Origin of the sequence: Streptomyces sp. NBC_00989 (genome assembly GCF_045162655.1) — a bacterium.
Classification (GTDB): Bacteria; Actinomycetota; Actinomycetes; order Streptomycetales; family Streptomycetaceae; genus Streptomyces.
Genome location: NZ_CP108728.1, coordinates 401,533 through 459,203 on the forward strand (window position 1 = coordinate 401,533; position 57,671 = coordinate 459,203).

The 57,671-nt window shown below is 69.0% G+C and carries 49 protein-coding genes and 5 pseudogenes (2 of these 54 only partly in view); 25 read left to right on the top strand and 29 right to left on the bottom strand.

The genetic code is table 11. From position 1 onward, the window contains the following. The 7 genes from OG714_RS01850 to OG714_RS01880 form a co-directional block, all read right to left on the bottom strand. Positions 1-1,086 carry the 5' portion of a peptide-N4-asparagine amidase gene (locus OG714_RS01850; protein WP_406118034.1) on the bottom strand. It extends 537 nt beyond the left edge of the window, so only the first 1,086 of its 1,623 coding nucleotides appear in the window; the start codon lies at positions 1,084-1,086; its stop codon lies beyond the left edge, outside the window. Between the two features lie 183 nt (positions 1,087-1,269). Beyond that, entirely contained in the window at positions 1,270-1,629 is a 360-nt protein-coding gene (locus OG714_RS01855; protein WP_406118035.1) for a hypothetical protein, read from the bottom strand. A 9-nt stretch (positions 1,630-1,638) separates the two neighbouring features. After that, positions 1,639-1,884: a hypothetical protein gene (locus tag OG714_RS01860; RefSeq protein WP_406118036.1), complete on the bottom strand. Its 246-nt coding sequence runs from the start codon at positions 1,882-1,884 to the stop codon at positions 1,639-1,641. A gap of 98 nt (positions 1,885-1,982) precedes the next feature. Continuing rightward, a complete protein-coding gene (locus tag OG714_RS01865) occupies positions 1,983-2,285 on the bottom strand; it encodes an MMPL family transporter (RefSeq protein WP_406131691.1) in 303 nt (100 codons plus the stop codon). Beyond that, positions 2,206-2,601, bottom strand: coding sequence for a hypothetical protein (locus OG714_RS01870; protein ID WP_406118037.1), 396 nt, complete (start codon positions 2,599-2,601; stop codon positions 2,206-2,208). Before OG714_RS01870 ends, OG714_RS01865 begins: the two co-directional genes overlap by 80 nt. Positions 2,602-2,674: 73 nt before the next feature. Continuing rightward, the gene (locus tag OG714_RS01875; protein ID WP_406118038.1) at positions 2,675-3,724 is read right to left on the bottom strand and encodes an MMPL family transporter; all 1,050 of its coding nucleotides are present in this window, start codon (positions 3,722-3,724) and stop codon (positions 2,675-2,677) included. A 73-nt stretch (positions 3,725-3,797) separates the two neighbouring features. Next, entirely contained in the window at positions 3,798-5,102 is a 1,305-nt protein-coding gene (locus OG714_RS01880) for a serine hydrolase domain-containing protein (RefSeq protein WP_406118039.1), read from the bottom strand. Positions 5,103-5,383: 281 nt separating this feature from the next. Here OG714_RS01880 and OG714_RS01885 point away from each other — a divergent pair, with 281 nt between their 5' ends. Both OG714_RS01885 and OG714_RS01890 read left to right on the top strand, forming a co-directional pair. After that, a complete protein-coding gene (locus tag OG714_RS01885) occupies positions 5,384-6,721 on the top strand; it encodes a sensor histidine kinase (RefSeq protein ID WP_406118040.1) in 1,338 nt (445 codons plus the stop codon). After that, positions 6,706-7,350 (top strand): LuxR C-terminal-related transcriptional regulator, encoded by a 645-nt coding sequence (locus OG714_RS01890; RefSeq protein ID WP_406118041.1) that lies wholly within the window; start codon positions 6,706-6,708, stop codon positions 7,348-7,350. Before OG714_RS01885 ends, OG714_RS01890 begins: the two co-directional genes overlap by 16 nt. A gap of 61 nt (positions 7,351-7,411) precedes the next feature. Here the strand turns inward: OG714_RS01890 and OG714_RS01895 are convergent, their stop codons facing one another. Then, positions 7,412-7,768, bottom strand: a complete 357-nt coding sequence (locus tag OG714_RS01895; RefSeq protein WP_406118043.1) for a DoxX family protein — start codon at positions 7,766-7,768, stop codon at positions 7,412-7,414. 134 nt (positions 7,769-7,902) lie between these two features. Continuing rightward, positions 7,903-8,004: pseudogene (locus OG714_RS01900) on the bottom strand (molybdate-binding protein); the annotation flags it as partial. Between the two features lie 452 nt (positions 8,005-8,456). Between OG714_RS01900 and OG714_RS01905 the strand changes: the two are divergent. Continuing rightward, the gene (locus OG714_RS01905; RefSeq protein WP_406118045.1) at positions 8,457-9,461 is read left to right on the top strand and encodes a sugar ABC transporter substrate-binding protein; all 1,005 of its coding nucleotides are present in this window, start codon (positions 8,457-8,459) and stop codon (positions 9,459-9,461) included. Between the two features lie 42 nt (positions 9,462-9,503). On the opposite strand, the gene OG714_RS01910 is transcribed toward OG714_RS01905, so the two are convergent. Beyond that, the gene (locus tag OG714_RS01910) at positions 9,504-10,505 is read right to left on the bottom strand and encodes a LacI family DNA-binding transcriptional regulator (protein ID WP_406131692.1); all 1,002 of its coding nucleotides are present in this window, start codon (positions 10,503-10,505) and stop codon (positions 9,504-9,506) included. Between the two features lie 204 nt (positions 10,506-10,709). Here OG714_RS01910 and OG714_RS01915 point away from each other — a divergent pair, with 204 nt between their 5' ends. Genes OG714_RS01915 through OG714_RS01930 form a run of 4 tightly spaced genes read left to right on the top strand, consistent with a single transcriptional unit; the run spans position 10,710 to position 15,003 of the window. Continuing rightward, entirely contained in the window at positions 10,710-11,660 is a 951-nt protein-coding gene (locus OG714_RS01915) for a TIM barrel protein (protein WP_406118046.1), read from the top strand. Positions 11,661-11,672: 12 nt separating this feature from the next. After that, complete coding sequence (locus OG714_RS01920; RefSeq protein WP_406118048.1) at positions 11,673-13,100, top strand: sugar porter family MFS transporter; 1,428 nt, start codon at positions 11,673-11,675, stop codon at positions 13,098-13,100. A gap of 23 nt (positions 13,101-13,123) precedes the next feature. Then, entirely contained in the window at positions 13,124-14,140 is a 1,017-nt protein-coding gene (locus OG714_RS01925; RefSeq protein WP_406118049.1) for a Gfo/Idh/MocA family oxidoreductase, read from the top strand. Beyond that, on the top strand, positions 14,137-15,003 hold the full coding sequence (locus OG714_RS01930; RefSeq protein ID WP_406118050.1) for a sugar phosphate isomerase/epimerase family protein: 867 nt from the start codon (positions 14,137-14,139) through the stop codon (positions 15,001-15,003). The genes OG714_RS01925 and OG714_RS01930 overlap by 4 nt, the downstream gene beginning before the upstream one ends. Before the next feature lie 74 nt (positions 15,004-15,077). On the opposite strand, the gene OG714_RS01935 is transcribed toward OG714_RS01930, so the two are convergent. Continuing rightward, the gene (locus OG714_RS01935; RefSeq protein WP_406118052.1) at positions 15,078-15,455 is read right to left on the bottom strand and encodes an alpha-L-rhamnosidase C-terminal domain-containing protein; all 378 of its coding nucleotides are present in this window, start codon (positions 15,453-15,455) and stop codon (positions 15,078-15,080) included. A 428-nt stretch (positions 15,456-15,883) separates the two neighbouring features. Next, positions 15,884-16,867, bottom strand: coding sequence for an AraC family transcriptional regulator (locus tag OG714_RS01940; RefSeq protein WP_406118053.1), 984 nt, complete (start codon positions 16,865-16,867; stop codon positions 15,884-15,886). 196 nt (positions 16,868-17,063) lie between these two features. On the opposite strand from OG714_RS01940, the pseudogene OG714_RS01945 reads away from it, so the two are divergent. Beyond that, a pseudogene (locus OG714_RS01945) lies at positions 17,064-17,159 on the top strand (transposase); the annotation flags it as partial. A 123-nt stretch (positions 17,160-17,282) separates the two neighbouring features. Here OG714_RS01945 and OG714_RS01950 read toward each other — a convergent pair. The 6 genes from OG714_RS01950 to OG714_RS01975 all read right to left on the bottom strand — a co-directional run bounded on the left by OG714_RS01950 (position 17,283) and on the right by OG714_RS01975 (position 25,268). Next, positions 17,283-17,543, bottom strand: a complete 261-nt coding sequence (locus OG714_RS01950) for a hypothetical protein (protein ID WP_406132243.1) — start codon at positions 17,541-17,543, stop codon at positions 17,283-17,285. Between the two features lie 828 nt (positions 17,544-18,371). Next, positions 18,372-20,687 (bottom strand): beta-glucosidase, encoded by a 2,316-nt coding sequence (locus OG714_RS01955; RefSeq protein ID WP_406118054.1) that lies wholly within the window; start codon positions 20,685-20,687, stop codon positions 18,372-18,374. Positions 20,688-20,918: 231 nt separating this feature from the next. Beyond that, a complete protein-coding gene (locus tag OG714_RS01960; protein ID WP_406118055.1) occupies positions 20,919-21,737 on the bottom strand; it encodes a carbohydrate ABC transporter permease in 819 nt (272 codons plus the stop codon). Next, the gene (locus OG714_RS01965; protein ID WP_406118056.1) at positions 21,734-22,639 is read right to left on the bottom strand and encodes a carbohydrate ABC transporter permease; all 906 of its coding nucleotides are present in this window, start codon (positions 22,637-22,639) and stop codon (positions 21,734-21,736) included. The genes OG714_RS01960 and OG714_RS01965 overlap by 4 nt, the downstream gene beginning before the upstream one ends. Before the next feature lie 41 nt (positions 22,640-22,680). After that, positions 22,681-23,964, bottom strand: a complete 1,284-nt coding sequence (locus tag OG714_RS01970; RefSeq protein WP_406118058.1) for an ABC transporter substrate-binding protein — start codon at positions 23,962-23,964, stop codon at positions 22,681-22,683. 269 nt (positions 23,965-24,233) lie between these two features. Further along, positions 24,234-25,268, bottom strand: a complete 1,035-nt coding sequence (locus OG714_RS01975) for a LacI family DNA-binding transcriptional regulator (RefSeq protein ID WP_406118060.1) — start codon at positions 25,266-25,268, stop codon at positions 24,234-24,236. Positions 25,269-25,505: 237 nt separating this feature from the next. Between OG714_RS01975 and OG714_RS01980 the strand changes: the two genes are divergently transcribed. Beyond that, the gene (locus OG714_RS01980; RefSeq protein WP_406118062.1) at positions 25,506-27,773 is read left to right on the top strand and encodes a glycosyl hydrolase family 95 catalytic domain-containing protein; all 2,268 of its coding nucleotides are present in this window, start codon (positions 25,506-25,508) and stop codon (positions 27,771-27,773) included. A 55-nt stretch (positions 27,774-27,828) separates the two neighbouring features. Here OG714_RS01980 and OG714_RS01985 read toward each other — a convergent pair whose 3' ends face one another. Next, complete coding sequence (locus OG714_RS01985; protein ID WP_406118064.1) at positions 27,829-28,827, bottom strand: LacI family DNA-binding transcriptional regulator; 999 nt, start codon at positions 28,825-28,827, stop codon at positions 27,829-27,831. 674 nt (positions 28,828-29,501) lie between these two features. Then, positions 29,502-31,022, bottom strand: coding sequence for a carboxylesterase/lipase family protein (locus OG714_RS01990; RefSeq protein WP_406118065.1), 1,521 nt, complete (start codon positions 31,020-31,022; stop codon positions 29,502-29,504). Between the two features lie 264 nt (positions 31,023-31,286). On the opposite strand from OG714_RS01990, the gene OG714_RS01995 reads away from it, so the two are divergent. The 9 genes and pseudogenes from OG714_RS01995 to OG714_RS02035 all read left to right on the top strand — a co-directional run bounded on the left by OG714_RS01995 (position 31,287) and on the right by OG714_RS02035 (position 43,559). Further along, a complete protein-coding gene (locus tag OG714_RS01995) occupies positions 31,287-31,817 on the top strand; it encodes a PadR family transcriptional regulator (RefSeq protein ID WP_406118066.1) in 531 nt (176 codons plus the stop codon). Between the two features lie 19 nt (positions 31,818-31,836). Further along, entirely contained in the window at positions 31,837-32,817 is a 981-nt protein-coding gene (locus OG714_RS02000) for an NADPH:quinone reductase (protein ID WP_406118067.1), read from the top strand. Positions 32,818-32,997: 180 nt separating this feature from the next. Then, positions 32,998-35,463, top strand: coding sequence for an MMPL family transporter (locus OG714_RS02005; protein ID WP_406118068.1), 2,466 nt, complete (start codon positions 32,998-33,000; stop codon positions 35,461-35,463). A 149-nt stretch (positions 35,464-35,612) separates the two neighbouring features. After that, complete coding sequence (locus OG714_RS02010) at positions 35,613-36,917, top strand: sensor histidine kinase (protein ID WP_406118069.1); 1,305 nt, start codon at positions 35,613-35,615, stop codon at positions 36,915-36,917. Then, complete coding sequence (locus tag OG714_RS02015; RefSeq protein ID WP_406118070.1) at positions 36,914-37,570, top strand: response regulator; 657 nt, start codon at positions 36,914-36,916, stop codon at positions 37,568-37,570. The genes OG714_RS02010 and OG714_RS02015 overlap by 4 nt, the downstream gene beginning before the upstream one ends. A 108-nt stretch (positions 37,571-37,678) precedes the next feature. Then, positions 37,679-38,623 (top strand): SGNH/GDSL hydrolase family protein, encoded by a 945-nt coding sequence (locus OG714_RS02020; protein WP_406118071.1) that lies wholly within the window; start codon positions 37,679-37,681, stop codon positions 38,621-38,623. Positions 38,624-38,897: 274 nt separating this feature from the next. Further along, positions 38,898-39,647: a LuxR C-terminal-related transcriptional regulator gene (locus OG714_RS02025; protein WP_406118072.1), complete on the top strand. Its 750-nt coding sequence runs from the start codon at positions 38,898-38,900 to the stop codon at positions 39,645-39,647. 957 nt (positions 39,648-40,604) lie between these two features. Beyond that, positions 40,605-42,356 carry an RICIN domain-containing protein gene (locus tag OG714_RS02030; protein ID WP_406118074.1) on the top strand — a complete coding sequence of 584 codons (1,752 nt, stop codon included), beginning with the start codon at positions 40,605-40,607 and terminating at the stop codon, positions 42,354-42,356. A gap of 83 nt (positions 42,357-42,439) precedes the next feature. Continuing rightward, a pseudogene (locus OG714_RS02035) lies at positions 42,440-43,559 on the top strand (IS630 family transposase). A gap of 39 nt (positions 43,560-43,598) precedes the next feature. Here OG714_RS02035 and OG714_RS02040 read toward each other — a convergent pair. Continuing rightward, a complete protein-coding gene (locus tag OG714_RS02040; protein WP_406118075.1) occupies positions 43,599-44,405 on the bottom strand; it encodes an alpha/beta fold hydrolase in 807 nt (268 codons plus the stop codon). A 260-nt stretch (positions 44,406-44,665) separates the two neighbouring features. Between OG714_RS02040 and OG714_RS02045 the strand changes: the two are divergent. Continuing rightward, positions 44,666-44,885: pseudogene (locus tag OG714_RS02045) on the top strand (hypothetical protein). Positions 44,886-45,093: 208 nt separating this feature from the next. Here the strand turns inward: OG714_RS02045 and OG714_RS02050 are convergent. The 6 genes from OG714_RS02050 to ribB form a co-directional block, all read right to left on the bottom strand. After that, positions 45,094-45,414: a hypothetical protein gene (locus OG714_RS02050; protein ID WP_406118076.1), complete on the bottom strand. Its 321-nt coding sequence runs from the start codon at positions 45,412-45,414 to the stop codon at positions 45,094-45,096. 59 nt (positions 45,415-45,473) lie between these two features. Beyond that, complete coding sequence (locus OG714_RS02055; RefSeq protein WP_406131693.1) at positions 45,474-45,818, bottom strand: hypothetical protein; 345 nt, start codon at positions 45,816-45,818, stop codon at positions 45,474-45,476. A gap of 115 nt (positions 45,819-45,933) precedes the next feature. Then, on the bottom strand, positions 45,934-46,965 hold the full coding sequence (locus OG714_RS02060) for a hypothetical protein (RefSeq protein WP_406118077.1): 1,032 nt from the start codon (positions 46,963-46,965) through the stop codon (positions 45,934-45,936). A 3-nt stretch (positions 46,966-46,968) separates the two neighbouring features. Next, positions 46,969-48,090, bottom strand: coding sequence for a M4 family metallopeptidase (locus OG714_RS02065; protein ID WP_406118078.1), 1,122 nt, complete (start codon positions 48,088-48,090; stop codon positions 46,969-46,971). 652 nt (positions 48,091-48,742) lie between these two features. Continuing rightward, positions 48,743-49,441, bottom strand: coding sequence for an HAD family hydrolase (locus tag OG714_RS02070; RefSeq protein WP_406118080.1), 699 nt, complete (start codon positions 49,439-49,441; stop codon positions 48,743-48,745). Next, complete coding sequence (gene ribB / locus OG714_RS02075) at positions 49,438-50,088, bottom strand: 3,4-dihydroxy-2-butanone-4-phosphate synthase (RefSeq protein WP_406118081.1); 651 nt, start codon at positions 50,086-50,088, stop codon at positions 49,438-49,440. The genes OG714_RS02070 and ribB overlap by 4 nt, the downstream gene beginning before the upstream one ends. A gap of 1,301 nt (positions 50,089-51,389) precedes the next feature. On the opposite strand from ribB, the gene OG714_RS02080 reads away from it, so the two are divergent. The 3 genes from OG714_RS02080 to OG714_RS02090 all read left to right on the top strand — a co-directional run bounded on the left by OG714_RS02080 (position 51,390) and on the right by OG714_RS02090 (position 55,107). Next, entirely contained in the window at positions 51,390-51,839 is a 450-nt protein-coding gene (locus tag OG714_RS02080; RefSeq protein WP_406118083.1) for a spore-associated protein, read from the top strand. A gap of 230 nt (positions 51,840-52,069) precedes the next feature. Beyond that, a complete protein-coding gene (locus tag OG714_RS02085; protein ID WP_406118084.1) occupies positions 52,070-52,618 on the top strand; it encodes a hypothetical protein in 549 nt (182 codons plus the stop codon). A 149-nt stretch (positions 52,619-52,767) separates the two neighbouring features. Then, entirely contained in the window at positions 52,768-55,107 is a 2,340-nt protein-coding gene (locus OG714_RS02090; protein ID WP_406118085.1) for an alpha-L-fucosidase, read from the top strand. Between the two features lie 22 nt (positions 55,108-55,129). Here OG714_RS02090 and OG714_RS02095 read toward each other — a convergent pair whose 3' ends face one another. Continuing rightward, positions 55,130-55,399 (bottom strand): hypothetical protein, encoded by a 270-nt coding sequence (locus tag OG714_RS02095; protein WP_406118086.1) that lies wholly within the window; start codon positions 55,397-55,399, stop codon positions 55,130-55,132. Between the two features lie 157 nt (positions 55,400-55,556). Between OG714_RS02095 and OG714_RS02100 the strand changes: the two genes are divergently transcribed. Continuing rightward, positions 55,557-56,246 carry a PASTA domain-containing protein gene (locus OG714_RS02100; protein WP_406118088.1) on the top strand — a complete coding sequence of 230 codons (690 nt, stop codon included), beginning with the start codon at positions 55,557-55,559 and terminating at the stop codon, positions 56,244-56,246. 310 nt (positions 56,247-56,556) lie between these two features. On the opposite strand, the gene OG714_RS02105 is transcribed toward OG714_RS02100, so the two are convergent. Beyond that, on the bottom strand, positions 56,557-56,721 hold the full coding sequence (locus OG714_RS02105; RefSeq protein WP_406118089.1) for a hypothetical protein: 165 nt from the start codon (positions 56,719-56,721) through the stop codon (positions 56,557-56,559). A 79-nt stretch (positions 56,722-56,800) separates the two neighbouring features. Here OG714_RS02105 and OG714_RS02110 point away from each other — a divergent pair, with 79 nt between their 5' ends. Both OG714_RS02110 and OG714_RS02115 read left to right on the top strand, forming a co-directional pair. Beyond that, positions 56,801-57,643 (top strand): FkbM family methyltransferase, encoded by an 843-nt coding sequence (locus OG714_RS02110; RefSeq protein WP_406118091.1) that lies wholly within the window; start codon positions 56,801-56,803, stop codon positions 57,641-57,643. 5 nt (positions 57,644-57,648) lie between these two features. Continuing rightward, positions 57,649-57,671: pseudogene (locus OG714_RS02115) on the top strand (transposase) (its annotated part continues 362 nt past the right edge of the window); the annotation flags it as partial.

Below are 57,671 nucleotides of genomic sequence, written 5' to 3' on the forward strand. Positions count from 1 at the left end.
GGTCACGGCACCCGTCACCACCGACTTGTGGGCGTCCTGCCACACCAGGATGTTCGTCGGCGCGCTCCACCCGGTCTGCCCACTGGGCACCCCGAGCACGGACACGTCGACCGTGTGCGCCTTGCCGTCGTTCAACTCACCGGCGAAGGGGGTCAAGTCGAACTCCAGCGGCCGTACGTCGAAGGCGGTCGGCGACGGGAGCACCGACCACAGGTACGGCGACCAGCCGCCGGTCCACACGTTCGGGTAGGGCGAGGCGATCCCGGCCACCTTCCCGTCGATGCTGACCTCGACCTCGCGGTACGGGCCGTCGTCCCCGCCCTGGCAGGAGTACGACGCCGACGGCGTGACCGCCGAGTACCAGAACTCCTCGCAGCCACCGCCCGATCCGGTCGCGTACACCTCGGCGAGGATCCGCTCGGAGTTGCGCGGAGTGGTGAGCTTGGCCGCCGTGGTCACGCTGTCGGCGTCGCTGAGCGGGATGACCTGGTCGGGGGCCGACGTGGCCGACGGGGTGCGGCCCGGCTCGGAGGCGTAGAAGGTGAGCGTGACCTTGACGTCGAGGACGCCGGTGTAGGTGTCGTTGACAACGTTGCCGATGAGCATGTCGACGGACTGCTCACCGCTCAGCGTCTTCTCGTACCGTGTCACGTCCTTCTCGACCGACCAGTCGATGCCGTCCTGCGACGGTTCCGGCGTCGACGTGCGAAACACCTCGACCCCGCCGATGTCGAGGTACCCGAGCCGGTCGTACTGCCGCCCGGCCACGCTGCCGTCCATCCGCAGGACGACCTTCGACCAGCGGCCGGGGGTGCCGCAGCCGGTCGGCGGGGCGTAGGTGCCGGTGTAGGGGGTGAAGTCCTTGAACTTCGCCTCGGCGACCGTGACCGTGCAGGACTTGGTGTGCGGCGTGGCGATGGCCGGGGCGGCGGTGAGCGGGTCGTGGTAGTCGGTGCCGAACTCGGCCGGCACCGTCACGGCCCCGGCGGCCGGGGCCGCGCCCAGGGCCAGGCCGAGGGTGGTGGCCGCGGCGGCGAAAGCGAGCGCCGTCCGGCGCAGTCGTCCGCGGGTCGTCAGAAGTTCCATGCAGCGCAGTGAACCCACCCATCGGATGTCATCACCAGGCGTACCAGGGAGGATTGAAGAGGTCTTGACCAATCGGCGGCCGAACGAAACCGTGTGGCAACACACCCGACCCATGGCGCACGGTTCGCCCGCCAACACCTGCACGGAAGGTGACTCGGGCCACCAAGGTGCCGAACAGCACGGTCAGAACATTGTGTTGTCGTTGGCGGAGGTCTCCAGGACCGGCCCCCGGCGATCGAGGGTGTAGCCGGAGGCCAGCGCGTGGGGCCGCATCGCCTCGGTGATGCGCTTCGCGGGCTCTTCGTACTGCGGGTCGTGCTCGGGGGCGTCCCACATGCTGACGGCTTCCCACAGCCAGGCCGCGCCCTCGGGGGAGAAGGCGGTGGCGTCCTCCGCGACGTCCTCGGAGATCGCGCCGCCCATGCACCAAAGGTTGATGACGGTGGCAGCGCCGGGGTTGGACGGCGCATCGGCGGCGTGGCGCAGCAAGGTGTCGACCACGTCGGCGGAGAGTTCCGGCAGGTAGCCGCCGCGCAGGTTCATGCGCTTTCCTTACGGCGCTATGGCGTCCAGCATGCTGTTGGCCTGCAGCCACGGCGTCTTCGTCACCAGGTTGACGACAGGCATGCCGAGTGCGGCAAGTTGCTCGATGACCTCGTCGGCGGTCGCGGGATCCGCGGTGAAGACGGGGAGGAGGACCAGGATCGGCTTGCCATGCGCCTCCGGCGGCAGCGTCGGCAGGGCGGGCGCGGGAGCGATCAAGGCCAGCAGACCCAGCTCGCGAGGCGCGGTGGCCATGTGTGCGGGGAGCTTGGCCAGGACGTCGGCGGCCTGCCCGAACGGGAAGATCAGCTGCCCGGCGACGACGTCGGGGCCTGGTTGTCGCGGGTGCGTTCCTACTCCTCGTGCATCCGGCTGACGAGGAAGACCTGGTAGTCCATGGACAGGCCGAAGAGGATGGCCAGCATGATGACCGGGAGTTCGGCCTCCACCGGCCCTGCCTTCCCCATGCAGAGGGGTTCGGAGCCCCATCCCCACTGGAACACGGCGACCACGACTCCGAAGGACGCGGCCGAGGCGAGCAGGTTCATCACCGCGGCGGTCAGCGGCACCAGGACGCTACGGAAGGCGACCATCAGCAACAGGCAGCCGAGTACGACGATCACCGCGAGGAACAGCGGCAGTTTGCCCGTCAGCAGGTCGGCGAGGTCGTCGGAGGCGGCCGTGGTGCCGCCGACGTAGACCGTCAGGCCGCTCCCCCTGTTCGGCGGTGGGGACGATCTCCTCGCGCAGGTGGGTGATCAGGGTGCTGGTGGACTCGTCCTGCGGTGCGCCTGTCGGCACCACGTCGATGACGGACAGTCCGGTCGCCGCGGTGACCCGCCCGGCCGTCACCGAGGCCACTCCGGGAGTACTGCGTACGGCCTTGACGAGTCCGTTCAGGGCCGGCATGTCGCTGGGCGCGCCCAGCTGCGCGGGCAGCGAGAGGACGGTGACGACGAGGAGCGCGATCACGGCGAACAGGGTTCTGCGGCGCTCGGCCTGTTCGGCCCAGCGGCCTCCGGAGCGTGCCGTTCCGTGCGGCCGCTCACCCGGCCCTCGGGTCGTGAGTGGTCAGGACTCGCCGCTGACGCCTGGTCAGCAGTCTGTTGCCGAAGAGGCCGAGGAGGGCCGGCAGCAGAGTCACCGCCGCAATTACCGTGGACAGTACGGCCGTTGCGGCGCTGATCCCCATCGCGCTGAGGGGGCCGATCCGCAGGACGAGCAGACCGAGAAGGGCAGTGACGACGGTGAGTCCGGCGAAGACCACCGCCCGTCCGGAGGTGTCCAGTGCGCGTACCGCTGCCTGCTCCGGTGCCAGGCCGCGCCGCAGGCCGGTCCGATAACGGGTGACGATGAACAGGGCGTAGTCGATGCCGACTCCGAGCCCGATCAGGACGGCGACCGTCAGGGCGTCGCTGCCCAGGGTCATCACATGCGAGGTCAGCCCGACGGCGAGCAGCCCGGCCCCGAGAGCGGCGACGGCGACCAGGAGGGGCAAGAGCATGCCCAGCAGCGAGCCGAAGGCGACGAAGAGGATGACGCCGGCGGCGACCAGCCCGATGGCCTCGGTACTCTGTCCCCCGCTCTCGGCCACGAGGCTGATGGCCTGACCGCCGAGTTCCACCCGCAGATCGGCGTCACGCACGGCCCGGGCGGTGTCGATGACGCGGGTGACATCGGCGACCGGTATCCGCTCGGCCTGCGCGTCGAACGTCACCGTCGCATAAGCGGTCCGGCCGTCCTTACTGATCCGGGCCGCTCCATTGGCGCCGTACATGCTGCTGACCGAAGTGACCAAGGGCAGTGCCGCGACCCGGTCCAGCATCGAGGTGACCTTCCGCCGGACAGCGGGGTCCCGGACCGACCCGTCGCGGCGCAGGTGCACCACGATCTGGTCGCTGTCACCGGCCTGTCGGGGCTCGGACGTCCGGAGCCGCGCCTGCGCCTTGGACGACTCCAGTCCCGGCAGGCTGAACGCGTCGGAATAGCTGGTGCCGAGCATCGCGTACGGAACGGCGAGCGCGACCAGCAGGGTGGCCCAGATCCCGACGACGAGGAGGCGGTGCCGGAAGCCCCATCTGGCCAGTGCGGACATGGCTGAGCAACTTCCTTTGAAGTGTGGGGAGTCGAGGAGCACGGGAAGCGGGACGGAACGGCTTCTACGTCCATCAGCCGGTCGGTGTGGAAGGGGCCTTGGCGGGGATCGGCGTGCCGAGCATGGTGCAGACCGCGGCGTTCAGCAGGGCCTCGGTGGCGGCGGCGGGTTCGGGTGCCGCGATGCCGAAGATGGTCGGGACCTGGACCGAGACGGTTCGTCGGCCCGTGTCGTCGGCGTAGGCCCAGCTGGAGTAGCCGGGGGCCTGCCCGTCGTGGCCCCAGACGGTGCCGCAGGGTGTGGCCTTCTTCTCCAGGCCGAGGCCGTAGCGGTTCGGATTGCCGCTCTCCTCCGCGACGGTGGTCTTCATCTCCTTGAGCTGGGCGGCCGGCAGGAGCTTGCCGGACATCAGGGCGGTGTCGAACCGGGCCCAGTCCTGCGCGGAGGAGACCATGCTCCCCGCGGCCCACTCGGTGTTCTCGTTGATCCATGAGGCGTCGATGTAGCCGCCGGGCCGGGCGGGGCCGACGAACACGGTCCCTGCGGGGATGCCGGGCCAGAGCACGGGGGCCAGATGGGACGGGCCCGGTTCGTAGCCGTGGGCGAGGCGGGGGCTCCTCGCCCGGTCGGCGCTGTTGACCAGGTAGGTGTTCCGCAGCTGCAGTGGCCCGGCGATCCGTTCCTGGACCAGGTCGCTCAGGCGGTGTCCGGTGGCCTTTTCGACGACCAGGCCGAGCGCGATGTAACCGGTGTTGCTGTAGGAGTACTTCGTACCGGGCGGGAACAGCGGGTCGTGCCGGACGCCGGCGGCGAGCAACTCCTCGGGGGTCCACGGCCGGTTGTCCTGACCGGTGAACGTCTTCAGGACCTCGGCGTCGCCAGGGATGATGTTGTACAGGCCGCTGGTGTGGTCGAGCAGCATCCGCAGGGTGATCGCGGACCCGTTCGGGATGAGACCGGGCAGCCACTTCTCGACCGGGTCGGTCAGCTTCAGCCGGTGCTCGGCAACCAGTTGGAGGACCACGGTCGCGACCATCGTCTTGGTGTTGGAGCCCATCCGGAACTCGTCGTTCACGGTCAGCGTGTGCTCATCCCTGGCCCAGGACGCCTGCCGGGCGATCGAGGTCGCCTGCCCCCGGCCGTTGTCGACCCGCACGAGAACGCCGGGCGCCCCGGCATCCACGACCTGCTGGGCGAGCGTTGCCAGTCGCGCCTCCTCGGCTGCCGGCACACCGGTCCGTCCGGCCGAAGCAGAGGCGGTGTCCTGCGCCGCGGTCGCCGCCGTGCAGGCCGTGAGCGCGCCTGTCAGTACCGCGGCCAGAGCCAGCGTCAGGTGGGCCCGCCGGGCGGGGCGCGGGTAGGGCGTGTTCCGGGGCATGAGGTGTCCTCCTCGATACGGGGCATGGGTTGGCCGGGGAGGCCGGGAGCGCATCCCTGGGGGCTGCCGCACCGCCGCCTTCCGACAGCTCCAGGCTTCCGGCGGCGGAGACGAAGAACACGGGTGCTGGGCCCCAGCGATGGTGGAGGTAACCCCAGTGCGCGGACCCGCGCCGGCGGGCCATCATCAACTTCCGGCCCGTGACGGACTGTCGGCCCGTGGCCGTGACCTGGTGTCGACCGCCCGTTCGACGCGGCACCGACGCACGACGATGGAGCGAGATGACCTACCCCGGCGAGCGCCGCTTCACCGATGGCGCAGGGACGTTGGCGGGACACAGCGCGTCCGGCGTCACTCCGCGTGCCGGACTCGCCCTGCGGGTGGGCCTGTTGGGCTGGTCGCTGGTGCTGCTGCTCGGCTCGATCCCGGGCTTCGCTCTGCTCACCCTCTGGACGACCTCGCTGACGGTCGTCGCGCTCGGGGTCGGTGTCCCCCTGACCCTGCTCTCGACCGTCGTGGTGCGCTGGTTCGCCGACCTGCACCGCCAGTGGGCCGCCGACCGCCTCGGTGAACCGGTGGCCCGGTCCTATTCGCCCACCCCGGACGGCGGTTGGGCGGTACGGCTCCGGGCGGTCCTGCGCGATCCGGCGACCTGGCGGGACTGGGCCTGGCTGGCGGTCAACTCGGTCACCGGGTGGTTCACCTGCGGGCTGTCGTTCCTGCTCTTCCTCTGCGGCGTCTTCTACCTCAGCTATCCACTGGTGTTCGCGCTGACCCCTCCTACGGTGTTCCGGACACCGCTGGGCAACGGCTTCCGTCTCCACAGCGTCCAGGAGTCGTTCGCCATGGTCCCCTTCGGCCCGGTGCTCCTCCTGCTCTGGTACACCACCGCCGTACGGCTGGCGAACCTCAACGCGCTGATCGTCCGCTCCCTCCTGGGACCCACCACGCAGGCCCAACTACGGGCTCGTGTCGCACAGTTGGCCGTCTCACGGGCCGAGACCGTCGACAGCCGGGCGGGTGAACTGAGGCGGATCGAACGGGACCTGCACGACGGCGCGCAGGCCCGACTGGTGTCGCTGGGCATGAGCCTGGGCCTGGCCGAACAACTCCTGCCCCAAGATCCGCAAGCCGTCGCGGAGTTGCTGGCCGAGGCCCGCGCGTCGACCGCCGGGGCACTGGCGGAACTGCGCGACCTGGTACACGGCATCCATCCGCCGGTGCTCGCGGACCGCGGCCTGGACGGCGCCCTCAAGGCCCTGGCACTCGCCAACCCGATCCCCACGACGGTGGTCACCCGTCTGCCCGGACGGCTGCCCGCGCCGGTCGAGTCCGCGGCCTACTTCGCCGTGGCCGAGGCCCTGACGAACGCCGTCAAGCACGCCGAGGCCCAACACATCGGCATCACCGTGGAGTTCACGGCCCACCCGGGCACCACGGCGGGCCTGCTGACGATGCGGGTGTCCGACGACGGCCGCGGAGGCGCCGACATCGACGCCGGCACCGGTCTGCGGGGCATCGCGCGCCGCCTGTCGGCCTTCGACGGCGCCCTGAGCGTCGACAGTCCGCCCGGCGGCCCCACCGAAGCAAGGATGTCGTTGCCGTGCGCATCGTCATAGCCGAGGACCTCGCCCTACTCCGCGAGGGCCTGGTCAGGATCTTCCGGGCCAACGACTTCGAGGTCGTCGCCGCCGTCGACAACGGCCCTTCCCTGATGCGGGCGTTGACGACCTACCGGCCCGACGTCGCGATCGTCGACGTACGGCTTCCCCCGACCTTCACCGACGAGGGGCTGCGCGCCGCGATCGAGGCACGCAGGCGCATCCCCGCCCTGCCCGTCGTGGTGCTCTCCCAGTACGTCGAGCAGCTGTACGCACGGGAGTTGATGTCGGACCGTGCCGGGGCGGTGGGCTATCTGCTGAAGGACCGGGTGATGGCCGTCGAGCAGTTCGTCGCCAACGTCCGGCAGGTCGCCGCCGGCAGCACGGTCATGGACCCTGACGTGGTCGGCGCCCTCCTCACCCACCGCTCGGCGGACCCCCGCCTGCTGGAACTGACCCCGCGCGAGCACGAGGTCCTCTCGCTGATGGCCGAGGGCCGCTCCAACGCCGCCATCGCCGGCCGTATGTTCGTCAGCGAGAGGACGGTCAGCAAGCACAGCCGCAACATCTTCACGAAACTCGGACTCGAACCATCCGAGGACGACCATCGCCGGATCCTGGCCGTACTCGCCTACCTGGAAGGCTGAACCGGCAGCGTGGGCCCGCGCCGAGGCCGGAAGCAGGAGACGGCCTCGACCGCCTCGCCGGTCACCAGGGGCCGTGGTACTCCAGGCCCAGGACCAAGGCCGCCGTCGCGGTGCCGAGAAACACGATCCCGCCCACGATGTTGCGGGAGCCGACGCGCAGGTGGGCGATGACGGCCCCGATGAAGTACAGCACCAGGCCGGAGGCCGCGAGGGTTCCGAGTACGGGCACGGCGAGCCCGGCCAGCAGCCCTGCGGTACCTGCCGCGAGCAGCATGCCCAGTACCGGTACCCACTTCCGGGGCAGGCCTTTCATGTCCGCCTGGGTCTTGGGGTACTCGTGACCGATCAGGTAGGTGACGGCGGCGGCACCGTTGAAGACCGCGCCGAGGATGGTCACCGTGAGGTAGGCGGCGAACAAGTCATCTCCATTTCTGTACCGAGTGGCGCTGCTGGGCAGCCCGTTGCAACATGCGCTTCTCCTACAAGAGGGGCCGGCATCTCGATTTCGTGACATCGGCGAGCGGCCGGGCACAACCGGCGCCCCTGAGAGTCCTTGAGCGCGGCGGCGCCGCACGGCGCCGTCTTGTCGCACAGCACGACCTTGAGCGAAGACTTGGTGAGGTCCTTCAGCGAGGTCACCTCGTCCGTGACGCCGGCTACCGGCTCTTCGTGGCCGACCGCCAACTGACTCATAGCGGAGCCCCCATGAGGACGCCCGAAGTCTCGGCCGAGCCTGTTTGAAGTCCCAGTCATGAGGCGTCCGCAGCTGTCAAAACGTCCTGACAAACCGATTGACATCGCTCGGGGCCGGTCCCATAGTTACGAGCTACTAGAGCGCGCTAATGACGCGCTCTAGTAGACCTACCGCAAGCAGTACCACCCATAACCGCTGCCACAACGCACCACCCCACCCACGCAAGGCACCGGTGGTCACCAACCCGCCTCGCCTGGGACAAGCACGTCTTCACCACCGTCGCCAGGGACCTCCCCGGCTCACGCCGACGCCGGGCCGCACTCCGCCGGCCGGCCTCGGCCCGCGATCCGCTCCCCCTGGCACGAACCCCTACGAGCACGAACCCCAACAAGCACAGTGAGGTGCAAGGGACATGCACGAACACCGCAGAGCCGCCACCCTGACCGCCACCATCCTGGTCGGCGCGCTGTTCGCCGCGGGCTGCTCCAGCAGCTCCGGCGGCAAGAAGTCCACCGAAGAAGGGGGCGCCGCGTCCGCGGGCAAGGCCACCACCCCTCGGATGACCGTGGCCATGGTCACCCACGCCGCCCCGGGCGACACGTTCTGGGACCTGGTCCGCAAGGGCGCCCAGGCCGCCGCCGCCAAGGACAACGTCAAGCTCGTCTACTCCAGCGACCCCAGCGCAGGCAACCAGGCCAACCTCGTGCAGAACGCGATCGACCAGAAGGTCGACGGCATCGCGCTCACCGCGGCCAAGCCGGACGCCATGAAGGACGTGGTGGCCAAGGCCAAGTCGGCCGGCATCCCCGTGGTCGGCTTCAACTCCGGTGTGAGCGACTGGAAGAAGCTCGGCATGCTCGAGTACTTCGGCCAGGACGAGAACATCGCCGGCCAGGCATTCGGCCAGCGCCTGAACCAACTCGGCGCCAAACACGCCCTCTGCGTCGTCCAGGAACAGGGCCAGGTCGCCCTTGAGGCACGCTGCGCCGGCTTGAAGAAGGGCTTCAGCGGCAAGACCGACATCCTCTACGTCAACGGCACCGACATGCCGTCCGTGAAGTCGACGATCACCGCGAAACTCAGCCAGGACTCCTCCATCGACCAGGTCGTCACCCTGGGCGCCCCGATCGCACTGACGGCGATCCAGTCGCTGTCCGACTCCGGCAGCAAGGCCAAGGTCGCGACCTTCGACCTCAACCAGCAACTGGTGAAGGCCGTCCAGAACGGGTCCGTGGAGTTCGCGGTCGACCAACAGCCTTATCTGCAGGGTTACTTGGCGGTCGACTCGCTGTGGCTCTACAAGACCAACGGCAACTTCAGCGGCGGCGGCACCGCGCCGGTACTGACCGGCCCGGCCTTCATCACCAAGGACAACGTGGACGCCGTGGCCAAGTTCGCCGCGAACGGGACGCGGTAACCGCTCCCTCCCCGCTCGCCCCCGGAACCGTACGTCCGTCTCTCAGGCCGGCGGTTCCGGGGCCGGCCCGCTGCTCCCCCGGACCACCAGCTTCGGGTCCAACACCGCTTCCCGGGGCTCCAGTTCGGGCTTCTCCAGCCGCTCCACCGCGAAGCGCACCGCGTACTCCGCCATGAGCCGCGCGTCCTGGCGCACGGTCGTCAGGCCGATCGGCATCAGATGGGAGAGGTGGCTGTCGTCGTAGCCGACGACGGACAGATCACGCGGTACCTCGACGCCGGCCCTGGTCAGGGTCATCAACAGGCCCATCGCGCAACGGTCGTTGCCGGCGAGGACCGCGGTCGGCAGGGGCTGTCCCTGGTCCCGTTCCGCAAGGAGCAGACGGCCTGTCTCGATACCCGACTGCTCCGTGTGGTCACCGGGAATCACACGCACCTCGGACTCCAGCCCATGGCGCCGCATAGCCGCCCGGTAGGCGCGGCGCCGGTCGGCCGAGCCGGGGCCGCTGCCACCGTCGATGTGCACGATCCGGCGGTGGCCCAACTCGACGAGGTGGTCCATGGCCTGTCGTACGCCCTTGCCCTCGGCGGAGTGCACGAAGTCGACGTGGGCGTGCGGAACCCGACGGCTGACGGAGACGGCGACCGTACGGCGCCCGAGTTCGTCGAGGAAGGAGGGCTCCGCGAACGAGCCGAGCAGGATCAACGCCTCGCAGCGGTGGCTGAGCAGGGCCTCCACGGCCTTCTCCTCGCTGCGGCTCTGCGTGGCGCCGGACAGCAGAACCTCGTAGCCGAGGCGTTCGGCCTCGGGGTAGATGCCCTCGATGAGATCCGTGTGGAAGGGCTGCTGCACGGCGAACATCACGCCGAGCGTGCGGCTGTGGCCACGGGCGAGCAGCCGGGCCGCGCTGTCGGGGCGGTAGCCGATCTCGTCGGCGACCCGCAGGACCCGTTGCCGGGTCTCCTCGCTGGCCCCCGGCTGGTTGCGGAAGATGATCGAGACGAGCGCCCTGGAGACACCGGCCTTCTCGGCGACATCCGCCATCGTGGGCCGCTGCTTGCCCGATGCATCCACCTGTGAACCCACCCTTCGACATGGCCCACCTTAGCCAGCGATCTCGAAATCTCCCGGCAACAGGCTATTGACATGACATTTGGACCAGGGTCATCGTACTCGTACTAGAGCGCGCTAGTAGAGCGCAACAGCAAACACCACGAAACTCCCGATCTCGGGGTGAAGGGACATGTCATGGCAACGGCGCCAGGCCCGCTCCGCACCATCGCCGGCAACCTCTGCCTGGGCTCCGCCCCCGACTCCTGGGGCATCTGGTTCCCCGAGGACGAGCAGCAGGTGCCGTACACCCGTTTCCTCGACGAACTGGCCACGGCCGGTTACGAATGGCTGGAGCTCGGCCCCTACGGCTATCTCCCCACCGACCCGCAGCGGCTGAAGGAGGAGCTGGACGCCCGTGGGCTCCAGGTCTCCGGCGGCACCGCCTTCGGCGCCCTGCACCGGCCGGAGGCGTGGGACGAGATGCTCGCCCATGTCCGGCAGGTCGCCGCGCTGACGACCGCCGCCGGCGCGCACCACCTCGTCCTCATCCCGCCGATGTACCGCGATGAGAAGACCGGCGCGTTCACCGAGTCGCCCGAGCTGACCGCCGAGCAATGGGCGGGCTTCGGCCGATCCGCGGACCGGCTGGGCAAGTTGCTGCTGGACGAGTACGACGTACGGCTCGTCATCCATCCGCACGCCGACAGCCACATCCAGACCCAGCCGGAGATCGAGCGACTGCTCAACGAGTCGGACTCCCGCTACACCAACCTCTGCCTGGACACCGGGCACGTGGCCTACGGCGGCGGCGACAACCTCGACCTGATCCGCCGCTTCGGCGAGCGCGTCGGCTACGTCCACATCAAGCAGATGGACCCCGCGGTGCTCGCCCAAGTCGCCGCGGAGGACCTGTCGTTCGGGGAGGCGGTCAAGCGCGGGGTGTGCGTGTCACCTCCCGCGGGCGTACCGAACCCCGCCGACGTAGTGGCCGAACTCGCGCGGCTCGACGCCGAGTTGTTCGTCATCGTCGAGCAGGACCTGTACCCGTGCGCTCCCGAGGTGCCCCTGCCCATCGCGGTCAGCACGCGTGAGCACCTGGCCGGTTGCGGGCTGACGGGTACCCGCCGCCCGCACCTCGACCGATAGGAGGCAACGGCTATGGACGTCAGGGACGACACGACCACAGCCCAGGCCACCGCGGTCGCGGACGACGCCCCTTTGGCGGTGTCACGGCGGCTGCGGCTCATCACGGTCATCGCCACCTTCGGCGGACTGCTCTTCGGCTACGACACCGGCGTCATCAACGGCGCCCTGCCCTACATGACCGACGACCTGGGCCTGACCCCCTTCACCGAGGGCATGGTCACCAGCTCGCTGCTGCTCGGCGCGGCGGTGGGCGCGGTCACCGGTGGACGGTTCTCGGACGCGCGCGGACGGCGCCGTACGATCCTCGTCCTCGCCGTGGTGTTCTTCGTCGGCGCTCTCGGCTGCACGCTCGCGCCGAACACCACCGTCATGGTGGTCGCCCGCTTCGTGCTGGGCCTCGCGGTCGGCGGCGCCTCGGTGACCGTGCCCGTCTACCTCGCCGAGATCTCGCCCGCCGAGCGGCGCGGGGCCCTGGTCACCCGCAACGAACTCATGATCGTCAGCGGGCAGTTGCTGGCCTTCACCTCCAACGCGGTCATCGCGCGGGTGGGCGGTGAATCCGGCGGAGTGTGGCGCTACATGCTCGTGCTCGCCACGATCCCGGCCGTCGTGCTCTGGTTCGGCATGCTGGTCATGCCGGAGAGCCCACGCTGGCTGGCCTCCAAGACCCGCTTCGGCGAAGCCCTGGAGGTACTCAAGCAGGTCCGGTCCCAGCAGCGGGCCGAGGCCGAACTCGCCGAGGTGTCCGCGCTCGCCGTCAAGGAGGACCAGGCGAAGCTCGGCGGCTGGCAGGACATGAAGTCCACGCCGTGGCTGCGTCGGCTGATGTTCGTCGGCTTCGGCATCGCGATCGTGCAGCAGATCACCGGCGTCAACACGATCATGTACTACGGCACCCAGATCCTCACCGACGCCGGCTTCACCGCCGACAGCGCCCTGACCGCCAACATCGCCAACGGCGTCATCTCGGTGCTCGCCACCTTCGTCGGCATCTGGCTGCTGGGCCGGGTCAACCGCCGCCCGATGCTGATGACCGGTCAGATCGGCACGACAGCAGCCCTGTTGCTGATCGGAGTCTTCTCCCTCCTGCTGCCCTCGGGCGACGGCCGGGCGTTCGCCGTGCTCGCCATGACGGTCACCTTCCTCGCCTTCCAGCAGGGAGCGATCTCGCCGGTGACCTGGCTGATGCTCTCGGAGATCTTCCCGATGCGGATGCGCGGATTCGGGATGGGTGTCGCGGCCGTGGTGCTGTGGCTGACCAACTTCGCGATCGGGCTGGTCTTCCCGTCCCTGGTCTCCGCCATCGGGGTATCCAACACCTTCTTCCTCTTCGTGGTGGCGGGCGTCTTCTCGTTCACCTTCGTCAAGCTCTACGTCCCCGAGACCAGGGGCCGCACCCTCGAAACCCTCGAAGCCGAACTCCGGGCGCGCTTCTCCTGACCTCGTCTGCATAAGGAATGACCATGACCGTACGTGTAGGAGTCATCGGCGCCGGCTGGATCGGCAAGGAACACATCCAGCGCCTCACCCACACCGTCACAGGCGCCCGTGTCACCACGGTCACCGACATCGACGCCGCCCGTGCCGAGGAGGCGGCGGCGCCGGTCGGTGCCCGGGTGCTGCCCGACGGCGCCGACGTGATCGCGGCGGACGATGTCGACGCGGTCCTCGTGACGTCCTGGGGTCCGACCCACGCCGAGCACGTGCTGACCGCGATAGCCGCCGGGAAGCCGGTGTTCTGCGAGAAGCCGCTGGCCACGACCGCCGAGGACTGCCTGCGGATCATCGAGGGCGAGACGGCACACGGCCGCCGCCTGGTCCAGGTCGGCTTCATGCGCCGATACGACGCCGGATACCGGCAGTTGAAGCAGGTCATCGACTCCGGCCGCATCGGCGAGCCGCTGATCGTGCACTGCGCGCACCGCAACCCGACCGTCCCGGAGTCGTACACGTCCGACATGGCGGCCCTGGACACGGCGGTGCACGAGGTGGACGTACTGCGCTGGCTGCTCGACGACGAGATCGTCTCCACCCAGGTGGTCACCCCGCGCGCCACGAGCAAGCGGTTCGCCCACCTCAAGGACCCGCAGATCATGCTCTTCGAGACCACCAAGGGCGTCCGCATCGACCTGGAGGTCTTCGTCAACTGCCAGTACGGCTACGACATCCAGTGCGAGGCGGTGGGCGAGGAAGGGCTCGTCCGGCTCCCCGACCCGGCCGCCGTCGGCGTGCGCACCGCGGGACAGCACAGCACGGAGGTGCTCACCGACTGGGTGGGCCGCTTCGCGGACGCCTTCAACACCGAGTTCCGCGAGTGGATCGCGGGGATCGCCGCCGGCGACGAGCCCACCGGCCCCTCGGCCTGGGACGGCTACGCGGCCACCGTCATCACCAGCGCGACCGTCGAGGCCCTGGAATCGGGCCACGTCGTCGCCACCGACCTCAAGCCCCGACCCGCCTTCTACGGAGGTGCCGCGTGAAGATCGCCCTCGACCCCTACATGTTCCGCGCCCTGCCCATCGACGACATGGTGCGCACGGTCGCCGAACTCGGCTACGACCACATCGAGTTGTCGCCCCGCGACGACTTCATGCCGTTCTTCCTGCACCCGCGTGCGGACGACGACCGCGTGGCGGAGCTGAAGAACTCGCTGCGCACGCACGGGGTGAAGCTGTCCTCCGTGCTCCCGCTGTACAAGTGGTCCTCGCCCGACGAGACCGAGCGACAGACCGCCGTACGGTACTGGAAGCGGATGATCGAGATCACCGCCGAGCTCGAATGTCCGCTGATGAACTCGGAGTTCAACGGCCGCCCGGAGTACGCCGCCGAGAGCGAGGCCGCCTTCTGGCGCTCGCTGGAGGAACTGCTGCCGGTCTTCGAGCGGGAGGGCATCGCCCTGAACCTGGAGGCCCACCCGGACGACTTCTGCGAGGAGAACACCCTCGCCGTCGACCTCGTCCGCTCCATCAACAAGCCCTGGGTGAACTACCTCTACTGCGCCCCGCACTCCTTCCACCTCTCGGGTTCCGACCCGACGGCGGACATCGCCGCGATGATGCGCTACGCCGGCGACAAGCTCCAGCACGTGCACATCGCGGACTCCTTCAACCACAAGGGGTCCAGCGGTCTGCGCTACATCCTCAACCCGCCGGGTACGACCGCCCGCATCCACCAGCACCTCGACATCGACCAAGGCGAAGTCGACTGGAACGCCTTCTTCGGCACCCTGCGCGAGCTGAACTTCGACGGCGTGGCCACCGCCTGCGTCTTCGCCTGGGAGGAACGCGCCCGCGAGTCCTCGGCCTTCATGCTCGACCGCATCACCAAGGAACTCGCCGGGTGAACGACCGCCCCGTCAGGGCGACTTGAGATGTGCTCTTGGCATCCGGGAACCGGGTGAGTGCTCGGTGACATCACTCATCGAACCCACCGCCCAGCCCTCCTGGGGCCAACGTGTGCGCACCCTTGAAGCCCCGCTGTGAAGTGATGGATCCCCGGCCCGCGTTGGGCGGTGGTGCCGTCGGGCAACAGGATCTCGGCGCGAGTGCCGGCCGGTACGGTCGCGGTGAGCTGGAAGGTGCCGTCCTCGTCAATACAACATGCGGAGGCGATACGGCCGTAGGGACTGTGGTGTTCGGCCTCGGCGGAACGTAGGCCGCCACCGGGGCGGGGGGTTCTCAGGAAGCGTCGGTAGGCGGGCTCCAGCGGCCGGATCCCCGCGGTGCGGGTGTGCAGGAAGGAGAAGACGGCGCCCTTGCTGTAGTGGTTCAGCGAGTCCGGGTTCGCAGTCTTCACAAAGAGGTTAGAGGTCGTTTCCTCCCGTTGTTTCATCCCGAATTCTGCGGTTGAAGTCGTTTTACCGGGTCACGCCAGGAAATGGTGGCACGACCGGACGCCGGGTTCTGCCTCATCGGTGCGCCTCCGATACGGTCAAGGTCCGGGCCGGCGCCGACCCCGGCCCGGACCTTCTCCGGTGTCGAGCAGCACACCGTGGCGGAGTTCAGGCCGCATGTGCGCTGCCGACCCGCCCACGGCTTTGGGGGGCGCCGACGGGCGGTGACCGGCCGGACCGAAGGGGTGGAGATGGGCCGGCCGATGTCCGCGCGGCGGACCGGAGAGGCGGACGCGCGAACTCCAGGAATCTAGCGCGCGGTAGCCGCCGCACACGATCCACTGAGCGCGGCTGTTGTCCGCACAGCGCGGGGCGATGGCGTGGGCCGTGGTCACCCGGAACGCAGTGTCTGCGAGGGCAGCTCGCCGAAGCGCGCTCGGTAGCGGGAAGCGAAGCGACCCAGGTGGTCGAAGCCCCAACGATGGGCGACCTCGCTCACGTTCACTTCGCCCGGTGTGCCGCGGCGCAGCTCGTCGTGGGCGCGGCTGAGGCGGACATCGGTGAGGTAGGCCAGCGGGGTCATGCCGACGTACTGCTGGAAGGCTTCTTGGAGTCGCCGCACGCTCACTCCGGCCAGCACAGCCAACTCTCCTACCGTGAAAGGGTGTTGCGGCACGCTGTGGATGGCCTCGACAGCACGCTTGACGGGGCCCGGGCGCAGGGCGGGTTTCGGTCGGTCGAGCTCGTCGCGGTAGCGGTGACCGGCGGCGAGGAGGAGCCCGGTCAGCAGGGCCTCCTGGAGCGGGCGGGCAACCATCGGCCGGGTGAGCAGCCCGCCGGCCCACATCTCGTCGAACACAGTGCAGACCATCCGTACCCAGCTCAGGCCCGCGCCGTGCGCGACGTCGAGTTCGGGCGTGAGGACGACGGGGGTGCGCAGCGGTCGGCCGAGAAGGTGTTCGAGTTGATCGTTGAGCGCCTTGGGGTCGATCTTCACGGCCAGCATGGAGCAGTCGGTGCTCACGCGATCCAGAGCCGTGTCGCCGTGCGGTTGGAAGACGGCGGCGTTCGCCGTGGTCGCCACCGCATTGGTGTGCGTTCCTTGGCGCCAGGCCAGGTGGCCATCCAGAGGGATGTCCACGTGGTAGGAGCCGAGTTCCCCGAACTGTATGCCCACCTCCGCGCCGAAAGAGAGTCGCCCGAGTGTGAGCGGACCGAATGCGGCGATGTCGTACCGGGCCGTGAACTCAGCGCTGCCGTCGGGCACGTCGATGAAGTTTGCGTAGAACCGTTCTTGGATGACCTGCCGAGCCTCGTCCACGTTCGTCGTCCGGAAGTTCAGCACATCCTGGCCCTGGTGGGGCGAGCGGTGCATGCCGCAACCTCCTGCGCCTTTGGACCGTACGAGGGATGGCGCACATTAGCGTCACCCATTGCCTGCTGCCGTGCCGTTATTTTTCCATCTCACGGCGGATGGCCGGAACAAGACGTCGCCTCAGCCCGATCTTGTCGGAGACCTTGGAGCTCTGACGATCCGTTGCCGACAGCCTGCCAGGCCTTCAGTGGAAGCAGTGTTGGAAGCTGGCCCGGCCGCATGCGGTTGGAGCGACCAGCGCTGGACGCTGGCGAGGATCACCGAGACCGTACGGCGCCGGTTCGGCGTCGACTACACCCTGGCCGGGCTCGATCTGCTGCTGCACCGCATCGGTTCGTCGGTGCGCCACTTGTGCGGCGTGCACGCGCAGCTGGGCCATCGTGGGCATGGCCCACTCCTCTTACCAACCAACGAGTTACGTGCACGCCTCAAGCCAGATGAGAGCCCATTCCATGACGTTGAAGCCGTACCGCATCCGCGGGAAGTACTCCACGGTTTTGGCGTTGTAGGCCAGGACGTCCCAACCACGATCATTAATGTAGATCGCCCAGGTACGGCTCTCCTCGAAGGAGACACGGAACGTCTCGGGGAGCAGCGGGCCGAGGTGACTGACGGGGGCCGCAGCGGGGAGTATGGCCGCTGGTGACGCGGCACACGATCTTCCATTCCTCGTCACGCAAATCGAAGACCCACCGCACAGCGTGAAGAAACGCGTCGCTGTAGATGCCGGGGCGCCCAGCCTCCACACCTCCGTACCAGTAGCGGCTGACGCCGGCTAGCCGGGCCACCTGGCCCTGCGTGATCCCGACACCCCGCCCCGCCGACCCGGTGATCCACCGCGGCGGGCGCCGTGGCACCTGCTCCCGCCACGCGGCCCGTCCTGCCGCCGCCCTCTCCATCCGTGCACCGCTGACCAGTAGAAAGGCCCCCGTTCCTGTCTGACCATTCCCGCTTCACTGCCCACGCTGAGCACGGCTACGTCGCCGAAACCGGCCCGCAGAATCCCACCTACCTGTCCGACTGGCTCCTCACCCGCGAGCAGTTCGAGCCGCTCCCCGGCGCCTCGGGCCAGTATCGGCTCACCGAGCCAGAATGCGACGGACAGTGCCGCACCCGCCAAGCCATCCACGACCTGCGCGGTCTCGGCTACCGCATCCACGCCGACGCCGCCCTTTAGCCCCCCCTGCTCCACCCCGCCCGCTCCGGGACCACAAGATGTCCGAACAGCGCAGCCGCCCCGCCCGGGCAACCGCCCGCTCCTCACCCCAGAGCGGCCCGACTCTCGCCGCCTCTGCACCGTCTGCACGGCCGAACCCACCCGCGTACGCGCCCGCCGGTCACCTGCCCGGCGTCGGGCGGTCACGATGACACCCGACACCCAGCCGATCCACATCCTGCGCGGACATGGCGGCGAGGTCGAAGTCACCGGCCTCGTCGACGCGTTCGCCGACGAGGTCCTGCGCGGCGTCCGGATCCGGCTGCCCTTCGACCTCGGCCGCGGCGGTCAGCCAGGGAGCACCCTGACGGGCGTGGTCATGGTGCGGGTGCTGTCGACAATGCGCTCGTCTCCTTGCAGGGTCACCTGGACGGGAATGCCGCGGTCGCCCGCCGACCGGGCGACGGTGAGCGTGAGGTCGCCGGGTTCGACGCGTCGGCGAAGGTCTCTCCCGGTGAAGGCGGCCATGTCCGTGTGGACCTCGAACTCGATGACACGGGTCTCACCGGCGGCGAGGTCTACGCGGGTGAAGGCGATCAGCTGGCGGACCGGGCGGGTGACCGAGGCGACCGGGTCGGTGAGGTAGAGCTGGGGGACGCAAGTGCCCGCGCGCTCACCGGTGTTGGAGACCCTGGCCCGCAACGTGATCGTCGCATCGACGGAGACGACAGTTTCGTCGACGGACGCGCTCTCGATCTCGAAGGTCGTGTACGACAGGCCGTGCCCGAACGGGAACGCGGGTGTGGGGTCGATGTTGCTCACGCCATCGCTCTTGAGGGCGAGCGGAGGTGCCAGGTAGGTGCCCGGCTGGCCCGCCTCGTCGCCCGGGATCTGGACCGGAAGGCGACCGGAGGGGTTGATCCGGCCCGAGAGGACACCGGCGACCGCCGCCGCCCCTTCCTCGCCGGGGAAGAACGCCTGGACGGTGGCGCCCGCCCGCCGGGTGTGCCGGCCGATGGCGTACGGACGGCCCGAGAGGACGACGAGGACGGCTTGGTTCGCCGCGTCGAGGACGGCCTCCACCAGTTCGTCCTGGACTCCGGGGAGCGTCAGCACGCTGACGTCGCAGCCCTCGCCGGAGGAACCGTGTCCGAACATCCCGGAGCGGTCACCGACGACGAGGACCGTCACGTCGGCCGCGGCGGCGGCACCCACCGCGGCGGCGATGCCGCTGCGGTCGTCCCCGATGACCTGGCAACCGGTCTCGTGGCGGACCTCGGCGTCGGGGAACTCGCGCCGAAAGGCGTCGAGCACCGTGGGCGCCTCGACGCCCAGGGGGGTGTCGGGGTGGTGGGGCAGTACGTGGTTGGGGAACGAGTAGCAGCCGAACAGGCACCGGACGTCGTCGGCCGCGGGACCGATGACGGCGACGGAGCGCGCACCGGCGAGCGGCAGCAGGTCCGAGGAGTTGTCGAGCAGGACGACGGACTCCTCGGCCAACTCACGGGCGACGGAGCGGTTTCGGGCCGAGTCGAAGTCCGCGGGAGCGGTGTACTGCCCCGGATTCCAGTCGGGATCGAGCAGGCCGAGTTCGGCCTTCTGGGTCAGGACCCGCAGTACGGCGCGGTCGACGAGATCCGCCGATATGCCGTCGTCCAGGAGCGGCTCCCCGTATGCGGTGGTGTGGGGCAGTTCGACGTCGATCCCGGCCCGGAGCGCGGCACGTGCCGCGCCCGGGATGTCGGCCGCCACGTGGTGCAGGGAGGCGAGGAACGCGATCGCCCAGTAGTCGGACACCACCGTGCCCTCGAATCCCCAGCTCTCCCGCAGCAGCCGGGTCAGGAGTTCCTCGCTGGCGCCACAGGGCACGCCGTCTATGTCGTTGTAGGCGTTCATGACCGAGCCGACCCGGCCCTTCACCACGGCCTTCTCGAACGGCACGAGGATCAGGTCGGCGAGTTCGCGGGGACCGACGGCGGCGGGGGCGTGGTTGCGGGCGGCCCTCGATGCGGAGTAGCCGGCGAAGTGCTTCAGCGTGGCGACGACCCCGGCCGACTGCAGCCCCTGCACGTAGGACAGGCCGAGTTCCGACACAAGGTAGGGGTCCTCACCGAGGGTCTCCTCCACCCGGCCCCAGCGGTAGTCGCGTACGACGTCCACGACGGGTGACAGTCCCTGATGGATACCGACGGCCGCCATGTCCGAGCCGATGGCAGCCGCCATACGGTGCACGAGGGCGGGATTGAAGGTGGCCGCCCAGGCGAGCGGTGTGGGGTAGACCGTGGCCTGCCATGCGGTGAACCCGGTGAGGCACTCCTCGTGGGCGATGGCCGGGATGCCGAAGCGGTTCGCCGCCGTCACCCGCTCCTGGAACTCCGCGAGGCGCTTGCGGCCCGCCTCCGGGTCGACCGGCGCGGTACCGAACACCCGGGTCAGATGCCCGAGACCGTCGACGATCGCTTCTTCGAAGCTCTCGGCGCCACGGAAGGTGTCCTGCATCGGGGCCACGTCGCCTGACTCGTCGTGGCCTGGCCAGGTGCTTCCGAGCTGTGCGACTTTCTCGGCCCTGGTCATGGTGTCGAGGAGGGCCCTCGCGCGAACGGACGCCGGCAGGGCGGGATCGTTCCACAGCCCGGTCGTCGGGCGCTCGTCGCTGATCGTCAAGGTCTCATCCGTTCTGTTGCGGGGGGGTGCGCGAGAGCGCACGAGTGGTCCAAGAGGTCGTCGAGGAGGCACCGCCGACCGGGAAGGGAGTGGGCCCGGACACCGGTCCGGCGGTCATGGGGAGGCAGACACGCCGGACTGCGTCGCACGGGGGGAGTCGGCGCCTTTCGGCGTCCGGGCCCCGAACGGGGTGGCGTCCCGGTTCGGCGAACCCGGCGGGACGCGCCACCGTTACTTGCCGCCGGCTCCCATCAGACCCGCGACGAGGGCGCGGCGGGCGAAGAGGTAGACGACGAGGATGGGTACCGCGGACATCAGCACCGCGGCCAGCAGGGCCGGCACGTTCGCCCCGTATTCGGAGACGAAGTTGTACAGGCCCAGCGTCACCAGCTTGTTGTCGTTCGACTGCGTCATGATCAGCGGGAACAGGAAGCCGTTCCACGCCTGGAGGGCCGTGAAAACGCACGTGGTCGCGATGGCCGACTTCGACATCGGGACGACCAGCGTGCGCAGGGTCCGTGCCGGGCTCGCGCCGTCCAGTGCCATGGCCTCGTACAGCTCGTTGGAGATGTCCCGCATCCCGCCGCTGAGGACCAGCACGCTCACCGGCAGCGCGAACGCGGCGGTGGGCAGGATGATGCCCCACAGCGTGTCGTAGAGGCCGAGATTGTTGATGATCAGGAAGAGCGGGATGATCACCGCCTGCGAGGGGATCGCCAGGCCCAGCAGGAACAGGCGGAACACACCCTTGGTCATCCAGCCCCGCCCGCGCACCACGGCGTAGCTGATCGGGATCGCGAGCGCCAGCACGATGGCGACCGTACCCACCGCGACGACGACGGTGTTCCAGATGTACTGCAGGAAGCCGCTGTCCAGGACCGTGTGGAAGTTGTCCAGGGTCACGGCATCGGGGATCGAGACGGGGCCCTTGTCGGTGTACTTCGTCTGCGGCTGTACCGCCGTGTTCACCAGCGCGTACAGCGGGACGCCGATGATCACCAGCCAGACGAGGGCGGCGGCGCCGGCGAGGTAGTTCGGGCGCGTCCTCACAGCCCCTCCATCGTGCTCGTCATCTTGTCGTACCCGCTGAGCTTCGTGAGGATGACGGAGGCGGCGGTGGCGAGCAGCAGCAGGAAGCTGGCGATGGCGCTCGCGTAGCCGTAGTCGTACGTCCGGAAGGCCGTCTGGTACATGGAGAACGGCAGGATCGCCGTGTCGGTGCCGGGGCCGCCGTTGGTCAGCAGCAGGACGATGTCGAAGGCCGTGAGACCGCCGACGACCATGAAGATGGTCGAGGTGATCATCGTGTTGCGCAGCTGCGGCAGTGTGATGTGGACGAACTGCCGGACCCGTCCCGCGCCGTCGATCGCCGCCGCTTGGTAGAGCGTGTGCGGGATGGCCCGGGCGGCGCCCTGGTAGAGCAGGCTGTGGAAGGGGACGAACTGCCAGGTGGTCACGAGGACCAGGCAGGCGATCGCGCCCTGCTGGGTACCCATGGGATTACTCCCGAACAGCCACTCGGTCTTGGCCGGCAGGCCGAAGTTCGGGTCCAGCAATTGGCGCCACATGATGGCCGTGGCCGCCGTGGAGAGCAGCAGCGGCAGGAAGAACACCGCCGACAGGATCGCCCGGTTGCGCTGGTGACCGGCTGCCCAGACGCCCAGCAGGATGCTGACCGGCGCCTGTACCACGATGTTCCCGATCAGCAGGACCCCTGTGACCGTGGTGGACTGCCAGACCTGGCTGTCGCCGAAGAACCGCGACCAGTTCGCCGTGCCGGTGAACTGCGGTGGGTTCAGGCCGTCCCAGTGCGTGAAGGAGAGGTAGAGCACGCCCACCATCGGCGCGACGGCGAAGACGAGGAAGAACAGCAGCCCGGGAACCGCCCAGGCCACGCCGGGCCGCTCCAGGGTGGGCGGAGCGGCCCGGTCACGCACCCGTTGCTCGCGCATGGGCCGTGAAGTCGTTGCGGAGACCACGTGGACGCGCCTTCCTACTTCTTGATCGCCAGAACCGCGCTGACGAACTGCTCCGGCGAACTCTGCCCGTTGAACAGCTTCTGGATCTCGGTCAGCAGCGGCGTGCCGAGGGTGAGGCCGAGCGCCTGGTCCCAGGACTGGGTGAAGGAGGGAGCCTTCTGCACCAGGTCGTACTGGAACTTGGCGTACGCCGGGTCGGCCGCCTTGGTGAGGTACTGCGCGGCGTTGGAGGTGACCGGCACCTCACCCTTCTCGACCAGGCCCTGCACATAGCTGTCGCTGTAGGTGGTCTTCAGGAACTCCGTCGCGGTCTGCTTGGCGGCGGAGGTGGTCACCGAGAGGTAGTTCGTGGGGTTGCCGACCACGTTGCCGGCATCGCCCTTGCCCCCCTCCACAGAGGGGAAGGCCACGTATCCCAGGCCGTTCTTCGCGAAGTCGGGGGCCTCGCTCAGCTGGGTCGCGTACTCCCACGAGCCCATCAGCACCATGGCCGCCTTGCCCTTGTTGAGCAGCGTGGAGGTGCCGCCGGCGCCGTAGTTGACCGATCCGAACTTCTTGCCGAAGGCGCCGCTGTCCACCAGCTCCTTGATCATCTGCGCGGTCTTGAGGATGGCGGGGTCCTTCCACTGCGTCCAGTCGCCGCCCTGGATCTTGTCGAACAGCTCCGGCCCCGCGAGGCGGTCGACGAGGTACTCGACCCACATCAGCTCGGTCCACGAGGAGCTGGCGTTGCCGGCGAGCGCGAAGGGCGTGATCCCCTTGCCCTTGAAGACCTTGACCAGGTTCTGCAGCTCGGCGTAGGCCGTCGGCGGCTGAACGCCGGCGTCGGCGAAGAGCTTCTTGTTGTAGAAGAGGAACACCGGCTGGGTGCCCCGGCAGGGGATGCCGACCAGCTTGCCGCCGACCTTGCCCGCGGCCAGGGCTGACGGCAGGAAGTGCGATTCGAGGGCCGTGTCCAGCGTGACCAGCTTGCCGGCCGTGACGTAGTCGTTCAGGCTGCCGCCGCCCCAGCTGAAGAACACCCCGGGCATCTTGGCGGAGCCCATCGCGGTCCGCAGCTTGTCCTTGTACCCGTCCGTGGCGATCACGGTCATGCTGACCTTGCCCTTGCCTGCGGAGTTGAAGGTGTCCACCGCGGCCTTCTGGACCGAGTTGGTCGGGTCCTGCAGCGTCCAGAAGTCGACGTTTCCGGTGGGCGAGGACGTGGAGCTGCCTGACGAACCGCAGCCGGCCACGGTGACGCTCAGCGTGGTCGCCGCCGTAGCGGTGAGGAACCATCTCCGGGACACACTGTTCATCGTTGAACACCTTTCGAGTCGGCAGGATCCCCTTCGCGGGTGCGCTGCACCCGGCAGGCCGTCCCGGGCCTGCCCGCACTGAGGGATCGGGGTCGATGGCCATGACCGTCAGGCGCTGTTGCGCAAGTGTTGCGGTTCCGTTGCTCCTGCGGTTGAGCTGGCGTCGGTCACGTTAAGCGGCGGAATTCGGCCGCGGCAATATCGGAGCGAAATCACTTCCGAAAGACTTTCGCAGTCCGAGGGCTTGCGAAACCGGCTCGGGTTCGTCCCTATTTCCCGGTTTCGGGCGCCGCCGTGGACATGCGCACGACGAGTTCGGTCGCGAGTTCCCTGCGCGTCGTGGCGGGAGGCCTGCCGTCGGCGAGGTTCAGCAGGACGCGCGTGGCCTCCTGGCCCAGTTCCCTGAACGGCTGCCTCACCGCACTCAGCGGCGGTGAGGCCATGGCGGCCACGAGGGTGTCGTCGAACGACATCACCGACAGCCCGCCAGGTACGGCGATGCCCAGTTGCCGGGCGGCCTCCATTGCGCCGAGCGCTTGGACGTCACTGGCGGCGAAGAGAGCGGTCGGTCTCTCGCCCCGCTCCAGCACGCTGCGGGCGGCGCGCAGCGCCTCGCCGTAGTCGAAGTCCGTCGAGCGCACGAGCGTGGCGTCGTAAGGGATCCCGGCCTCCGTCAGGGCGGCCCGGTAACCGTGCAGGCGCGCGGACCCGGCCAGCGAGTGCGACCGGCCCGCCAGCATGCCGATGCGGCGGTGCCCGAGGTCGATCAGGTGCTGGACAGCGGTCGTCGCACCGTGCCAGTTCGCCACCCCGACACTGGGGATGTCCCCGGACGACGCGTTCAGGGGATCGACGAGCACCACCGGAATCCGCTGCTCCAGGATCCGGCGCTCGTCCCGCTCGACGAGAGTGGAGATGACGATGACGACCCCGAGGGCGTCCAGTTTCTGACACTCCTCCAACCACTGTGCGATGGAGCGCCGACTCGTCGTACCGACGGTCGTGTGGACACCGATCTCGGCCGCCGAGTCCACGATGCCGCGGACCACTTCGAGGGTGTACGGTCCCGCCAGGTCCCGGAACACCGCAAGGATCTGCCGTCGCCGACGGGCTTCGGCCTCCCACGTACGGACAAACCCGCGTTCGGTCAGCAGCGCCTCGATGCGGGCGCGTGTCGCCTCGGACACGTCACGCCGCCTGTGGACGACCTTGGACACGGTCGCCGGCGAGACGCCGACCTCGTCGGCTATCGAGGCGAGAAGGCCGTACTGGGCGTTCCGGCGGGAGCTGGTTGGGCCCGTCACTGCGGTGTGGACCTCCCGTACCCCGTCCGTTGGCCTGATCTGAGCGCGTGCTGAGTGAACGTACACGCCGGCTCGATCACGGCAGGCGGGGCCGGAGCGACCAAAGCCCCGTACACCTGCGGAAACGCGAGATCTCAAGGGCCACGAAAGTCTTTCGCAACCCGATCGGCCGCCTCTTGTAGGCTCCCCCGCAGCCTGTTCGAGCCGCTCAGGCACGTTACTTCCGGGAGGCCGGGAATGCCGGTGCACAGCATCTACGACACACAACCCGCCGACCGCTGGGAGGACGCTTTCCTCTCCGGCAACGGCGAGTACGGAATCATGGTGTTCGGGCATCCCCACCGGGAGCGGATCGTTCACAACCACCACCGTTACGTGCTGCCCAACGAGTCCCTCGGAATGCGGCCGCCGGCCGTCGCCGACCGTCTTGAACAGGTTCGCGACCTGGCCCTCGCCGGGGAACGGGAGCGGGCACAGCGCGAGTTCTCCGACGGCAGGGCGATGGCCTGGACACAGTCCTTCCACCCGGGGCACATGCTCCACGTGGACACGACGGCCGGGGACGGCCCTGTCGAGCACTACCGCCGGGTCACCGACTTCGCCACGGGCGAGGTGAGGGTCACCTGGTCCGACGGGGAACGGAAGTGGGTACGGCGTGCGTTCGTGTCGCGCACCGACGCCGTCGCCGTCGCCGAGATCACCGGTCCGCGGCTCGACCTGGCCCTACGGCTGTCCGGAGAGCTGTCCGGCCGCCCCGCCGAGGTCACTTTCACGACGTCCGCCGAGGTCACCGGGGACGGCGAGGCGTCACTCGCCGTCGTGGGCGAGTATCCGCCCGGTCCCGGCGCGGCGGGCTTCACCGGCGTGACCCGGGCCGTCGTCACGGGCGGCCGGGTCTCGGCGGAAGGGGACACGGTCCGTGTCGAAGGAGCGACGCGCGTCGTTCTGCTGACCCGGATGGACCGGTCGGCGCCCCTCCCCCGTATCGACGCGCTCCGCGCGGTCCTGGCTGAACTGCCTGCCGCATACGACGAGTTGCTCTCCCGGCATGCACCCGTCCACGCCGAACTCTACGGCCGCGCCGAACTCGACCTGGGTGTGCCCGACAGCGACCGCGGCCTCTCCGTGGGCGAGCTGATCGCCCGTGCCGACACCAAGACGCTGGACGGCGCGCTGATCGAGGCGCTGTTCCACTCCGGCCGCTACCTGCTGCTCAGCTCCAGCGGGATACTGCCGCCCCGGCTGACCGGCCTGTGGCTCGGCGAATGGGGCGCCGCCTGGTCCGGCGACTACACCACCGACGCCAACATCAACCTCCAGATGGCCGGGGCGGTCCTCACCGGCATGCCCGAACTCATCGCGCCGTACGCCGACTTGATCGACGGTCAGATCGACGACTGGCGCACCAACGCCCGCACGATCTACGGCACCCGCGGGATCCTGGCCCCCAGCCGGACGGACGGCGAGCACGGGCTGCTCTTCCACCTGGACGACGACTGGCCCTGGACCATGTGGCTGGCGGGCGCGGACTGGCTGCTGTTCCCGCTGTACGAGTACTGGCAGGCGACCGGCGACGACGGCTTCCTCGCCCGCACCCTCGCCCCCTGGCTCGTCGAGGCCGCCGTCTTCTTCGAGGACTTCCTCACCCGCGAGGACGAAGACGGACACGTCGTCCTGGTCCCCTCCTACTCCCCCGAGGTCGGACCTCGCGACAGGCGGGGCATGTCCGGGGTGAACGCGACCATGGACCTGGCCGCGGCCCGGCACGCCCTCACCACCGCCGCCGACGTCTGCACCCGGCTCGGCATCGAGCAGTCCGCGGTCGGCCGCTGGCGCGCTCTGTCGGAGCGGCTGCCGCCCTACCGCGTCGACGGGCAGGGGGCGCTCGCCGAGTGGGCGTGGCCGGGGCTGGAGACCGCCGACACGCACCGGCACATCAGCCACCTCTACCCGGTGTGGCCGCTGCACGACATCACCCCGGACGACACCCCCGGCCTGGCCGCCGCCGCTCGCGAAGCCCTGCTGCGACGGGGTGACGAGAACCTCTCCGCGCACGGCAGCCTGCACCGCGCCCTGGTCGCCGCACGCCTGAAGGACAGCGGGACGGCGAAGGAGAACGTCCTCAAGATCGTGGGCCACAACATGGTCTTCCGGTCGCTGATGACCTCGCACAACCCCGATCTGGAGATCTACAACGCGGACGCCGCCCACTGTCTGCCGGCCGTGGTCGTGGAGATGCTGCTCGACTCCCGGCCCGGGATCGTGGAACTCCTGCCGGCCCGGCCCCCGGAGTGGCGGTCCGGCAGCCTGCGCGGCCTCGCCACGCGCGCCGGGGTCGGCGTCGACGAGCTGACGTGGGATGTGTCCGAGGGCCTCGCGAAGGTGGTGCTCACGTCCCCAGTCGAGCGGGACATCGTCCTCGTGTGCCGTGAAGGCCCGGACCAGCGGCAGACCGTACATCTGCTGCCGAACGTCCACACCACGGTGGCCGTCCCGCTCGCCTGAGGCGTCAGGGGCGCCCGCCCTCGGGGCAGCCGCAACGCGTGCGCCCTGGGGTCACTCACTGTGTATCGACTCGCCTGCGCACCGACGTCGAGGTGCGCAGCACGAGCTCCGTCGCCAACTCGATCCGGGACGACGCGGGCGGGCGGCCCTCCGCGAGTTGCACGAGCACCCTGGTGGCCTCGGAGCCCAGTTCCTCGAACGGCTGGCGCACCGCGCTCAGCGGCGGACAGGCCATGGCCGCCACGAGGGTGTCGTCGAAGGACATGACCGCGAGATCCTCGGGAACGCTGAGCCCGTGCTGACGGGCCGCTTCCAGGACGCCGAGCGCCTGCGCGTCACTTGCCGCGAAGACGGCGGTGGGTGGACTCGCGGAGCGCAGGATCTGCAGGCTGGCGAGCAGCCCTTCTTCGAAGTCGAAGTCGGTCGAGCGCACGATCGCCGGGTCGTACGCGATCGCCGCCTCCTCCAGGGCGGCCCGGTAGCCATGCAGCCGCGCCGCCCCGGCCAGCGAGTGCGAACGGCCCGCGACCATGCCGATCCTGGTGTGCCCGAGGCCCAGCAGGTGTTGCACCGCTTCCCTGGCCCCGCTCCAGTTCGTCACCCCGATGCTCGGAATGTCGTGGGTCGGTGCGCTCAGCGGGTCGATCAGCACCACGGGAAGCCGCCGCTCGACGATCCGGCGCTGGTCTTCCTCGGCCAGCATGGAGATCACGATGATCAGGCCCGCCGCGTCGAGTGCCACGCACTCCTCGAGCCACTGGGAGATCGAACGGTGACCCGTCGTCCCGGTCACCACGTCCAGGCCCAGTTCGTCCGCCGCGTCCACGATCCCGCGGACGACTTCCAGTGTGTACGGCCCCGACAGGTCACGGAACACCGCGATGATCTGACGCGACGCCGCGGGATCGGGTTCTCCCGGGCGGACATACCCGTGGCGGGTCAGCAGGTCCTCGACCCGGGCTCGCGTCGCCGCTCCGACGTCGGCACGCCGGTGCACGACCTTCGACACGGTGCTGAGCGACACTCCCGCCTCGCCGGCGATGCTCGTCAGCAAACCGTACTGCGCATCCCCGCGCGCACTGCCCCGAACTGTCACTCGTACGCCTCGCCTTTGAGCTGCCACTCGAAACTCCGCCGCAAGCCAACAGGACGAAAGGCCCGGTGACAAGGCTGCTGCGTCGGATGACGACCAGCGCGCCACGTCGGTCTCACCCCCTGTGGATCATCGGGGGTACACACGACGCCGTCGGCCGTCGCCCTCGCCTCCTCGACGGCGGCAGCCTGCGGATCTCCGCCTCGGAGCGGCTCCCCCTCGACCGCGGAACCCTCTCATCCCGCGACAGAACATTCCGGGCGAAACCGCTACCGGCTACCAAGCGGTCTATCATCTACATCGAAACGATGTAGATACCGTTTCGATGTCCCATCCTTGCCGCACCGACTGCCCGCTCTCGCGGATCCGCAGCGTGAGAGGAACACCCCGTCGCCACCGACGGCACCACGATGCCGACCGATCACCGTCGTTCGTCCCGCGCCACCCAGCGCCGCCGTCCGGAAGTAGCACGCGGTGCGCCGGTCGCACGTCGACACGAGTGAGCCTCAGCACGAGCCCGGACGGACACCGCACCAGCCACTCACCGCTGAGCGGTCGCAACGGTGCGACGGCCGGGATGGCCGACCAGTGATCATCCGGCCGGCCATGGAGCGGGGGGTACGGAGATGGCGGGGCTACGCCGTCGTCAGGGGCAGCGCGGCGAAGGTGTGGTGTTCCCAGAGCCGACGCGCGGCCTCCTCCGGGTACGCGGTCACCGTCGGTTCGGTGTCGAGGAGTTGGACGAGGCGGCGCTCGGGATCGTACGCGGGCCAGCCCGGGTCACCCGTGGCGGCGAAGGCGGTCCACGCGGAGCGGAAGCAGGCGGAGAGCGCCTCGGTCTCCGGCGAGGGGACGGGACCGGTCAGCATGGCGCCGAGACCGCCGTAGACACCGAACGTCAACGGGACGTCGAGCCCGTGACAGGCGCCCAGGGCGCCGCCGTTGGCGGGCGCGGCCCAGGTGAGTTCGTACACGTGGGCCCGGCCGCCGCCGGCCACCTGCGCCTCCGCCAGGTGCAGCGACGGCATCCGGAACAACCAGTCCGATTGCACCAGTTCGAACAGATACTCCGCCGAAGCGTCCGGGAACGCGCCGCGGTAGGCCGACTCGCTCCCCGGCCCCGGTCCGAACAGGCCCAACGCCATCGAGGCCAGCCCCTCGTCCACCTGGCCGAGCAGCCCGCCCAGCATCAGGAAGAGGCGGTATTCGTCCCTGTTGTGCCCGGCGATCAGCTCCACGTCCCGCGCGGCGCCGCTCGCGAGGGCCTGCCACGGGGTGGCGGGCAGGACGTCACCGTCGACGACGGGCGAGAACGGGGTCGGGGTCAGAGCGACCGGCCCCCAGCGCTCCACGTACCCGCGCATCCGGCCGGTCAGTTCGGCTCCCGCCTCGGGCAGCTTGCGCGGATCCACACCGGACAGGTCGGCGACCGTCGGGCGCAGCCCCAACCCACCTGCCAGCGCCTCGGCGATGTCACCGGCCAACGCGGAGGAGAAGAACGTGCCAGGCACGCTCTGGGTGATGGCCCGTCGGAACAGACCCCGCGCCCGCGGCATGGCCATCAGGGCGGCGATGGACCCGGCACCCGCGGACTCGCCGAAGACGGTGACCTGCTCGGGGTCGCCACCGAAGGCGGTGATGTTCTCGCGCACCCACTCCAGGGCGGCGACCTGGTCGAGCAGACCACGGTTCGCGGGCGCGCCCTCGATCAGGGCGAACCCCTCGATGCCGACTCGGTAGTTGAGGGTGACCACGACCAACTCGCCGTCACGCGAGAGGCGACTGCCGTCATAGGCCGGGTCGTCGGCGGAGCCGAACTTGTACGCGCCGCCGTAGATCCACACCATCACCGGTCGCCGCGCGGCCGGGTCGGTCTCGGGCGTCCACACGTTGACCGTCAGCCAGTCGTCACCGGCCGGAGGACCGGCGGGAGCCTCGGGAGCGGGACCCGCCTGCTCCTGCGGAGGCGGCGGACCGAACGCGAACGCCTCCCGCACACCGTCCCAGCCATCCACGGGTCGCGGCGCCCCGAAGCGCGCCGCACCCACCGGCGGCTGCGCGAACGGGATACCCCGGAACACCTCCAGACCCCCCTCACGACGACCGCGAACCGCGCCCGCCACCGTCCTGGCCTCAGGAAACTCGCTACTGCTCATCGACGACTCCTCAAAGGACCGGCCACCGGGCAGACGGTCCGCACGCGGGATTCAAGCGGGTTACCGAACGGGATACGTGGCGACCCCGGATTGTGGTGAACCATATTTCACTAGGCGAACTCATTTGTCGACGAGTTCACACCTCGAAGCCCCCGTGGAGACTGCCGCAGCAGGCCGACCTTCCGAAGCTTGACGGCCAAGACCGACCAAAACATCGATTCGATGTGGATATCGATTCGATGACACATGTGAGAAAATGGCCGCATGCTGGAACTCGCCATACTGGGCTTCCTGGCCGAGGGCCCCCTACCGGGTCATGAGCTGCGCCGACGCGTTTCGGACCTGACCGGCTACACCCGGCCGGTCAGTGACGGCACTCTCTACCCGGCCATCAACCGCCTCGCGAAGGCGGGCCTCCTGGAACGGCGGGCCGATCCGCGCGCGGGTGCGGGCCGCTACATACTCAGCCTGACCGGGGCCGGCCGCGCCGACATGCTGGAGCGCCTGCGCAAGCCGGCCGACCACGAGATCACCGACTTCACCCGCTTCTACACGGTGCTGTCCTTCCTCTCGCACCTCCCTGACATCGCCGAACAGCACGCGGTACTACGCCGCCGTCTGGCGTTCCTGGAGGAGCCGGTGAGCTTCTTCTACGACGGTGACCGGCCCCTGCGCGCCGAGGAGGTCGCCGACCCCTACCGGCGCGGCCTGCTCCTCACCGCCCGCGCGACCAGCCGCGCCGAACGCGTCTGGCTCCGCGAGCTCCTGGGCGAACAACCGCCTGAGAACCCCTGAAAGACCCGGAGGCACATCCATGCTCGCGTCCTGGTACGACCGACAGGGCTCCGCCGCCGATGTCCTGCACGTCGGTGAACTGCCCGAACCCCACCCCGGCGCCGGCGAGGTGCGGGTCCGCGTGACCGTTTCGGGCGTCAATCCCGGCGACACCAAGAAGCGGCGTGGCTGGCTGGGCTCCTCGATGCCGTATCCGAGGGTCGTCCCGCACAGCGACGCCGCCGGCGTCATCGACGAAGTGGGCGACGGCATCGACGCCCACCGCGTGGGAGAGCGGGTGTGGGTGTACGGCGCCCAGTCCTACAGGCCCTTCGGCACCGCCGCCCAGTACACCGTCGTACCCGATCAGCAGGCTGTACGTCTCCCCGACCACCTCGCCGACGAGCTCGGCGCGAGTCTGGGCATCCCGGGAATCACCGCTCACCGCGCCGTTTTCGCGGACGGCCCGGTCGACGGCCGTATCGTCCTCGTCCACGGTGTGCTCGGCGGCGTAGGTTCCCTGGCCGCCCAGCTCGCGCGCTGGGGCGGCGCCACCGTCATCGGCACCGTCCGCCGCGGCGACGATCTCGCCCGTGTCGACGCGACCGCCGTCTCACACGCCGTCGCCCTGGATTCGGCCGACCCGGCGGCAGCGATCCGCTCGTACGCGCCGGGCGGTGTCCACCGCGTCGTCGAGGTGTCCCTGTCGGCCAACGCCGACCTCGACAACGCGGTCACCGCGCTCGACGCCGTCATCGCCGCCTACGGCACCCACACCGACCGTACCGAACTCCCCTTCTGGCCCCTGCTGTTCAACAACGTCACCCTGCGGCTGCTCGGCAGTGACGACTTCCCCGCCGCGGCGAAGCGACAGGCCGCCCGTGATCTGACCGCGGCCGCCGCGGCCGACGCCCTCACCGTCGACGTCGCGGACCGCTACCCGCTGGAGGACATCGCCAAGGCCCACGACCGGGTCGACGCGGGCGGGCGGGGCAGGGTGGTGGTCACCGTCTCCGGGTGACGGGAGCCCGGCCGGTCGCCGCGTTGTCAGGAGAGGGGCGTTAGTCCTGCGGTACTAATCGCGGCCCGTCGATTCGATGCCACAGGGGGCAGGAAGCGTGGAAACCCGCACCTAGCTTGAGATCAAGGGTCGATCTGGCCCTGCTCACGTAATGATCTCTTCTCCTGGTGGGAGTACCCCGTGGCCACCTTCCTCTATCGACTGGGACGGCTCGCCTTCCGGCGACGACGCCTGTTCCTGATGTTGTGGATCGCCGTCCTGGCCGCCGTAGGCATCGGCGCCATGAGTTCCACCGGCTCCACCTCGGACAGCTTCACGCTGCCCGGCACGCAGTCCCAGAAGGCCATCGACCTGCTGCAGAAGGAGTTCCCGCAGGCCTCCGCCTCCGGCGCCACCGCCCGGGTCGTCTTCGAGGCCCCCTCCGGCCAGAAGCTCACCTCCGCTGCCAACAAGGCGGAAATCACCTCGCTGGTGGCCGAGTTGAAGGCGTCGCCGCAGGTGGCGAGTGTCTCCGACCCGTTCACCAGTGGTCTGGTCAGCAAGTCGGGCTCCATCGCCTACACGCAGGTGTCCTACAAGGTCGCCAAGTCCGACGTCAGCAGCGCCTCGCACGAGGTCCTGAACAAGGTCGCCGCGGAGGGCGAGAAGGCCGGACTGACGGTCAGCATGGGCGGTGACGCGGTCGAGGACAAGGCGGCCAGCAAGGCTGCCGAACTGATCGGTCTCGCGGTCGCCGCGGTCGTTCTGGTGATCACCTTCGGTTCGCTGATCGCGGCCGGACTCCCGCTGCTGACCGCGATCCTCGGCGTGGGCGTGGCCGTCATGTGCATCACCATCGCCACCTCGTTCGTGGACATGGCCTCGGCCGCCTCGACACTGGCTCTGATGCTGGGTCTGGCAGTCGCCATCGACTACGCCTTGTTCATCGTCTCCCGCTACCGCAACGAGATCCGCGACGGCCATGATCCGGAAGAAGCCGCCGGGCGGGCCCTGGGCACCGCCGGATCCGCCGTCGTCTTCGCCGGTCTCACCGTGATCATCGCGCTGGCGGGTCTGAGTGTCATCGGCATCAAGATGCTCTCCTCGATGGGCCTGGCCTCCGCTTTCGCGGTCGCTGTCGCCGTGCTCATCGCGCTGACCCTGCTGCCCGCGATGCTGGGCTTCGCCGGGACACGGATCATGAAGGGCAAGCTCCTCAGCCGCCGCATGCACGCCCTGGAGGAACGCGGCGAGGGCGAGGCCATGGGTGTGCGCTGGGCGCGCTTCGTCACCCGCAACCCGGTCAAGGTCCTCGCGGTCGCGGTGATCGGCCTGGGCCTGCTGACCATCCCTGCCATGTCCTTGCGCCTTGCCCTGCCCGACGACTCCATGAAGTCCCCCGACAGCACCCAGCGCGTCGCCTACGACACCCTCAGCAAGGGCTTCGGGCCCGGCTTCAACGGTCCCCTGACCGTGGTGGTCGACGCCCGTGACAGCAAGGATCCGAAGGCTGCCGCCGCTGACGCGGTCGCACGGATCAAGAAGCTGCCCGACGTGGCCACGGTGCGCGACGCCGCGTTCAACGAGGCCGGAGACGTGGCCCTCATCGGGGCCATCCCGAAGAGTGCGCCGAGCAGCCAGGCCACCAAGGACCTGGTCAAGGACATCCGCGCCCAGAGCGGCACGTTGCACAAGGACACGGGTGCCGACCTGATGGTCACCGGCACCACCGCCGTCAACATCGACGTCTCCACCAAGCTCGGCCAGGCCCTCATCCCCTACCTGGCGATCGTGGTCGGCCTCGCGCTGATCCTGCTCCTGCTGGTCTTCCGCTCGATCCTGGTCCCGCTCAAGGCAGCCCTCGGCTTCCTCCTCAGCGTGGGCGCCACGCTCGGTGTCGTGGTCGCCGTCTTCCAGTGGGGCTGGCTGAAGGGCCTCTTCGGCATCCAGGAAACCGCGCCCATCGTGAGCGTCCTGCCCATCCTGCTGATCGGCGTGGTCTTCGGACTCGCCATGGACTACGAGGTCTTCCTCGTCACCCGTATGCGGGAGGAGTACGTCCAAGGCGCCGGCCCCACGCAGGCGATCGTCCAGGGCTTCAAGCACAGCGCCCGCGTGGTCACCGCGGCGGCGATCATCATGATCTCGGTGTTCTCCGGCTTCCTCCTCGACGACGTGGCGCTCATCAAGTCCATCGGCCTCGGCCTCGGCTCCGCCGTGTTCTTCGATGCCTTCGTGGTCCGTATGACCATCGTCCCGGCGGTCATGACCCTGCTCGGGCACCGCGCCTGGGCCCTGCCCCAGTGGCTGGACCGGGTCATGCCCAACGTGGACGTCGAGGGTGAGAAGCTCCGCCAGGCCCTGGCCGCCGAGGAGACGAGCACCGCGCCCGAACCCGTATTCGCCGGCGTACCCGCGAGTGGCCGCCAGGGCTCGGACAACCACGCTGCTCCGTCCGTCCTCGCCAGCGGCTCCGGCTCCGACGCCTCGGACAGGACGGGCTTCACGTCGCCGCTTCCCCGCCACCACCGTGGAAGGATCCCGGGACTGCCCGGCCTCGGACAGCGCCGCGCGAACGAAGGCGACGCCGCACCGTCGGCCGACACGGCCGAGCCGAAAGCAACGCCGACGAGGGGGCTGCGGAACAAACTGTTCCGTAAGAGCTGACGGAGACGCGTCGCAACAGCGACCAATGCCGACCGCTGTTCGACCACCGACCGGATCGGCCACCTCCCACCGGCCGATTCCCCAGCCCCGCCCGCCGGTCCAATCCCCCCGGGACCGGCGGGCGGCCTCCCGACCCGTGAAGGACCCCCGTGACCACACCGAGCGCCCCCGCGGCCCCCGGCCCGGACAACCGCCGGGTCCTGGAGACCCTGACCAGCGATTCCGAACAGCGCGTGATCGCCTCGGTCATCTTCCGGCTGGCCGCGCTGCGGCGGGCCGACCGGGCCCACCCCAAGGTCCGGCACTGGGGGGTACCGGCCTTCTGCGCCGCGCTCGGCATCAACTCCTACCTCAACCCCTACAACACCGGCGACGTCCCGGCGCAGCTGGCGCTCATCGTCGCGTTCACCCTCCCCCTCCTGTGGCGGGAACGCCGGCCCATGCTGGTCTTCGCCCTGACCACCGCCGCCTCCGTAGTGGCCCTCCCGCTGGGCGTGTTGACCGGAGCCGAGTCCGCACGGGTCGTGGCCCTGTTCAACGTCGGCCGCTACAGCACCCCCCGGCAACTCGCTCTCGCCGTCGGCATCACCACCGTGCAGCTCGGAGTGTGGGCCGCCGTCTTCTGGCGGGGCGGCCAGCTGGAACACGCCACACGCCCCGAGGTCGTGACCCTGCTGGCGATGACCGCCATGGCGGCGTTCGCCGCGCTGGGTCTGCTCAGCCGTCTGGCCAGTGCTTACATCGACGCCCTGAGGAAGGAACGCGACCAGCAGGCCATCCTGGCCATAGCGCAGGAACGTGCCCGGGTCTCCCGGGAGATGCACGACATCCTCGGCCACACCCTCGCCGTCATCGTCGGTCTCGCCGACGGCGCCGCCGCCCTCACCGAGAAGAAGCCGGAACGCGGGGCCCAGACTCTCCGCATCATCAGCACCAGCGGCCGCGACGCACTGGCCGAACTGCGCCGCCTGCTCTCCGTCATCGGCGAGCAGGACGACAGGCCTGGCGACATGCCGCTCGCCCCGCAGCCCGGCCTGACCGACCTCGACCCACTGCTGGACCGCGTCCGCGCCGCCGGTCCCACCGTCACCCTGGACTCCCACGGCAACCTCACCGACCTGCCTCCCGGGATCCAGCTCTCCGTCTACCGCATCATCCAGGAGGCCCTGACCAACACCGTCAAGTACGCCGCCCCCGACACCTCGGTCCACGTGTCCCTCACCGCCGACCCGGACGCCGTACGCGTCACCGTCGAGGACACCGGCCCGGCCCGCACACCCTCGGCGAACCGTCCCCGCGCGGGCGGCGGCCGCGGCCTGGTCGGCATGCGCGAACGCGCCGCCCTCTACCAGGGCAACGTCACCGCAGGCCCCAACGCTCACGGCGGCTGGTCCGTCCTCGCCCTCCTCGTCCCCAGCCCGCAGCCCAACTCCCCGGAGAAGCACCCCTCATGACCACCGTCCTCATCGTCGACGACCAGGCCCTGCAACGCATGGGCTTCAACATGCTCCTGGAGGCCCAGTCCGACATGACCGTCGTCGGTGAGGCCACCAACGGCGGTGAAGCGGTCCGTATGACCGCCGAACTCCGGCCCGACGTCGTCCTCATGGACGTCCGGATGCCCGGCATGGACGGCATCGAGGCCACCCGCCGCATCGTGGAGTCCGGCGGCCGTTCACGCATCCTGGTGCTGACGACCTTCGACCTCGACGAATACGCCTACGACGCCCTGCGTGCCGGAGCCAGCGGCTTCCTGCTCAAGGACGCCCAGCCCGACGAACTCGTCGCCGGGGTCCGGGCGGTGGCCGCCGGTGACGCCGTCATCTCCCCCGGCCTCACCCGCAAACTGATCGACGCCTTCAGCGACCGCCTCCCCGGGCACAGTCCGCAGCAGCAGCGCCGACTCGCCGACCTGACCCAACGCGAGTGCGAAGTCCTCACCGCCATGGCCACCGGCTGGACGAACCAGGAGATCGCCGAGCGTCTCCACCTCGCCGAATCCACGATCAAATCCCACATCGGCCGCATCCTCACCAAGATCGACGCCCGCGACCGCGTGCAGGCCGTCATCTTCGCCTACGACACCGGACTCGTCCGCCCGTCGTAAACCGCCCCGCCCCGCTCGCCCGACCCCCAAGGGCCGCACCGACACCGCTCCTTGTGTACCGACACGTCCCCGCAACCCAGCATCCGCAACGAAGAACAGGACACAGCAATGGGACCGTTGGCACGAACCGGCATGGGCGTGGCCCTTGCCTGCGGGGTACTGGTCACCGCCGTCAGCATCGGACAGAGCTCCGACAGCAGCAACAAGAGCAACCAGAGCAACAACAAGGAGATATCCAAGGGGCCGTACGTCGCACTCGGCGACTCGTACACCTCGGGCCCCAAGATCCCTCCTCAGACCAGCACTCCGGACGGCTGTGACCGTTCCGGTCGCAACTATCCGGCCCTGGTCGCCAAGGAACTCGGCCTCAAGGCGACCGACTTCCGTGACGTGAGTTGCAGTGGCGCCACCATCTCCGACCTCACCACGCCCCAGTCCACCGGCAACGGCACCAACCCCGCACAGCTCTCCGCGCTGAACACCGACACGCGGCTGGTCACGCTCGGCATCGGCGGCAACGACATCGGCTTCAGCTCGATGATCACCAAGTGCGTCGGCACCGGAACGCTCTTCAGACTGGCCGAGCGCGTCACGGACATCACCGACATGGCACCCTGCGAGGAGAAGTACACCTCCGGCGGAACCGACAAGGTGGCCCAGAAGATCCGCACCACGGGTGACCGTCTCACCCGCGCCCTGAACGAGATCCAACGCCGTGCGCCCGAGGCCCGGGTCTACGTCGTCGGCTACCCGTCGATCCTGCCCGCCAAGGGCACACGCTGCGGTCGCGGCCTGCCCATCGCTCCCGGCGACGTCACGTTCCTGCGCCAGAAGCAACAGGAGCTCAACACCATGCTCGGCGAACGCGCGCTAGCCGCGGGAGCAACGTACGTCGACACCTTCACTCCGTCCGCCGGCCACGACGCCTGCTCCCCGGCGGCCACCCGCTGGATCGAACCCCTCAAGCCCAGCAGCCCCGCCGCCATGGTCCACCCCAACGAACGGGGCGAACAAGGCATGGCCTCGGCAGTCCTGAGCACCGTGAAGAGCTGAGGACACCACAGCCGGAGAGCAGCGAGGCCATCAAGCAGGCCGCCCCGGTCTCTCTCCTGCACCCCCAACTCCGGTCGCGCGTACTCAAGCGGAGCGCGCATCCGGTCCGCATCGGCCGTCCGTGGGGACAGGCGCCCGGTGCGAGTGAAGGGCCCGGCCACGATCCGAAACATCCCAGGATCCGTGGCCGGGTCCGCGCCCCCACGCACCGTCCCCGCCCCGACCATCGCCGGCCGAACGCCTCCAGGGCCCGGTCCGCCGGGAGAGCACCCGCATGACCACCGTACTCATCGTCAACGACCAGGCTCTGCAACGCCTCGGCCTGCGAATGTTCCTGGAAACCCAGCCCGACCTCACCATCGTGGGCGAGGCGACCGCCTACGCCCAGGCAGTCCGCCTCGCCGACACACTCCGACCTGACGTCGTCCTCGTGGATATGGGCCGGCCGGACGAGAAGCACATTCAGGCGATACATCGCATCACCCGGCCCGACGCGGATCCGACGGCACCTGACGCTGACGCTGACGGGACAGGCAGGATTCCCCCGCGGGTGCTGATACTCACCCCCTTCGACGCCGACGAGTCCGCGTGCGCCGCCCTGCGCGCCGGTGCCGACGGGCTCCTCCTCAAGGACGCCCTCCCCCACGAGCTGACAGCGGCCCTCCGCACCATCGCGCTCGGAGGTGCCGTCCTGTCTCCCCACCTCACCCGCGCACTCGTCGACGCAGTCCGTGAGCAGAGCCGGTCCGACCTCACCGAACGCAGACACAGGCTGTCCCATCTCAGCGAGCGCGAATGCGAGGTGCTTGCCGCTCTCGCCTCCGGCTGGAGCAGCAGGGAGATCGCCGAACGGCTCTCGATAGCCCCGACCACGGTCAAGAGCCACATCAGCAGCATCCTCACCAAGATCGGCGCCCGCGCCCGCGTCCAGGCCGTCGTGTTCGCGTACGAGACCGGTCTGGTCAGGCCGCCGAGGCAGCGGCTCCACCCGAACGGCACGGACTTCTCGGATCGGTCAAGGTGAGGGTGAACGGCAGCGCGCTTACTTGACCAGACAATCGCTGACGGGCTGACGGCACATCGAAGCTCCGGGCGGTGCAGGCGACTTGATCAGTCACCGGCATCAACCGGAGCTTCGTTGCGTGCGGACCGGGCCGACCACCCGTCGTCATACCGTCGCGACCTGCACACTCACGTGATCACCGGAACTTTGAAACCTCCTTGGGCTGCGAGAGGTGCGCCGACACGTCAATACACAGTGAACCGCCCCCTGCGAAACACTTTCGAAACGCACTGGTGACACGGATGCCCCACGCCCGAATAATTGGCCCATCCCCGCTCCCCCGCCGGGGAGTTCAGAGGAGGTGAAAAGGTTGCCTTGTTCGCGATGGCACGAAGGCATCCGAACTGCGTTACTACCGAAGCCGGAACGGCACGCTGCCGGCCTCTTTTGAACGGACCTCCACCAATCCGGTCCGCGCCATCTGCGAAGTACCGACAGCGACGGAACATCAGCGATTCCCCTGCCACCGTCAACGCTTGAGGCAACCGCAACACTGCCTTTCTCTGCGAACAGCTGCCGCAGACAGATCTTTCAACTCCCTGCAGATTTCACGCATCGCGTGTCCTCGATGGAATCGGGCGCGACGAGCGAATCGAGCACAGCAGTGGACGCGTTCGTACGCCATAAGCCGTGAATGCGCCCACTCGCCAACCAGGAAAACCCCATGGTTCGACTCAACTGCACCGATTCGCAGGCTCAGTCCGCGACTCGAACAACGGCATCCCCTTGCCGCAGCGTGGACGGGACGCTCCAAGTGGCCGGTGGAAGACAAACCCGCCTCCGCTTCGGCGCCGCCAAGTCGGAGAGAAACCACCGGCCGCCGGCATACGGATCCCGGCCCGCTCCGGACTCCAAGATCCGATCTTGTCTATCTTTTCGGGAGGAAAGATGAAAGGCACAAGACATCCGCGTAGAGCTTTGACCCTCGTTCTGGCCATAGCCGCGACGCTGTGGACCTTCGCGATGCCTGCGCAGGCGTCCACACCGACACCCGCCACCCTCTACCAGCTCCCGAGCAACTCATCCTGCACGAAGGCCACCAACAACTGCGCGCTGTACCCGAAAACGGCCGTGCTCCCGAGCGGACGGCTCGTCGCGGCATTCGAGAAGTCGACGGTGGCCGCCTCGGGTTCGGCCGACGGCCAGACAATGCCGTTGTACAAGAGCGACGACAACGGCACGACCTGGGTGCACCTGTCAGACGTCAAGGCGCCGGCGTACGCGTCGTCGAATCCCGCGTACTCCTCGTACGTCAGTAACTGGACCAATCCGTATCTGTACGTGCTGCCCCAGGCAGTCGGAAATCTCGCATCCGGCACCCTGCTGATGGCCACCGTCGTATCGGGCGACGACTACAACTACCTCGACCAGAAGGCAGCCAACTCCAGCTACACGCCGACGCACGACGGCGACCGCAGCAACACGGCGATCGCGCTCTACTCGAGCACCGACTCGGGCGCGACGTGGAATGTCGTCAACGTCATCACGACGGGCAGCTGGTCCAACGGCGCGAACTACCCGGCCACCGCGAACACTTACCACCAGAACGACCCCGTTTGGGAGCCGTACCTGATGGTCTACAACAACCAGCTCGTCGCCTACTACTCCGACGAGAACGACTACACCGGCTACGACTCGTCGACGGGCGTTCCGACCCTCGATCCGAACAACAGCACAACTTCGGATCCCGCCACACAGATCCTCGCGCACCGGACATGGGACGGCGTCAGCTCGTCGTGGAGCAGCGCGGTTGTCGATGTCTCCGGAACGACGGTCACCAATTCGTCCGGCTACAGCGAGATCGGCGGTGGCCGCCCCGGCATGACCAATGTCGTCCAGACCAGTGACGGCAAGTGGATGATGACCTACGAATACTGGGGTGGCGGTGACAACGTCCGCTACAAGATCGCCAGCGATCCGCTGCACTTCTACTCGGTGGGCGGTACCGCGGGGACCGGCGTCACCTCGCTCTCGGTGACGTCGGGCTCCAGCGCCTTGTCCCGTGGGGGGAGCCCGGTGCTCATGCGCATGCCGAACGGGCGGATCCTCTTCAACGCCGCGGGCAGCGGGGACGTCTGGACGAACGCCAGCGGAAGCAGCACCGGCGCGTGGACGCAGCAGCACACGACGATGGCGTCCTCCTACAGCCGCAGCCTCACCTACATCCCCAACACGGGCCGAGTCGAGATCGTCGGCGGGACAACCACGATCTCCTACGCGGACATCGACTTCGGAAACTCCTCCGGCGCGTACTACAAGCTCGTCAACGTCAACAGCGGTAAGGCCCTCGGCGTCTTGGGCGCGGACCTCCTCGACGGGCAGAACGTGGTCCAGTGGACCGACAACGGATCGGCCGACCAGTTGTGGCACGTCACGGATGTCGGCAGCGGATACAGCACGCTGCTCGACAAGAACAGCGGCCGAGCCCTCGGCATCCTGGCCGCCAGCACGTCGAGCGGCGCAAGCGCCGTGCAGTGGGTGCAGAACAGCGGCAACGACCAGCAGTGGCAGGTGGTCGCCGTCGGCTCCAACTACAAGCTGGTGAACCGCAACTCGGGCCTCGCCCTCGGCGTTTCCGGAACAGCCACCACCGACGGCGCACAGATCGTCCAGCAGGCGTACACCGGGGCCTCCTCTCAGCTGTGGTCCCTGGTGCTGGTGTCGTCCTAGTGCTGTGACCGCACAGGTTCGCCGGGTTGTCGGTCGTGGCGGTTGGATGTGCGGTGACGTCCGTTCCGATCGCTGGAGGCGCGGTGGCTGAGCCCGTTCGAGTCCGCAGGCTGACCGACCAGGAGGGGCAGCGGCTGCAGCAGATCGTGCGCCGGGGCAGTACCAGCACGGTGCGCTACCGGCGGGCGATGATGCTGCTGGCCTCGGCCGGCGGGAACCGGGCCGGTCATCGCCCAGTTGGTGCAGGCCGATGAGGACACGGTGCGCGATGTGATCCACCGGTTCAACGAGATCGGCCTGGCCTGCCTGGACCCTTGGTGGGCGGGAGGCCGTCCCCGCCTGCTCAGCCGTGATGACGAGGACTTCGTCGTGGCGACGGCCACTACCCGCCCGGCCAAGCTCGGCCGGCCCTTCACCCGCTGGTCCATCCGCAAACTCGCCGCCTGCCTGCGCAAGGTCCACGGCCGGGTGTTCCGCATCGGCCGCGAGGCCCTGCGCTGCCTGCTCGCCCGCCGTGGGGTCACCTTCCAGCGGACCAAGACCTGGAAGGAATCCACCGACCCCGAGCGCGACACCAAGCTCGACCGCATCGAGCACATCCTGGACAACTTCCCCGACCGCGTTTTCGCCTTCGACGAGTTCGGCCCGCTGGGCATCCGCCCCACCGGCGGGTCCTGCCGGGCGAAGCAGAACCGTCCCGACCGGGTCCCGGCGACCTACCACCGCACCCACGGGGTCACCTACTTCCACGGCTGCTACTCGGTCGGCGACGACACTCTGTGGGGCGTCAACCGCCGCCACAAGGGTGCCGCGAACTCCCTGGCCGCGCTGAAGTCGATCCGTGCCGCCCGCCCGGACGGCGCCCCGATCTACGTGATCATGGACAACCTCTGCGCGCACAAGGGCACCAAGATCCGCGTCTGGGCGAAGAAGAACAAGGTGGAGCCGTGCTTCACCCCGACCAACGCCTCCTGGGCCGCCCCCGTCGAGGCGCACTTCGGGCCGCTGCGGCAGTTCACCCTCGCCAACTCCCACCACCCCAACCACACCGTTCAGACCCGCGCCCTGCATGCCTACCTGCGCTGGCGCAACACCAACGCCCGCCACCCCGACGTCCTGGCCGCCGAGCGCAAGGAACGCGCCCGCATCCGCAGCGAGAAAGACATCCGCTGGGGAGGCCGCCCCCTGGTACCCGCAGCCTGACCAATCCGGCGAACCTCCGCGGTCACGGCACCAGGTTGGCTATAGGTGGAAAATCTGGCCCGCCATGTCCCGGATGGTCTCGGCCAGGGTGTCAGGGGCGTTGAGTTGGGCGATGTGTCCCTGGCCAGAGAGCGTGACGCTCCGCGCATTCGGCAGGGCTGCCGCCATGTCAGCTAGACGTTCGCGCAGGTGGGCGGGGCTGAGATCACCCTCGATGAGGGTCGTCGGTATTTCGAGTGTCGCAAAGCGATCAACACCTACGCCGAGCGCGTCGATCGCCTCGTTGTCTGCGATCTGTGCCGCCGCGTACGCAGAGAACGCCGCTCGCACATGCTGGTCGGCGAACATGGCATCGACCACGTTCGCGGGCATGCGGACGATGTCCCGCATGTGGATCCGCATCGCCTCGACCGGATCACCCCTGTCGAACGCGGCGCGAGCACGTGCGCCCGCCGTCCCGGCGACCAACTCCTTGGTGGGCATCGGCGGTTCGTAGAGGAATAGTCCGGCGAACGCCGACGGGGCCAGCAATGCGGCTTCCAGTGCGGCGACGGCGCCCGAGGAATGCCCCACGAGTAGCACAGGGGGCTCCAGGAGACCCGCGACGGCGACGATGTCGGCTGCCTCGACGGTCATCGAGTGAGGTAGTGCGATGTCTGCTTCGGGAACATAGATCCGTCGTCGGATCCTGACAACACGGAAGTCATCAGAGAGGTAGCGCGTGACACTGTCCCAGGTCGTCACGTCTCCGCCGCCTGGGTGGACCACCAGCAAGTTCGGCCCGGATCCCTCGTCGAGAGCGGTGATGGGCCGGCCGTCATCAGATGACGCGAGAAGCTCAGTCATGCGCACAAGCTTGTACCTGTCTGCCGACATCGCACCGACAGACTGCCGACATCCTGTGCTGACGACAGCAGTCGGCCGTCTCAGCCAAGAGCCACCCGTCCGGAGCCTCAGAAGCGAACAGCAACCCGGTGAACCTTTCCGGTCACAGCACTAGCCGTTGTTGGTCGCTCCCCCACATCTGTGTCCGGTGGCAGCGGACATTGTTGTCCCGTGCCATCGAAGGTTGGTCGATGCCGTGCGGCCCGGATGATCCTCTCGGTATGGCCGAACCGATCCGCGTGGTCGTGCAGGCGCCGTCTCCGACAGGTGGCCTGCGCGTGCGAGTGAACGGCGAGATCCTCGGCCTGGCGCAAAACGTCGGCGACGTAGCCGAGTTCCTCCGTCGGGCCGGCCTGGAGATCGACCCCTGCGGAGGTCACGGAGTTGCCGTGGATCGACTGGCGCCAGGTGGGGCCGGACAACTGGGGGCCGGAGGCGTAGTCATGAGTTATCCACAGGCCTGAGCGAGGCTCCGGTGCATCGCTTACCGCGCTGGCCCTGTGGATCGCAAGGGCGCGTTATGCACAACCACGGAGCTGCGTTCGAGGACCTCTCCGTCGAGTGGTGGCAGAGCTGCCGGCCGCGGCGACGCGATGTGGGCTCTGGCACAGATCCGAGGGAGCGGCCACGAAGGGCCACTGAAGCGAGGTCATTTCGCGGAGCGGTCGAATCCGGCCCGACCGTACAGCTGCCTCTTGATCTCTTTCACGTGCGTCACGGCGTCTTCCGTACCGCCGGAACTCCAGTGCGCGGTCAGGCCGACGATCACGGCTTCGAGGTCGGCGGTCGGCCCACGGGCGAACCCGGTGATCCCGGGCAGCTGCACGTCGCAGGCGATGCTGATCCAGTCCGGCAGGTCCGCGTCGGTGCGCCGGGCGAGCACCTGGGCGTAACCGCGGAGAAGTTGGTGAGTTTGCTCCAACTCCGGGCAGGCGTCGAGCGCCAGTCTGCGCCGGTAGGAGTCGTGCACCTGGCAGGAGAAGCGACCGCGGTTTCGGGTCTTCGTTCGGCATGCCAGAGTCAACAAGATCAAACGTCGTCTTCTGGTCCCACGTGGCGGAGGACTGTCTCGTGCTCGCCTGCGGCGACGAGCCCGTCGATGACCTTGACCATCGACGGCACACCCGCGTCACGGACGATGAGGCCGTCCCAGCACCACCAGTAGTCGCCTTCTGGTTCGCCTGCCTGCTGTTGACGGTCCATGATTCGGTGCACCTCATCGAGAGTGAACACGGTTCCGGACCAGCGATCGCCGTCATCGCGGATGACCCACATGTCCACATTGCAGACCTCATCGAGGTCCTCTCCCGCGCCGGGCACGAAGCAGATTTCGTATCCGTCACGCCTGACCCGGTAAAAGGGGCCGTCCCACATGCTCGCTCCGTAGCGCTCAGTCACACGCCGCCTTCATGAACCACGCCGGACGGCCGACCAGTACACCATGCTCCATCTGAAGGGCGGAGCAGACAGCACAGGTTAAGGAACAAGTTCAGGGCTGTGGCGAGGTACCGCGGTACGGATCAAGCTCCGCCGTGCGCTCGTGGTACGGGCGCCGGGCGAGACGCGTGACCAGTGCCCACATGGTGCGCTCGGCATCCAGCGTCGGAGGAAGGCGAAGCCCGAAGGCCTCGGCCAGGGGCTTGCGTCCCAAGTTGACCAGGGCCTGCACTGCTGCGGCCCATTCGTCGGTAGCGGTGACCGCGGAGCGGTACCACAAGGGGATCAGGCCGACAACGACTGCGATCGTTGTCAGGAGTGCGGGCTTGTGGGCGTGGGCGGAGGCAAGAGCCACCGCGGCGGAGACGATGAGCGCCACATGGCCGACCAGCAGCGCGACGAAGAAGTCCGCGCCGGCGCGAGCGAGATCGACCTGGCGGCGGACCTGCTCGGGCGCCGTACCGGTGAGCTCGTTCCACAGCACCTGGCTGTCCAGCCGGTAGCGGTTGTGCCCGTATTCCTCGAAGCGGCGGATCGCGTTGCCGAGCCGGGTGGGTGTGATCTGAGAGTCGGCGATGGGGAAACGGGCCAGCTTCTCCCCCAGGAGAGCTCGTTGGGTATCGGTCCGCCGACGGTCCTTGCGCGCGGCCCGCGAGATCCGGCGGTTGGCCTGCAGACGCAGCAGGTCCGCGGCCGCCGCGACGGGCAGGGGCGAGCGGCCCGCCTGCTGACGGCGCTCCAGACGCAGGAACATCAACCGGTCCTGGAGATCGGCTTTGGCCCTGCGGTTACGGCCGCACCCGTGCGTGTACGCGGCGGCGGGCCACAGCAGGTAGCCCTCCAGGATCCGGTAGAGGGGGTTTTGCAGGGCGCTGAGCACGAGCCCGAGGAGGAGGGAGCCGGCGAGCAGCAGCAGCATGGTCCCGGCCGTGGTGGCGGGCCACAGCTCCGCGATCGGCCCGGCGCGGCGGAGGCTGGGCGCGATGGCGAAGAAGAAGATGCCGAGGTTGAGGGCCGTGGGCAGGATCCATCCGGCCAGGAGCGTCCACGCTCCACCGAGTACGCCCTTGGCGATCTCACCCACGTGTTACTCGTCGTCCCAGTCGTCGTCGTCCATCGGCGGGCCAGGCAGGGTGTGGGCTGTACGAGGGCCGGAGCCCAGGACTCCGACCTGTTCCCAGACTTTCCGGGTCGCATCGAATTCGTCTCCGCGCCCGTAGCGGCCCTCCGCCGCTGACACCGTCAGATTGGCGAACTCGGCGAAGGATGCATTCCGCCGGAGCTCGCCGCCGGTCAGTGCGTCGTACCAGATCTGTCCGGCCTTCTCCCAGGCGTGGCCCCCGAGTTCGGTGGCCAGGAGGTAGAAGGCGTGGTTGGGGATGCCGGAGTTGATGTGCACGCCGCCGTTGTCGCGGCTGGTGCGGACGAAGTCGTCCATCGTCGCGGGCTGCGGGTCCCTGCCGAGGGCGGTGTCGTCGTAGGCCGTGCCGGGGGCCTTCAAGGAGCGCAGCGCCACCCCGGTGACGCGCGGGCCCACGAGCCCGGCGCCGATCAGCCAGTCGGCCTCGGCAACCGTCTGGCCGAGCGTGTACTGCTTGATGAGCGAGGCGAAGACGTCCGCTATCGACTCGTTCAGGGCACCGGGCTGGTCGGAATAGGCAAGGCCGGCGGTGTGCTGGATCAGGCCATGGGCCAGTTCATGGCCCACGACGTCCACCGGTACGGTGAAGTCCGAGAAGACGTCGCCGTCACCGTCGCCGAAGACCAGCTGTTCACCGTTCCAGAAGGCGTTGCCGTACCCCTCGCCGTAGTGAACGGTCGCGTTGAGCCGCAGGCCCTGCCCGTCAAGGGAGTTGCGTTCGAAGGCGGTCGACAGGAAGTCATGGACGGCGCCGAGGCAGGCGTACACGCGGTCGGCTGCGGGGGACCTGCCGGGGGCATCGCCTTCGCTGCGAACCTTCCGGCCGGGCAGGTCGGTGCGATGCCGGGCGTCGTAGACGGTGCGCTGCGCGTGCCCGCCGGGTACCCCCGCAGCCAGGTCCGGGTACACAGCCCCGACACGGCTGCTCATTTCACGGCGGACCCGCTCGACGGCATCCGTCTCAAGAGTGCGGCGTGCCAGCGCGGCGAGCCCAGGATCACTGGCGCGCAGCAGCCGGTACAGGACGTGCGGCGGCACGAACGAGCAGTGCACCGGTGAGATCCTCATGGCCCCCTCGCCCGTGGCTGTGGAGTCGACGGTAGCGGTGACACGCGGTCGGGCACATCAGGTGTGCGTGGATGCGTCGGCCTCTGACCGGTTGCCTGTCAGAGGCGATCAGATGTGGGCAACGCTCGCGGACCTCTTCGTGCTCCCGGACCCAAGCCCGGGTCACCACGTCCCCGCACCCCTCGGTACGGCGTCGACGACGCTCGCCACCGCGTGGCTCCGGACCCGGAGACCGAATCGCAGGTCCGCGCAAACGGCCCCGTTTTCGGCCTTTGCCGAACCGCAGACCCTGGCCGACCCCGCACAATCAGCGGACTCCGTGTACCTGGTCCTGCATTTCGGCGTCGCCGTCCCGCGATGCCGCGCGGACGGCAGTTCAGCCGTCGTCCTCGTCAACTTCCTCGGCATACGGTTCGGCCGTACGCAGGCCGAGGTCGTCCTGCCAGGCCCGGACCCAGGCGCGCAGTTCGGTGATGTGATGGGGGCTCATGTCGTACACGGTGTGCATCTCATGCGCACAGACGGCTGGTCACCCTCCGAGCCGGCTTGGCCTACGTCCGCCACAGCTTCGGGAACCGCGTGCCGGGTCCGGGCGCCTGCCGTAACGGAGTCGGAGGACGCATCTGCCCGGTGTCGGGCTCGTTGCCGGTGTTCACGTGGTGGCTTCTTCGCGGATGAGGGATGCGGGCCGGGAGGTGAGCAGCCGGGTCAGCAGCGGCAGTGCTTCGGTCGCGGTGCGGGCTTGGGCCGTGGGCAGGTGGGCGACGCCGTCGGGCAGGGTCATGGCCGCGCGGGGGATGGCGAGTACGCGCATGTCGGCGGCGACGGCCGAGCGGATGCCGGCAGGGGAGTCCTCCACGGCCAGGCACCAGGACGACGGGACGCCGAGCTCGGCCGCCGCGCGCAGGTAGGGGTCCGGTGCGGGCTTGACCCGGGCCACGTCCTCGCCGCACACCACGGCCCGCAGTCTCTCGGCCAGGCCCAGGTGTTCGAGGGCGGCCCGGACGAAACGGCGGGGGCTGGCGGTGGCCACGCCGACGGGCCCGTGGCGTTCGGCTTCGAGGACGAGCTCGACCGCTCCGGGCAGGGCCCGGATTTCTCCCGCAGAGCAGGCGTCGACCATCGCGGTGGTGCAGGTGTCGACGACCTCGGCGGCGGTGGCCGCGCCGCCGCACAGGTCGGCGACGTACGAGGCCCAGCTGCCGTTGCCGTGGAGTGCGGCGGTGTCCTGGGGCCGCCACTGGTGACCGTGGCGGGCGGAGAAGTCGGCGCACACCCGCGGCCAGGCGTCCGCTGTGTCGATGAGGGTGTCGTCCAGGTCGAAGACCGTCGCCCGCAGTACCAGGGTCATACCGTCGCCGTGTCCGCGAGCCGCAGCCCCTGCGACAACTGCTCGATGGAGACCAGTGCCAGTCCGTGCTCGTCGGCGAAGGCGCGCAGCCGGTCGAAGCCGGCGGTGGAGCCGTCGTCCTCGCAGACCTCGCTGATCACCGCGACCGGTGACAGCCCGGCCAGGCGCAGCAGATCCACGCCTGCCTCGGTGTGTCCGCGCCGCTCGGCGATCCCGCCTGGACGGGCCCGCAGCGGGAACACGTGCCCGGGCCGGATCAGCGCCTCGGGCCGGGTCGCGGGGTCGACCAGGGTGCGCACGGTCAGGGCCCGGTCCGCGGCGGAGATCCCCGAGCCGACGCCGACCGCGTCCACGGAGACCGTGTAGGCGGTGGTCTCGATGGTGTCCGTTCCGGGGGCGGGCGGGACCATCAGCGGCAGCTCCAGCCGGTCGGCGATCTCGGGCGCCATCGGCGCGCAGATCAGCCCGCTGGTCCAGCGGACGAAGAATGCCAGGGCCTCGGCGGTCGCGAACTCGGCCGCCATGACCAGGTCCCCCTCGTTCTCCCGGTCCGCGTCGTCGACGACGATGACCGGCCGTCCGGCCCGCAGATCGTCGACGGCGAGCGCGAGCGGGTCCAGCGACTGCGGCACCGATACTGACGTCACAACAACCAGCCTCTCCTCGGAATCATGAACGTGCTTGCCGTGGATGCATCGGTAACCGGACAGACGTTCTTGAGAAACCTGTACGCCAAGGGGGCGAGTCCCCAGGCGAGCCGCAAGACACCACAGGGCTACACCGAGGCATCGACGCTGGGCACGCGATGAACTGTCGCAACCGGCGAGACCTCATTTCGGGCTGCCGACGACAACCCGGAGTCCCTCCCCTCCGCCGCCGCGAGGAGAGCGTGATCACCTCTCGGCCCCTACGGAGGACTTGGTCCGGGCGGCCACGTCGGCGGCGTAGGCCATCCTGGCTACGGAGCCTTCTTCCGGCCCCGCCGAGGTGTCTTCGGCGGCCTCCGCCACGTGAAGCCCGCTCCTGGGCGACCTGGATCGGCTCGGCCTTCCGCAGGGCCCAGGTGGGGCCAATTCGCCTCGCCACCACCCTTCAGTACTCCCGAACGCTCCTCGAACTGGGGCCAGTTGGAGGGTCTGGCAACAAGTTCCGGGAACTTGTGCCGGACCCGTTCAGCGGCCCCCGCCATGTCGGCTTCGAGCGGCCCCAGTTGCTGACGGTTTTGTTGCTTCCTGACGTCCGAAGTGGCCCCGGGAATCGGCTTGCGCCAGGACCGGCCGCGGTCATGTCCCGCGCAGACACCGGCGCGTTCCGGGACCCTGCCCGGCTACACCACTTCTCTGGACGCAACCTCGGCGTTTGCGTGTTCGGTCCCCGCCTTAGCGCACTGACCGGCCGTCCGGCACCTCGCGGACCGCGAAGCCCGGCGCCCTGCCACGTGCCGGGCCGTCCGTCGCCCCGCCAGATCCTCAGGGCCGACCGCTCGGCGCCTGCCCACCCGACCGGCGTGGGCCGCGCCGCGTGAACTGGTCACGCCCAGCTCTGAGCCAGACCTGAGTGAACTCCTTCGACACATAGTACGCCGAGGGGTTGTGGCGAGAATGCGCCGACGTCCGCGCGCTGTCGTGCTCTTGGGCGCAGCCGCGACGGCGGGACCCCGGACGCGGACGGCCCCTGGTCACCCGGGCCGCCGCCTGGCGTTCTCAGCTTGCGACGCCCCCGGACGAAGACCGCGGCGGTGTCGGCACGGCGTGACCCGTCGCGCAGACGGCGGGCCCGGCGGGCGCCGCAACCTCCCTGCCCACCCAGGTCACAGCCACCCGGGCGGGTACCCGGCCCACCCGGTCAACTCGGCCGGATCAAGCCGGTGCCGGGTCACAACCCTGCCTGACCGGCACGTGTCTGACCTGTCAGGAGCAACGAACTCCTAAGACCATAAGGGGGAAATATGAGATTCAATCATTCCATTCTCGCCGGTACCGCCATGGCGGCCCTGGCAGTCGGCGCTACGACCGTTGCGGCCGGCCCCGCCTCCGCAGCACCGAACACCACCGCGCAGAAGGTCTGCGGAAGCAGCTACAAGACCGTCAACTCCGCGCCCGTCGGCACGCAAGGCACCGTCTACCTGACCTACAACGCCTCCAACGGCAAGAACTGCGTAGCGACCATCCGCACCAACCCTGGCGCCGCGCGCGACATGGGGGCGTGGATCTACGTCTCCGACACCGGCGAGTACGCCCAGGACGAGGGCGCGTACACGTCGTACGCCGGCCCGGCCTACGTCCAGGGCAGGGCCCACTGCGTCGACTGGGGCGGCCACATCGACAACGTGTACGTCTACGTGACGGGCTCCAACTGCGCCGCGCTGAAGGAGCACCGGGTCACCACGGTCCGCTGACCCGCGGAGCGCTGCCACGGTCCGGCCCACTCCCGTCACCCGGGGGTGGGCCGGATACCGTCGCCGGCCCGGCTGCCCGTCGTCCCCACGCCGGCGAGGGTAGCCCCTCGACGCCGTCCCGACGCTTCTTGTGACCGTTGGCGGTGTGCCGGTTGCGAGGATCCTCGGCGCCATGGAGAAGGACGAACTGCTCTCGCAGCTCCACCCGCTGCTCAGTGTGCGCTCGGTAGATGAGGGCACACCGGCAAGTCCTGGGGGACCTGAGCTCGTCGACGCGACGCCTCAAGGCGGGGCCCCCGCGCCCGCGCCTCCTCACCTTCCCCGACACGCTGTCGGGCCGCATCGGTGTGTTTCCGAGCTGGATCCCCGACCAGAAACCGGCGGGTCCCGCGCACGGCATCGTGGAGGTGCCCGCCGACCTCGCGCATCTGACCAGTCTGAGCAGACTCTCCGTTCATGTGGAACGGCTGGCCCAACCCTCCTCCCACTCAGGCCAGTTGGCCGAGCTCCGGCAGGTCGACGAGCTCAGGCAGGTCGACGAGCTCAGGCTGGACGTGCCGGAAGCCGACGACAGGATGGTCACCGACGTGGTGAGCCTGCCCCGGCTGCGCGAGCTGTACCTCTGCTCGGAGGCCGTCACCGATGCCGGGCTCCCCCTCCCGCACTCTGCGGACACCGGACTCGGGCACCTCATCGAGGACCGAGAACGGGTGGACGGCGTGGGCACGGTGGACGGTTCAAGGGGCCGACCCGCTCAGGCCGCGCGATGGTGCGACTGAGGTCCACCAGCGACCGGCCGAACAGGACATACAGCCGAACGACCCTACTTGTCATCCTATGAATTTCTTCAACTCCCCCCTCTGTCCATATAGTTGACAGCGTCTCAGCTCTCCTCAATCATCAGACATCCGATGAATTGGAGCCGCTCATGGGTACGTATCCGAGACGTCAGGTCCTGGGCGCCGCGGCCGGAGTCGCCGCAGCAGCGCTTCCCCTCACCTCAGCCACCGCCGCACACGCCGGCGAACCACTTACCGAACACGCCGGGCCGTGGGTTCCCGTGCCCGATCCGGTCCCTGTCCCCCTCGACGGCCTCTACGACAACGACGGCATCGACACCTCCTCCGCACGCGGCGGTGACTTCGACGGCTCGGGCTACACCTTCCCGGGCGAGGAACTCCCCACCGGCCGCGTCGAGGTCGACGGCATCCCCTTCCTCTTCCCCTCCTCGGCCGCGGGCGCCAAGAACAACATCGTCGCGATGGGCCAGCGCGTCGAACTGCCCCAGGGCCGCTATCTGTCGGCCGTCTTCCTCACCTCGGGCAGCTACGGCAACGCCTCCGGCAGCGCCACCGTCCATTACGTCGACGGCTCCACCAGCGCTGCCGGCCTCGGCGGCGCCGACTGGTACGCGGCCGGCGGCTCGCTCTCCGCTCCGTACCGCTACCAGCCGGACGGCACCAAGGACCAGCACAGCGTCGGCATCGGCACCTCGGAGGTCTGGCTCGACCCGCAGCGCGAGGCGGTCGCCCTCACCCTCCCGGTCACCAACCCGGCCGAGGCGGGCAAGACTTCCCTGCACATCTTCGCCCTCTCGCTCCAACCCGCTGCCCAGGGAAGGGCGTTGGCCCTGCGTGACGCCCACTCCACGAACTCGCTGCTGGAGTCGTCCGGCGCGCAGAGCGTCGAGGCGACGGTCGTGAACGCCGGCACGGTCGCGATCCTCGCGGGCGACGCGGTGTCCGTGCGCGTCGATGCCGAGGGTGCCCGTACGGTCGAGGCCGCCCGCGTCCGGCGCCTGGACCCCGGCGAGCAGGCCCGCGTCCGCGTCGGCATCCGTAGCGGCGCCACACCCGGCACCGTGCGGGACGGCACGGTGACCGTGACCGGACGCGGATCGCAAGCCGCGGTGTCCCACCAGCAGTTGACCCTCGGTGTCGCCGACTACCGGCCCACCCAGACCTCCCTGGCCGGGCATCAGGCGCCGTACTGGTTCCAGGGCGCCAAGTTCGGCATCTTCATCCACTGGGGCGTCTACTCGGTGCCCGCCTGGGCGCCGGTCGGCAAGCAGTACGCCGAGTGGTACTGGGACCAGATGCAGGACCCGAACAACCCGACGTACGCCTACCACCGGGACACCTACGGCGAGGACTTCGCCTACGACGACTTCATCCCGCGCTTCACCGCCGAGAAGTTCGATCCGCGGGCCTGGGTGGAACTGTTCCGGGACGCGGGCGCCCAGTACCACGTGCTCACCTCGAAGCACCACGAGGGCTTCGCACTGTGGGACACCAAGGTCTCCGACCGCAACGCCGTGAAGATGGGCCCAAAGAGGGACCTGGTCAGAGAACTCTTCGACGCCTCACGCCGTTACGCGCCCGAACTGCACCGGGGGCTCTACTTCTCGATGCCGGAGTGGTTCAACCCCGACAACCCGTGGATGGGCCACGCCCCGCGCAATCCGTACACCCTTCAGCCGGTGCCGTACACCGGATACACCGCGGGCAAGGACTATGTGACGCAGTATCAGGCCCCGCAGATGCTGGAACTGATCCACGGCTACGACCCCGAACTCATCTGGTGCGACATCGGCGGCGCCAACGACAGCCTCCACGTGCTCGCCGAGTACTTCAACCACGCCAAGAACCGCCGCCGTCCGGTCGACGTGACCGTCAACGACCGTTCGGGGATCGCCTTCCACGACTTCACCACGCCCGAGTACACGACGTACGAGAACACGGTCGTCGCCAAGTGGGAGTCCAGCCGAGGCCTCGACCCGTTCAGCTACGGCTACAACCGGGCGACCCCCGACGACGGCTACATGACGGCCGAGGAGGTCGTGCGCAACCTCGTCGACATCGTGTCGAAGAACGGCAACTTCCTTCTCGACATAGGCCCTCGGGCCGACGGCACGATCCCCGAGATCATGCAGACCCGGCTGCGCGAGACGGGCCGCTGGCTGCGCGTCAACGGTGAGGCGATCTACGACACGACGTACTGGTCGCGGATGGCGCAGCTCGGCGAGGATCTACGGTTCACGGTCCGCCCGGACGAGGCCTTCTACATCCACTCCCTGGCCAAGCCGAGCGCCAGACTCACCGTCGAAGCGCCGATCCCGATCCGCAGTGGCGACAAGGTGACGATGCTCGGCCACGGCCGCCCCCTGACATGGACCCTCAGCAACGGGGCGCTGGTGATCGACGTCCCCGAAGCCGCACGCAGGGCGGGGCAGCACGCGTGGGTGTTCAAAGTGCATTGGCGTGCCTGAGAGGTCGTTTTCTCCTGTTGCTTCACCTGTATCTGCGGCTTTGGCATGCTGACGCCGGGTCTAGCCAAGAGATGGTGCTCTCTCCGGTGGTGAATCCCCTGGCCCCTGGGGTGCGTCGGATGATTTCGAGGTCGATGCCGAGGCCGGCGGCGTGCTCGACGAAGTGCTTGCGGCAGCCGCCGTCGACCCAGGCCTTGCGCAGGCCGGGGTGGTCGGCGGCGGCCTGTTGCGGGAGGGTGCGGCCGGCCGTGGAGATGCCGTAGCAGGCGCCGCGCAACCCAGGACCCGGCACCGACTGATCGCCGGCTCGCGTACCGGCCCCCTCGCTTCCGCTCGTTCCGCTGAGCGGATCCGGCGGCGACAGCCAGGTGACGGTGCATCACGCTGGCCATCGGTCGTCGACGGCCCATGGCCGCTCGGCATGGAGAGAGCAACCACCAGGGGGAGTTATGAGAGAAACATCGAAGCCGTCGCGTCGCGTGCTCGCCAGGGCGGCGGCCGGGCTGGGGAGGTGGGTGGCCCGGGTGACGCGCTCGCCCAAGGCGGTGGTGCTGGTCGTGGCGGCGCTGGTGGCCACTGCGTTCGCGGTGACACCCGCCTACGCGGACGATCCCGGGCTGAACTGCGCGGCCACCGCGACCGCCACGATCTCGGTGACGCCGTCACCCGTGCTGTACGGCCACACCGCGCTGGTGCAATGGAGCGCGGACTGCGTCGCCAACACCGCTGAGGACGTGCTGGTGATCAGCGGGCCGGGTTTCAACCCGTCGACCACCGTCTTCCCGGTGGGTGGCGGATCGCAGTCGGTGTTCATCACCCAGACCGGAACCGTCGGCTGGAGCGTCACGGTCGTCGACACGTCGTCGGACACCGGATTCAGCAGGGGGCTGGCTTCTGTCTCCGCCTCGGTGACCGGCGTGACAACCGTGCCCAGCTTGTCGGGTGACACACAGGCTCAGGCCGGCCAGGCACTCTCGGCCGCCGGATACGTGCTGGGCAGCGTGGGAAGCGTCGTCGACTGCGACAACGTCAACCGGGTGAGCTCGCAGAGTCCGAGCGCGGGCACCGTACTGCTCCCGGGGTCCTCGGTCTCGATCAAGATCGGCAAGAAGCCCACCCCGCCGGCCCAGTGCCAATGATCCGTCGGATTCCACACCCGCCCTGCCTTCGTGTCGGGACCGCATCGCGCGGCCCCGGCACGTTGCGGTGATCAGCCTCGTGTTCCTTCCCGCTCACCCCGCTGGGGGTGAGCGGGAAGACGGCGGCCTCGTACACCGCGGTGTTCATGAGGACCACGTCGGCGATCCCTTGTGCGTACCCGTCGCCCCGGACGGCTTGAAAGGACGCCCGCGCACGACGACGGTGGAAGAACGCTCCGGTACCCGCACCCAGAACGGCCGTGCCCGCACCGATCGCGGCTCCCGGCCGGCCGCCCAGAAGTAGGCCGGGTCAGCTCCCGCCGACCGCCACGCGGGCCACCCCCGCGAAGGTGAGCATCGTGTGCACGCGAGCGGCGGCCGGGAACGTCATGACCAGCACTAGGCACAGCGTGACCGGGACCGTCGGTGCTCCGCCAAGCACCGCCAGCAGGGCGTGACCCTGAGCCCGTCTCACACCCTCTGGATCTGGGACACGGCCGAAGCGAAGGATGCGGGCTGGATTGTTGGCCCCAACCCTGATAGATCACCTTGTCATGGCCATGAGTGCGATGGAACTGCACAGCATAAATCGTTGGGAGGCGTCCTTCCTCCGCGAGGAGGTGGGCGGCTACTTCGCCCACGGCATCGAGTGCACGCCGGGCGCGACGGTACTCGACGTGGGCGCCAACATCGGTGTGTTCTCGGCCGCCGCCTATGAACGGCTGGACGGAGACGTGCGGATCTACGCCTTCGAGCCGGTGCCACCACTCCACGCGACACTCGAACGCAATGCTCGCGAGTTCTTCAACGGACGTCTGACCGCGCTCCCCTACGGCTTGGCATCCCATGACGACGAGCTCGATTTCAGCTACATTCCGGCCGCCACGATCTTCTCGTCCTCCTCGCGGGATCAGGGGAACATCGAGGACGAGCGGCGCCGGGTCACCGCCAGCGTCGTCGAATTGGTCCGCCAGGGCGGCCTGGGGCCGATCCTGCGCCGCGTACCCGCCCCCATCCTGACGTTTCTCATCGGCCGCAAACTGCGGGTGCTGCGGCGACTTGAGACGCACCGAGTGAAGGTCCGGCCCCTGTCATCGGTGCTAGACGAGCTGGGCATCGACCACATCGACCTGCTCAAGGTCGATGTGGAAGGCGCCGAACTTGAGGTACTCAGAGGCATCGAGGAACGCCATTGGCCGCTGGTCCGCCAGGCCGTCGTCGAGGTGGAGGGCTGGCAGCAGAACCGCGACACGGTCTGCGAGGTACTCCGCACACACGGTTTGACAGTCAGCGCCGAGCAGGACTCGGTGCAGCGGGCCGGCGACATCGGCATGCTGTTCGCGGTCAGGCCTTCACCACGCGCAGCACTCAGTGCTCAAGGCGGCATCGACGGCTAATACAAATGAGGTGGATAGGTCCTGAATG

Coding starts and splice junctions, on each gene's coding strand:
- OG714_RS01855 (WP_406118035.1), bottom strand. CDS start 1,629: ATGAACCTGCGCGGCGGCTACCTGCCGGAACTCTCCGCCGACGTGGTC.
- OG714_RS01860 (WP_406118036.1), bottom strand. CDS start 1,884: ATGGCCACCGCGCCTCGCGAGCTGGGTCTGCTGGCCTTGATCGCTCCC.
- OG714_RS01875 (WP_406118038.1), bottom strand. CDS start 3,724: ATGTCCGCACTGGCCAGATGGGGCTTCCGGCACCGCCTCCTCGTCGTC.
- OG714_RS01880 (WP_406118039.1), bottom strand. CDS start 5,102: ATGCCCCGGAACACGCCCTACCCGCGCCCCGCCCGGCGGGCCCACCTG.
- OG714_RS01885 (WP_406118040.1), top strand. CDS start 5,384: ATGACCTACCCCGGCGAGCGCCGCTTCACCGATGGCGCAGGGACGTTG.
- OG714_RS01905 (WP_406118045.1), top strand. CDS start 8,457: ATGCACGAACACCGCAGAGCCGCCACCCTGACCGCCACCATCCTGGTC.
- OG714_RS01910 (WP_406131692.1), bottom strand. CDS start 10,505: ATGGCGGATGTCGCCGAGAAGGCCGGTGTCTCCAGGGCGCTCGTCTCG.
- OG714_RS01915 (WP_406118046.1), top strand. CDS start 10,710: ATGGCAACGGCGCCAGGCCCGCTCCGCACCATCGCCGGCAACCTCTGC.
- OG714_RS01920 (WP_406118048.1), top strand. CDS start 11,673: ATGGACGTCAGGGACGACACGACCACAGCCCAGGCCACCGCGGTCGCG.
- OG714_RS01925 (WP_406118049.1), top strand. CDS start 13,124: ATGACCGTACGTGTAGGAGTCATCGGCGCCGGCTGGATCGGCAAGGAA.
- OG714_RS01940 (WP_406118053.1), bottom strand. CDS start 16,867: ATGCACCGCTCGCCCCACCAGGGCCAGGATGTGCTGAACTTCCGGACG.
- OG714_RS01965 (WP_406118056.1), bottom strand. CDS start 22,639: ATGCGCGAGCAACGGGTGCGTGACCGGGCCGCTCCGCCCACCCTGGAG.
- OG714_RS01970 (WP_406118058.1), bottom strand. CDS start 23,964: ATGAACAGTGTGTCCCGGAGATGGTTCCTCACCGCTACGGCGGCGACC.
- OG714_RS01980 (WP_406118062.1), top strand. CDS start 25,506: ATGCCGGTGCACAGCATCTACGACACACAACCCGCCGACCGCTGGGAG.
- OG714_RS01990 (WP_406118065.1), bottom strand. CDS start 31,022: ATGAGCAGTAGCGAGTTTCCTGAGGCCAGGACGGTGGCGGGCGCGGTT.
- OG714_RS01995 (WP_406118066.1), top strand. CDS start 31,287: ATGCTGGAACTCGCCATACTGGGCTTCCTGGCCGAGGGCCCCCTACCG.
- OG714_RS02000 (WP_406118067.1), top strand. CDS start 31,837: ATGCTCGCGTCCTGGTACGACCGACAGGGCTCCGCCGCCGATGTCCTG.
- OG714_RS02015 (WP_406118070.1), top strand. CDS start 36,914: ATGACCACCGTCCTCATCGTCGACGACCAGGCCCTGCAACGCATGGGC.
- OG714_RS02020 (WP_406118071.1), top strand. CDS start 37,679: ATGGGACCGTTGGCACGAACCGGCATGGGCGTGGCCCTTGCCTGCGGG.
- OG714_RS02025 (WP_406118072.1), top strand. CDS start 38,898: ATGACCACCGTACTCATCGTCAACGACCAGGCTCTGCAACGCCTCGGC.
- OG714_RS02040 (WP_406118075.1), bottom strand. CDS start 44,405: ATGACTGAGCTTCTCGCGTCATCTGATGACGGCCGGCCCATCACCGCT.
- OG714_RS02055 (WP_406131693.1), bottom strand. CDS start 45,818: ATGTGGGACGGCCCCTTTTACCGGGTCAGGCGTGACGGATACGAAATC.
- OG714_RS02065 (WP_406118078.1), bottom strand. CDS start 48,090: ATGAGGATCTCACCGGTGCACTGCTCGTTCGTGCCGCCGCACGTCCTG.
- OG714_RS02070 (WP_406118080.1), bottom strand. CDS start 49,441: ATGACCCTGGTACTGCGGGCGACGGTCTTCGACCTGGACGACACCCTC.
- OG714_RS02080 (WP_406118083.1), top strand. CDS start 51,390: ATGAGATTCAATCATTCCATTCTCGCCGGTACCGCCATGGCGGCCCTG.
- OG714_RS02085 (WP_406118084.1), top strand. CDS start 52,070: ATGAGGGCACACCGGCAAGTCCTGGGGGACCTGAGCTCGTCGACGCGA.
- OG714_RS02090 (WP_406118085.1), top strand. CDS start 52,768: ATGGGTACGTATCCGAGACGTCAGGTCCTGGGCGCCGCGGCCGGAGTC.
- OG714_RS02100 (WP_406118088.1), top strand. CDS start 55,557: ATGAGAGAAACATCGAAGCCGTCGCGTCGCGTGCTCGCCAGGGCGGCG.
- OG714_RS02110 (WP_406118091.1), top strand. CDS start 56,801: ATGGCCATGAGTGCGATGGAACTGCACAGCATAAATCGTTGGGAGGCG.